General features: G+C 44.1%; 44 protein-coding genes and 4 pseudogenes (2 of these 48 running past the window's edge). 28 read left to right on the top strand and 20 right to left on the bottom strand.

Going from position 1 to position 57,671, the window contains the following annotated elements:
- A protein-coding gene (locus DLM75_RS10215) for an alpha/beta fold hydrolase (protein WP_118968595.1) crosses the window boundary here: on the bottom strand, positions 1–693 show its 5' portion. 168 nt of this gene lie to the left of the window's left edge; 693 of the gene's 861 nt are visible here — the first part of the coding sequence; the start codon lies at positions 691–693; the stop codon falls past the left edge of the window.
- A 171-nt stretch (positions 694–864) separates the two neighbouring features.
- Between DLM75_RS10215 and DLM75_RS10210 the strand changes: the two genes are divergently transcribed.
- On the top strand, positions 865–1,443 hold the full coding sequence (locus DLM75_RS10210) for a TetR/AcrR family transcriptional regulator (RefSeq protein WP_158586462.1): 579 nt from the start codon (positions 865–867) through the stop codon (positions 1,441–1,443).
- 75 nt (positions 1,444–1,518) lie between these two features.
- On the opposite strand, the gene DLM75_RS10205 is transcribed toward DLM75_RS10210, so the two are convergent.
- Complete coding sequence (locus DLM75_RS10205; protein WP_118968594.1) at positions 1,519–2,457, bottom strand: AraC family transcriptional regulator; 939 nt, start codon at positions 2,455–2,457, stop codon at positions 1,519–1,521.
- 525 nt (positions 2,458–2,982) lie between these two features.
- Between DLM75_RS10205 and DLM75_RS10200 the strand changes: the two genes are divergently transcribed.
- From DLM75_RS10200 to DLM75_RS10180, 5 genes and pseudogenes are all read left to right on the top strand, one after another.
- Positions 2,983–3,810: an SDR family oxidoreductase gene (locus tag DLM75_RS10200; RefSeq protein ID WP_118968391.1), complete on the top strand. Its 828-nt coding sequence runs from the start codon at positions 2,983–2,985 to the stop codon at positions 3,808–3,810.
- A gap of 150 nt (positions 3,811–3,960) precedes the next feature.
- Entirely contained in the window at positions 3,961–5,016 is a 1,056-nt protein-coding gene (locus DLM75_RS10195) for an NAD(P)-dependent alcohol dehydrogenase (protein ID WP_118968390.1), read from the top strand.
- Between the two features lie 66 nt (positions 5,017–5,082).
- Positions 5,083–6,063, top strand: coding sequence for an aldo/keto reductase (locus DLM75_RS10190; RefSeq protein ID WP_118968389.1), 981 nt, complete (start codon positions 5,083–5,085; stop codon positions 6,061–6,063).
- 120 nt (positions 6,064–6,183) lie between these two features.
- A pseudogene (locus DLM75_RS24650) lies at positions 6,184–6,342 on the top strand (transposase); the annotation flags it as partial.
- Positions 6,343–6,397: 55 nt separating this feature from the next.
- Positions 6,398–7,645, top strand: a complete 1,248-nt coding sequence (locus tag DLM75_RS10180; protein ID WP_118968388.1) for a transposase — start codon at positions 6,398–6,400, stop codon at positions 7,643–7,645.
- Here the strand turns inward: DLM75_RS10180 and DLM75_RS10175 are convergent.
- Positions 7,610–8,473: a flagellar hook-basal body protein gene (locus tag DLM75_RS10175; RefSeq protein WP_118968387.1), complete on the bottom strand. Its 864-nt coding sequence runs from the start codon at positions 8,471–8,473 to the stop codon at positions 7,610–7,612. The two genes, DLM75_RS10180 and DLM75_RS10175, sit on opposite strands and share 36 nt — an antisense overlap.
- 296 nt (positions 8,474–8,769) lie before the next feature.
- Positions 8,770–9,204 carry a peroxide-responsive transcriptional repressor PerRA gene (gene perRA / locus DLM75_RS10165; RefSeq protein ID WP_118968385.1) on the bottom strand — a complete coding sequence of 145 codons (435 nt, stop codon included), beginning with the start codon at positions 9,202–9,204 and terminating at the stop codon, positions 8,770–8,772.
- A 166-nt stretch (positions 9,205–9,370) separates the two neighbouring features.
- Between perRA and DLM75_RS10160 the strand changes: the two genes are divergently transcribed.
- From DLM75_RS10160 to epsC, 5 genes are all read left to right on the top strand, one after another.
- Positions 9,371–9,922, top strand: coding sequence for an ankyrin repeat domain-containing protein (locus DLM75_RS10160; protein ID WP_118968384.1), 552 nt, complete (start codon positions 9,371–9,373; stop codon positions 9,920–9,922).
- On the top strand, positions 9,919–11,373 hold the full coding sequence (locus DLM75_RS10155; RefSeq protein WP_118968383.1) for a catalase: 1,455 nt from the start codon (positions 9,919–9,921) through the stop codon (positions 11,371–11,373). The genes DLM75_RS10160 and DLM75_RS10155 overlap by 4 nt, the downstream gene beginning before the upstream one ends.
- Before the next feature lie 188 nt (positions 11,374–11,561).
- Entirely contained in the window at positions 11,562–12,326 is a 765-nt protein-coding gene (locus tag DLM75_RS10150) for an SDR family oxidoreductase (protein WP_118968382.1), read from the top strand.
- 51 nt (positions 12,327–12,377) lie between these two features.
- On the top strand, positions 12,378–12,854 hold the full coding sequence (locus DLM75_RS10145) for a winged helix-turn-helix transcriptional regulator (protein ID WP_118968381.1): 477 nt from the start codon (positions 12,378–12,380) through the stop codon (positions 12,852–12,854).
- A 201-nt stretch (positions 12,855–13,055) separates the two neighbouring features.
- The gene (gene epsC, locus DLM75_RS10140; protein WP_118968380.1) at positions 13,056–13,967 is read left to right on the top strand and encodes a serine O-acetyltransferase EpsC; all 912 of its coding nucleotides are present in this window, start codon (positions 13,056–13,058) and stop codon (positions 13,965–13,967) included.
- A gap of 62 nt (positions 13,968–14,029) precedes the next feature.
- Here epsC and DLM75_RS10135 read toward each other — a convergent pair whose 3' ends face one another.
- Both DLM75_RS10135 and DLM75_RS10130 read right to left on the bottom strand, forming a co-directional pair.
- Positions 14,030–15,748, bottom strand: coding sequence for a family 2A encapsulin nanocompartment cargo protein cysteine desulfurase (locus DLM75_RS10135; RefSeq protein WP_118968379.1), 1,719 nt, complete (start codon positions 15,746–15,748; stop codon positions 14,030–14,032).
- On the bottom strand, positions 15,735–16,745 hold the full coding sequence (locus DLM75_RS10130; RefSeq protein ID WP_241547877.1) for a family 2A encapsulin nanocompartment shell protein: 1,011 nt from the start codon (positions 16,743–16,745) through the stop codon (positions 15,735–15,737). The genes DLM75_RS10135 and DLM75_RS10130 overlap by 14 nt, the downstream gene beginning before the upstream one ends.
- 1,054 nt (positions 16,746–17,799) lie before the next feature.
- On the opposite strand from DLM75_RS10130, the gene DLM75_RS10120 reads away from it, so the two are divergent.
- The 3 genes from DLM75_RS10120 to DLM75_RS10110 all read left to right on the top strand — a co-directional run bounded on the left by DLM75_RS10120 (position 17,800) and on the right by DLM75_RS10110 (position 21,130).
- Positions 17,800–20,019: a PAS domain-containing sensor histidine kinase gene (locus DLM75_RS10120; RefSeq protein ID WP_118968592.1), complete on the top strand. Its 2,220-nt coding sequence runs from the start codon at positions 17,800–17,802 to the stop codon at positions 20,017–20,019.
- 37 nt (positions 20,020–20,056) lie between these two features.
- Entirely contained in the window at positions 20,057–20,464 is a 408-nt protein-coding gene (locus DLM75_RS10115; protein ID WP_118968377.1) for a nuclear transport factor 2 family protein, read from the top strand.
- Positions 20,465–20,566: 102 nt separating this feature from the next.
- On the top strand, positions 20,567–21,130 hold the full coding sequence (locus tag DLM75_RS10110) for an NADPH-dependent FMN reductase (protein WP_118968376.1): 564 nt from the start codon (positions 20,567–20,569) through the stop codon (positions 21,128–21,130).
- A gap of 74 nt (positions 21,131–21,204) precedes the next feature.
- On the opposite strand, the gene DLM75_RS10105 is transcribed toward DLM75_RS10110, so the two are convergent.
- The 3 genes from DLM75_RS10105 to DLM75_RS10095 form a co-directional block, all read right to left on the bottom strand.
- The gene (locus DLM75_RS10105; RefSeq protein ID WP_118968375.1) at positions 21,205–22,077 is read right to left on the bottom strand and encodes an alpha/beta hydrolase; all 873 of its coding nucleotides are present in this window, start codon (positions 22,075–22,077) and stop codon (positions 21,205–21,207) included.
- Between the two features lie 353 nt (positions 22,078–22,430).
- A complete protein-coding gene (locus DLM75_RS10100) occupies positions 22,431–22,910 on the bottom strand; it encodes a hypothetical protein (protein WP_118968374.1) in 480 nt (159 codons plus the stop codon).
- 62 nt (positions 22,911–22,972) lie between these two features.
- Positions 22,973–23,593: an adenylate/guanylate cyclase domain-containing protein gene (locus DLM75_RS10095; protein ID WP_118968373.1), complete on the bottom strand. Its 621-nt coding sequence runs from the start codon at positions 23,591–23,593 to the stop codon at positions 22,973–22,975.
- A 296-nt stretch (positions 23,594–23,889) separates the two neighbouring features.
- Here DLM75_RS10095 and DLM75_RS10090 point away from each other — a divergent pair.
- Together DLM75_RS10090 and DLM75_RS10085 are read left to right on the top strand one after the other, a co-directional pair.
- Positions 23,890–24,579: pseudogene (locus tag DLM75_RS10090) on the top strand (SDR family oxidoreductase); the annotation flags it as partial.
- Between the two features lie 69 nt (positions 24,580–24,648).
- Complete coding sequence (locus DLM75_RS10085) at positions 24,649–26,091, top strand: M20/M25/M40 family metallo-hydrolase (protein ID WP_118968371.1); 1,443 nt, start codon at positions 24,649–24,651, stop codon at positions 26,089–26,091.
- A 42-nt stretch (positions 26,092–26,133) separates the two neighbouring features.
- On the opposite strand, the gene DLM75_RS10080 is transcribed toward DLM75_RS10085, so the two are convergent.
- Positions 26,134–27,642, bottom strand: a complete 1,509-nt coding sequence (locus tag DLM75_RS10080; protein ID WP_118968370.1) for a di-heme oxidoreductase family protein — start codon at positions 27,640–27,642, stop codon at positions 26,134–26,136.
- 21 nt (positions 27,643–27,663) lie between these two features.
- Positions 27,664–29,205, bottom strand: a complete 1,542-nt coding sequence (locus DLM75_RS10075; RefSeq protein ID WP_118968369.1) for an RCC1 domain-containing protein — start codon at positions 29,203–29,205, stop codon at positions 27,664–27,666.
- 189 nt (positions 29,206–29,394) lie between these two features.
- On the opposite strand from DLM75_RS10075, the gene DLM75_RS10070 reads away from it, so the two are divergent.
- On the top strand, positions 29,395–30,879 hold the full coding sequence (locus DLM75_RS10070) for an NADase-type glycan-binding domain-containing protein (protein WP_118968368.1): 1,485 nt from the start codon (positions 29,395–29,397) through the stop codon (positions 30,877–30,879).
- Between the two features lie 2 nt (positions 30,880–30,881).
- On the top strand, positions 30,882–31,481 hold the full coding sequence (gene lsa20, locus DLM75_RS10065; protein WP_429945456.1) for an LIC11469 family lipoprotein adhesin Lsa20: 600 nt from the start codon (positions 30,882–30,884) through the stop codon (positions 31,479–31,481).
- Between the two features lie 240 nt (positions 31,482–31,721).
- On the opposite strand, the gene DLM75_RS10060 is transcribed toward lsa20, so the two are convergent.
- From DLM75_RS10060 to rbp, 6 genes are all read right to left on the bottom strand, one after another.
- Positions 31,722–32,483: an MORN repeat-containing protein gene (locus DLM75_RS10060; RefSeq protein ID WP_429945444.1), complete on the bottom strand. Its 762-nt coding sequence runs from the start codon at positions 32,481–32,483 to the stop codon at positions 31,722–31,724.
- A gap of 8 nt (positions 32,484–32,491) precedes the next feature.
- Complete coding sequence (locus DLM75_RS10055; protein ID WP_118968365.1) at positions 32,492–34,201, bottom strand: glycosyl hydrolase family 67; 1,710 nt, start codon at positions 34,199–34,201, stop codon at positions 32,492–32,494.
- A gap of 1 nt (position 34,202) precedes the next feature.
- On the bottom strand, positions 34,203–35,072 hold the full coding sequence (locus DLM75_RS10050) for a DMT family transporter (protein WP_118968364.1): 870 nt from the start codon (positions 35,070–35,072) through the stop codon (positions 34,203–34,205).
- Positions 35,073–35,225: 153 nt separating this feature from the next.
- Complete coding sequence (locus DLM75_RS10045; protein ID WP_118968363.1) at positions 35,226–36,311, bottom strand: fatty acid desaturase; 1,086 nt, start codon at positions 36,309–36,311, stop codon at positions 35,226–35,228.
- A gap of 461 nt (positions 36,312–36,772) precedes the next feature.
- A complete protein-coding gene (locus DLM75_RS10030) occupies positions 36,773–37,969 on the bottom strand; it encodes a helix-turn-helix domain-containing protein (protein WP_241547875.1) in 1,197 nt (398 codons plus the stop codon).
- A 36-nt stretch (positions 37,970–38,005) separates the two neighbouring features.
- A complete protein-coding gene (gene rbp, locus DLM75_RS10025) occupies positions 38,006–38,281 on the bottom strand; it encodes an RNA-binding regulator (RefSeq protein ID WP_002152104.1) in 276 nt (91 codons plus the stop codon).
- Positions 38,282–39,052: 771 nt separating this feature from the next.
- Between rbp and DLM75_RS10015 the strand changes: the two genes are divergently transcribed.
- From DLM75_RS10015 to DLM75_RS09980, 8 genes and pseudogenes are all read left to right on the top strand, one after another.
- Positions 39,053–42,598 (top strand): hypothetical protein, encoded by a 3,546-nt coding sequence (locus DLM75_RS10015; RefSeq protein ID WP_118968360.1) that lies wholly within the window; start codon positions 39,053–39,055, stop codon positions 42,596–42,598.
- 525 nt (positions 42,599–43,123) lie between these two features.
- Positions 43,124–46,480, top strand: coding sequence for an Ig-like domain-containing domain (locus DLM75_RS10005; RefSeq protein ID WP_118968358.1), 3,357 nt, complete (start codon positions 43,124–43,126; stop codon positions 46,478–46,480).
- Positions 46,481–46,785: 305 nt separating this feature from the next.
- Positions 46,786–47,476: pseudogene (locus DLM75_RS25005) on the top strand (7TM diverse intracellular signaling domain-containing protein); the annotation flags it as partial.
- 143 nt (positions 47,477–47,619) lie between these two features.
- Positions 47,620–48,378, top strand: a pseudogene (locus DLM75_RS25000) (BTAD domain-containing putative transcriptional regulator); the annotation flags it as partial.
- Positions 48,379–48,586: 208 nt separating this feature from the next.
- Complete coding sequence (locus DLM75_RS09995; protein ID WP_118968356.1) at positions 48,587–49,600, top strand: hypothetical protein; 1,014 nt, start codon at positions 48,587–48,589, stop codon at positions 49,598–49,600.
- 48 nt (positions 49,601–49,648) lie between these two features.
- Positions 49,649–50,656, top strand: coding sequence for a putative solute-binding protein (locus DLM75_RS09990; RefSeq protein WP_118968355.1), 1,008 nt, complete (start codon positions 49,649–49,651; stop codon positions 50,654–50,656).
- A 13-nt stretch (positions 50,657–50,669) separates the two neighbouring features.
- Positions 50,670–52,640 carry a TRAP transporter large permease subunit gene (locus tag DLM75_RS09985; RefSeq protein ID WP_118968590.1) on the top strand — a complete coding sequence of 657 codons (1,971 nt, stop codon included), beginning with the start codon at positions 50,670–50,672 and terminating at the stop codon, positions 52,638–52,640.
- A gap of 260 nt (positions 52,641–52,900) precedes the next feature.
- Complete coding sequence (locus tag DLM75_RS09980; RefSeq protein ID WP_118968354.1) at positions 52,901–53,752, top strand: HipA family kinase; 852 nt, start codon at positions 52,901–52,903, stop codon at positions 53,750–53,752.
- Between the two features lie 430 nt (positions 53,753–54,182).
- Here the strand turns inward: DLM75_RS09980 and rktP are convergent, their stop codons facing one another.
- From rktP to DLM75_RS09965, 3 genes are read right to left on the bottom strand one after another with little or no spacing between them, the layout of a single operon-like run.
- Positions 54,183–55,277 (bottom strand): Arg-Lys translocation region protein phosphatase RktP, encoded by a 1,095-nt coding sequence (gene rktP, locus DLM75_RS09975; protein WP_118968353.1) that lies wholly within the window; start codon positions 55,275–55,277, stop codon positions 54,183–54,185.
- A 1-nt stretch (position 55,278) separates the two neighbouring features.
- Positions 55,279–56,076: a twin-arginine translocase subunit TatC gene (gene tatC, locus DLM75_RS09970; RefSeq protein WP_167731744.1), complete on the bottom strand. Its 798-nt coding sequence runs from the start codon at positions 56,074–56,076 to the stop codon at positions 55,279–55,281.
- 11 nt (positions 56,077–56,087) lie between these two features.
- Positions 56,088–56,342 carry a Sec-independent protein translocase subunit TatA/TatB gene (locus DLM75_RS09965; RefSeq protein WP_118968351.1) on the bottom strand — a complete coding sequence of 85 codons (255 nt, stop codon included), beginning with the start codon at positions 56,340–56,342 and terminating at the stop codon, positions 56,088–56,090.
- A 217-nt stretch (positions 56,343–56,559) separates the two neighbouring features.
- Here DLM75_RS09965 and DLM75_RS24245 point away from each other — a divergent pair, with 217 nt between their 5' ends.
- Both DLM75_RS24245 and DLM75_RS09955 read left to right on the top strand, forming a co-directional pair.
- Positions 56,560–56,736 carry a hypothetical protein gene (locus DLM75_RS24245; RefSeq protein WP_158586461.1) on the top strand — a complete coding sequence of 59 codons (177 nt, stop codon included), beginning with the start codon at positions 56,560–56,562 and terminating at the stop codon, positions 56,734–56,736.
- A gap of 161 nt (positions 56,737–56,897) precedes the next feature.
- Positions 56,898–57,671 carry the 5' portion of a hypothetical protein gene (locus DLM75_RS09955; protein WP_118968349.1) on the top strand. The gene runs 39 nt beyond the window's last position, so only the first 774 of its 813 coding nucleotides appear in the window; its start codon is at positions 56,898–56,900; the stop codon falls past the right edge of the window.

Here is a 57,671-nt window from a genome sequence, read left to right as displayed (position 1 = left end):
CGGAGGTTGGTTGTCTCTAAAGTAGTTTTGCCATTTTGGAAAAAGGGCGGGATTGTTTCTGTAATCGTAAAAAAGAGAAAGTTGAATCTCCTGATTACCGGGGCGATCCAAACAGGCTTGGGCGTGCATCCATGAATCCGGAGAAATATGTTCCTCCTTTTCCACCCCCGAAACGAACTGAAATTTCGTTCCGTCTACTTTCATTAAGTCCACTAATGGTGCTGTGGTCGCTTCGTTGCGATTTTCCCAAAACGGCATAAAGAGGTTGGCGAGAGGTTCTCCGATTCCTTCCATGTATGCATTCGCATTCTGAATGATCAGCCCTTTGATCCATCCTGGATTTTCGGAAGCGATCCTAAATCCGACCGGGCTACCGTAATCCTGCATATAAAGATAGAAGCTCCCCAATTTTTTCTGGAGGACGAATTTTTGGATGAGTTGAGAAAGTCGATCGAAACTATATTCGAACGTTGTCGGCGAGGGAGCATCGCTATAGCCGAAACCCGGATAGTCCGGTGCGATTAGGTGATATCGATTTTTAAGATTATCGATGAGATTTCGAAACATATGAGAGGAGGTTGGAAATCCGTGAAGAAGAAGAATCGTAGGCGATTCTCGGGATCCGACCTCTCTGTAAAAAATCCTGACTCCGTCCACAGTTTCCGTATTGTAATTGATTTGATTCTTTTTCATTCGTTTCCCCTTAAGAAAGAACTTTGAGATAACCCTTCTCGAAATCGCTCGGATTTCGGCGGAAGAGAACAACCCATTATACAGAACTGTCTACCTAATGTCAATAAAATAATAGACAGGTCTGTATAGTGGGTTGAACTGGGAGAATCAGAAGCAAAAAGGTCGGGTAAAGTGAATTCAAAACCTGATAAAAAGACAGCAAAGGAACAGATTTTAAATACTGCGATCGCACTCTTTAACGAACACGGAATTCATAAAACCGGAATCGATCGAATTATCGCCGAATCCGGAGTGGCTAAAATGTCATTTTACAATAATTTTTCTTCAAAGGCGAAACTGATCTCCGAATACTTGCGCTTTAAAGAAGAGAAACGATTGGATAGTCTCAAACGTTATACGGTTGATAAATCGGATGATCCTCTGAAACAGTTGCTTGGGATTTTCGATTCCTTAGAAGAATGGTATCGCGAGCCGGATTTTTTCGGTTGTCCGTTTATCAGAGGTCTCTCCGACTTTCGGGAGGACGATCATGCGGAACTTAGAAAACAAGTAGAATCTCATTTTCAAAAGGTATCGGACTTTATCGAAGAGCGTCTCGGATCTCTTTTTCCGCCGACGCAGGTGAAAAAGATTCTTCCTCAATTCTTGAGTTTGTATATCGGTTCGACGGTAATGGCTATCGCCGGAAGTCCGCCTGAAATCGCACAAAGTAACAAAAAGTTGGCGATGATTCTTTTAAAATCGAATTAAGTAAATTCGAGAACTATAATATTCAAATAGTAAAATATGGATTCCCCTTTTTTTCGAATTCTTTGAAAAATATCTTCACACGCTCAAAACGGATCGATTCTCTTCTCGTAAACCGTTCCTTCCTTCGTGTTGTTGATTTCCTGCATCCTTTGCCGGAGTGATTCCAAAAAATCGTTTGTATTCGCGGCTAAACTGAGAAGGACTTTCGTATCCGACTCGAAAAGCCGCGTTGTATACGTTTATGCCTTCCTGGGTCATGAGTTGTTTCGCTTTGTGCAATCGTACGTTCTTTATATACTGAATGGGCGATGCGTTGGTTACGGCTTTGAAACTCGTATGAAATGTGGAGACACTCATACCGGCTTCCATAGCAAGAGACTTTACGTCCAGCGCTTCTTGATACGACTTGTGAATCCGATGAAGGGCACGTGCAATTTTGAAAAAACGTCGATTGCGATAAGCAAGTGCCTGTAAGGCTCCTCCTTGTTCGCTTGAAATAACGCGGTAGAGAATTTCTTTCACGATCATCGGTCCGATTACCTTCCCGTCTTTCGGAGTGGAGAGGCACTCGATCAGTCTTATGGTCGCATCTGTAAGAATCGGGTTCATAGGAGCGGAATAAATTCCCTTGGGAAGCGATTCCTCATCATAGGGAATGTCTTCCATCTCTAATAAGATTTCACCGATAGAAGAGGGATCTACTGTGATATACACCCCGAGAATCGGCTCATCGGGACTCGCTTTCGTTTCACACTCGATGGGAAGCGGAACGGATAAGACTAAGTAATTCATCCGATCGTAAGTATAAATTTCCTCACCGAGAAAAACTCGCTTCTGGCCTTGTGCGAGGAGAATGATTCCGGGTTCATACGCCTTTTGAGAGCGAGGAGAGGAATGATCGATACGAAATAGAGTTACACCTTTTACAACGGAAGGCAGTATCTTTTCTTCCGGTACCAGACCTTTTAGAAGCTCCACCAGTCGTAATCTTTTCTCTTCGCTTTGTGTCTTCATCGCTTTTTTCCTTTCTTTTTTTAGACCCATTCGATCGATTTCGTTGATCTTATTTTTATCTTCAATCACAGGATTAGGCAAGAATAAATAGAATTGGATCTTGATAAACGTTTCATTTCGGAGTATTTTAGATTCTTAAATGAAAGGTAAACTCCCGATTCTTATATTACCCAAGATTTTCAGGGAATCGGATTATTTGCATTTTTTTTGATAAATGAACGAAAGACCGAATATCGATCTTTCCTCTTCGAGTTTTTTATGGAGGAGAGAACGGAAGAATACCTAACTGCGATGCTCTTTGTCGTTTTGAGACTTGCCGTATCCTGAATTCGTTTTGCAATCGGGAATTCGAATCTTTAGAATCATCGTATTTATCAATGCCTGTTCCTCGGCAGAACCGTGTGAAGTTCTGGTCGCTGTACAAGGTCGTTTTGTTCTGAAATCACAAATGCGATGACAAGTAAAAAGAGTGGTTCGATGATTCGTTCCATGCGTATAAAAAAACAAACGAATTAGGAGCCACTTATGAAATCGACGGAAATCATTGTTGTGATTGGTGCAGGGTCAATCGGTCAAGCGATAGCAAGAAGAATCAGCGCTGGAAAGCACATACTTCTCGCCGATCTTCGTAAAGAGAATGCGGACGTTGCTGAAAAGGTCTTAATGGACGCCGGTTTCAAAGTTAGTACGGCGGTTGTGGATGTTTCATCAAGAAAATCGGTTCATGCCCTTACGGAAACCGCAACTTCTCTCGGAAACATTTCCGGAGTGATTCATGCCGCCGGTGTTTCTCCTTCGCAAGCCTCACCGGAAACCATTCTTAGGGTTGACCTTTATGGGACCGCTCTCGTTCTCGAAGAGTTCGGCAACGAAATTGCTCCTGGTGGCGCCGGTGTCGTGATCGCGTCCCAATCCGGTCATCGACTACCTTCTCTGACTCCCGAAGAAGATCATGCCCTTGCCACTACGCCGGTCGAGCTCTTATTGGAGCTTCCGATGCTTCGCAATATTTCGGATCCATTGCGTGCGTATCAAATCTCAAAGCGAGGAAATTCTCTCCGAGTCAAGTGTGAGGCAGTACGATGGGGAAAACGCGGAGCAAGATTGAATACGATCAGTCCTGGAATCATCATTACTCCTCTTGCGAACGACGAACTCTCTGGACCGAGGGGGGACGGATATCGACGTATGATTGAACATTCCGTTGCCGGACGGGCTGGAACTCCCGATGAAGTTGGTACTCTTGGCGCTCTCTTAATGGGGTCGGAGGGAGCATTTATAACCGGGAGCGACTTTCTGATGGATGGAGGAGTTACATCAGTGTATTGGTACGGAGATCTCGCTCCGAAGTGAGTTTACTCGAATTAAAAACGGGAATCATAGAATTAGGCAAGAATAAATAGGATCGGATCTTGCGAAGAGAGATTTGTCGAATTATACTCTTCTAAACATGGAAGAAGAATTAGTAAAACAGAATGTTCTAATTTGCAAGGAGAATTTCGAATGACAATCAAAGTTTTAGGTTATGGAGCACAGTCTTCTACGTCTGCATTGGCGCCATTTCAATTTGAACGTAGGGGTCTTCGTCCAGACGATGTCGTGATCGATATCCTTTATTGTGGCGTTTGTCATAGCGACCTGCACCAAGCGCGCAACGACTGGGGTGGAAGTATTTATCCGATGGTTCCGGGACATGAGATCATCGGTAGAATCTCCAATGTCGGCCACGAAGTCAAACGATTCAAAGTTGGTGAGGCAGTTGGCGTGGGTTGTATGGTGGACTCATGCAAAAGTTGCTCGGCTTGTGAAAAAGGATTAGAACAATACTGTGAGAAATATCCGACTTATACTTACAACGGACGCGATCGTCACGACGGCTCGCCGACGTACGGCGGGTATTCTGAGAAAATCGTAGTCTCTGAAGATTTCGTAGTTAAGATTCCGGAGAGTTTGGATCTTAAGGGCGCCGCGCCATTGTTATGCGCTGGAATCACAACATGGTCTCCCTTGGTGCACTGGAAGGTCGGAAAAGGAAGTAAGGTCGCAGTCATCGGGTTGGGCGGATTAGGTCACATGGCTCTTAAATTTTCTAAGGCACTGGGCGCGGAGGTCACGTTGTTTACGCGGACAATAGGGAAGGAAGAGGACGCAAAACGTTTAGGCGCGGATCGAGTTGTGATTTCAACTAACGCGGAACAAATGTCGAAGGTGTATGGGCAGTTTGATCTCATCATCGATACTGTGCCGAATGCTCACGATCTCAATCCATTTCTACCGACTCTTACACTGGATGGAACGATCGTACTCGTCGGTTATCTTGGAAATGTGGAGCCGGCGTTGAATACCGTACCATTACTTTTAGGTCGCAAAGCAGTGACCGGTTCCGCGATCGGGGGAATTGCCGAGACACAAGAGATGCTTGATTTCTGCGGAAAACACGGAATCACGTCAGACATAGAAATGGTTCAAATTCAACGGATCAACGAAGCATTTGAAAGAATGCTGAAGAGCGACGTAAAGTATCGTTTTGTTATCGATATCGCTTCTTTGAAAAATTAAATTGGAAAAGGTTATTTCAAATAACGTTATGCGAAATTGAATCAAACAGAGGATCGATGAACTGAAATGAAAAAACGAAAACTTGGAAATAGCGGATTGGAAGTCTCGGCGATTGGTTTCGGTTGTATGGGACTTAACTTTGCATATTCTCAGAAATTGGACAAAAAAGATTCGATTCAAATTCTCAGAGCGGCTGTGGAGAGAGGAGTGACGTTCTTCGATACAGCCGAAGTCTATGGTCCTTATACGAATGAAGAGATCGTCGGAGAGGCGCTTGCGCCGTTCACAGGAAAGGTAGTCATTGCTACTAAGTTCGGTTTTAAGAAGGATGCTTGGAAGGAATTGGATAGTAGACCGGCTCATATTCGAGAAGTATGTGAAGCATCCTTAAAACGACTGAAGGTGGATTCTATCGATCTTTTCTATCAGCACAGAGTTGATCCGGAAGTGCCGATAGAAGATGTTGCCGGGACAGTTCGAGATCTCATTCAAGAAGGAAAGGTTCAACACTTCGGACTCTCGGAAGCAGGAGTCAAAAATATTCGTCGAGCACACGCGGTTCAAGCGGTGACTGCGCTTCAGAGTGAATATTCTTTGTGGTGGAGGGAGCCGGAAGAACAAATCTTTCCTGTTCTGGAAGAACTCGGTATAGGATTCGTATCTTTTAGTCCTCTTGGAAAAGGATTTTTGACAGGAAAAATTTCGACGGAGGATGAGTTTGAAAGCGGTGATTTTCGAAAGATGGTTCCACGTTTTCAAAGAGAGAATTTGATCGCCAACGAAGCGTTCGTCGATCTCCTCAAGGAAGTTGCAGGAGAAAAGAATGCAACTCCGGCTCAAATAGCGCTCGCGTGGATTCTTGCTAAAAAAAAGTGGATCGTCCCGATTCCCGGAACGACGAAGATAGGGAGGCTGAACGAGAATATCCAATCGGACGAGGTCGATCTTTCATCCGATGAACTGCAAAGGATCGAAACCTACGTTTCAAGAATTCAAGCTCGAGGGGAGCGATATCCGGAAGATTTACAAAGAAGAATCGATCGTTGAATGTGGTTCGGTTCATTCTTACGTCTATAAGCTAAGAATGTGTTTTGCAAAAAGAAATCGACTTGACTTGGATGGATTTACGATGCCCGGTCCCAATAGATACGTAGACTTGACAATTTCTATATCTCTCCGAAACACTCGACGCTCTATTTAAACGAATTCTCGTTTCTCAAAAACGCCAGAGTTCTCGGTCTCGATATTATATCAGAAAATCAAGGTCTGTTGGGGAAAAGTTTGAGTAATTCTTTATCTATCTCATCAGTGGAAAGACAACCGTGATCACAAACTTACCTTAGTTCCCGAACCCAAGCCACCAAGTAAGAAACCTACTAAAATGAGGATCGCTCCAGATCTGAATTTTAGTACCGCAAAAATTTCCACCCCCATTCAGCGATCACGCCCTCAACCACTAACGTCAGCACAACTGAAAGAGAAACGTAAGAACCCAGCAATCAACATCAACTTCTTTACGAACCTAACAAAGAAAATCCTGAATGACTTCTACCCAAAATATTGTCCTTACTGCGAAAACAAATTACTAACGAAAGAGATCTCTACTCAGCCTGAATTGATCCGATGCGAAGGATGTAGGTATCTAACGTCACGTCTGAGTTATACTCCTTTACATCATATGAAGCTCCCGCTCTGGATGTTCTCATACGTTTTCTACGAGAGCATGATTCAGCATCCGAAGGTGGTCACATCAACTGAGATCAGTAAGAGACTAAGAATTTCATACAAAGGCGCGGCAATGTTGAAGAAGCGATTTCAAGTCTTCGCGTCTCAACAACTTCCTAAATACAAACAACTTACCTTTGATGCACTCGACAGAGAGTTTAAAGATTTCTCACTTCCACCTAATGAAGATACTGATATTTCTGAAATCATGGAAAACCGTCCATACGTCTGCGCTGATACAGTAGTTTTGTATTCAGCAAGTCAGAGAGCTAACCAAGGCAGGAAACGCTATCGCCACTCGGGTAGTACATCTTCTATTTATCTCTCCGACAAACTTGGAGGAAGACAAGTTGGAACCTTAGTTCATACAATTGGGATTAAGAATGGACCTGTCTTCTTTCACTCAGTCCCAAATCAAAAAGCAAACACACTTGGACCAATCATCAAGGATCATCTTCCTTTACGAACTCCCTTAATGACTGATGAAGGCTACCCTTGGCTTTGGGGCATCTACAAAAACCACAGAAGTGTAAATCACTCAGCACATTCTAAAGATGCTCGCTACAAATGGGCAAGAAACAGATGGAGTAAGAATGGAGTTCATTCACAAGTGGCAGAGGGAAATCATCGGTTACTCAAATCTGCTTTTTCTTCTTACTGTTACATTCGTCCTGAGAACTCTACTCGTTACTTGAATGAGTTTTCCTTTCTCAAGAATGCTCATGTGTTTGGTTTGGATGTGATTTGTGAGATTAGAGGGATGCTTGTTGGGGAAGTTGATGAGGGAAGAGGGGTGGGTAGAGTATCCTTTGGTTCCGATCCCCGAGGGCCGTCAGGTCCAGCAGTTGGGATCGGAAGGAAGGGATCTTTATCTCAGAACCTCATTGATCAACTTACCAAGTAAGCTATCTTGAGTTTGCACCGTTTTTTGATTTGCTTCATAGGAGCGGTTGACTTCGATCATTTCTACCATTTCGGTAACAACGCTAACGTTAGACGCTTCGAGATAACCTTGGAGAACGGACGGTTCGTCTTTTAGTTCGAAGGGGACCGGCTCTCCCGATTCTGGGGTATCGGCATAGAAGGAATCTCCTTCTTTGTCCAAATGGCGTGGGTTTTCGACGGTTCGGATTTTAAGTTTATCTAATAGAACGGGAGTTTCGAAACGATTCTTTTCCAAAGAAGTGCCGTTCACAGGATCGTTTCCGATTTCCCCGTTGATCCAGACTTCTCCATTCTCTTTGATGAGAAAATTTCCACGAGCAACCCGGATCGGTCCGTTTTCTCCCATCAAAGGAAAACCTTGCGGACTCACGAGATATCCGTTCGTGTCCATTACAAAGGCTCCGCTCCGAGAAAGTCTTTCTCCTCTGTTTGTCATCACGCTAAAAAAAGCGGGGTGTTCGTTTCCTGGTTTATCTTGAAGCATAATGTCGAAAGGGTTTTCCGTTTTTTTAACGGCGCCCTGTTCAAAACGAGTATAGACTTCGTTCACTTCTCCACCTAATCCAAGTTTGCCGACCACTGGCGCAGTATCGAAGGAACCCATTGGAACCTTTCCTACACCGTCTTCGTCGAAACGATGGAGTAAAAGTTCAGGAAATGTTTTAAATACGGTAGTATCTCTTTTAAAAGCCGTCTTATCGACGTTCGCAAGGTTATTCGAAATCACATCCATTCTTGTCTGTTGAATGATCATCCCGTTTGCGCCTGTATACATTCCTCTAAGCATTTCCGTTCTCCTCTACCTTTCTAAGGATCGGTGGATTCTGAAAATTTCATGAGACTTTTGAAGACATAAAAAGGAAAAGAATCAAGTTCCGATGAATTTTTCGGTCTTTTCTTGTCGGATTTCAAATTGTGAGTTTTGGGAACAATCGGACGGTCGTTTTGGATTGAAGAAGTTATGTTTGCTTTCGTTTTCAGAGAGATTCTTTGAAATCTCACCAGCTAACGCTGGTTTCTAAAGGGTAAGGATCGGCTTTCAAACCGAGAGTGAAACAAGAGGAAGCAGGGAAGATCAGCGCCTTACTTTCTTTTTCCTTTGAGCGTGATCAGAAGATTACATTCCTCAAAAGTACTTCCCGTTTTTGTCTCAAAATCTTTTTTCAGCTCTGAAAGAATTTTCTCCTGAAGTTTAGAATCCAATTCGATATCGATGATTTCTCCGGTCTCCTCGTCGAGAGCGTGGTGGTGATTTTTTACGTTAGAATCATAGAGTGTAATTCCGGATTTGAGTTCTAAGAGATTTACGATTCCTTTTTCCGCAAATAGTTTAAGATTGTTGAATATAGTTGCGCGGGAAGCGTTCGGAAAGTGTTCGTTTATCAATTGAAACACTTGGTCCGCGGTCAAATGTTGAGGTTCCGAGAGGAGAAGATTCGCCATTTGTAATCTCTGAACCGTAACGTTGATCCCGGCATCTTCCAGAATTTTTTTACTTTTCTCGTAAGAATCCTTCATAGAAGCAACCTCTCAAATTTCCCTTTTTTTGTCACTAATTTAGACTAATTCTAAAAAAAGACTTGTGCTAAAAATTTTAGAATTTAGAATAAGTCTAAATTTAAAGTAAATATAAAATTGTTGGTCGATTATTCGGGCGGATTTTTGACAACTTTTAGGGGGAGCCATGAATTTGATTGATTCCAAACGGAGTTCGAAGGCAGAACTCGATTCTTCTCCAACTTATTCGAATGCCTGGGGAGATTATAAGAAGACGATGAACCTGGAAAATTCTTGTTTCGATTTCGCACGAAGTGGGGATCTCGAAGAACTTTCTTCTCGCCTTCCTGAATTCGGAGATCTCGAAAGAAAAAATCCAAAAGGACACACCTTACTCTTGTTAGCCGCTTATAACGGCCACAAAAAGATCGTACATTTTCTCGTTTCTCAAGGAGCAGACGTAAACTCTACGGATGATTCTGGAAATTCGATTCTTATGGGAGCCTCATTCAAGGGTTTTGAAAACATCGTAGAGTTTCTTTTGAATGCCGGGGCAAATAAGAATTACAAAAATTCCAAAGGACAAAACGCATTTCAATTTTCAGAGATGTTCGGCCGCAAACGAGTCAGCGAACTTCTTTCGGAAAAAAAGCGGAACCCGTATTACCGGTTCATTTCGTTTATCAATTCTTGGTTTCGTTATTTCACTCAAACAGCACTTAAAGGAGGCAGACAATGAGTAAGAAAATTCTCACAACGTCCGGAGGTCATCCGGTTTCTCAAAACCAACACTCTCTCACGGCTGGACCGAGAGGCCCCGTCCTGATTCAAGACACACATTTGGTTGAGAAATTGGCACATTTCAATCGGGAAAGAATTCCGGAACGAGTCGTCCACGCAAAAGGCGCCGGAGCTTACGGAACACTTACGATTACTCAAGATCTTTCCAAGTATTCGAGAGCCTCCGTCTTTTCGAAAATTGGAAAACAAACCCCGCTGTTTCTGAGGTTCTCCACGGTAGCCGGTGAAAAGGGATCGGCCGATACGGAAAGAGATCCGAGAGGATTTGCGATCAAGTTTTATACGGAGGAAGGAATCTGGGATCTTGTGGGAAACAATACTCCCGTTTTTTTTGAAAGGGATCCTCTCAAGTTTCCTGACTTCATCCATTCTCAAAAAAGAGATCCTGTGACCGGTTACAAGAATCCGTTTCGTATGTGGGATTATTGGGCGAAGTCACCGGAGGCTTTGCACCAGATGACGATTCTTTTTGGAGATCGTGGAATCCCGGACGGTTATCGTTTTATGAACGGTTACGGAAGTCATACCTTCGGCCTTTGGAACTCGAGAGGAGAACGTTTTTGGGTTAAGTTTCATTTTAAGTCCATGCAGGGGATTAAAAATCTTAGTGCGGAAAAAGCCGCTACGTTAGCCGGAACGGATCCTGATTATGCAACGCGCGATCTCTTTGAAGCCATCGAAAGAAAAGAGTTTCCAAAGTGGAGGTTTTGCGTTCAGATCATGCCGGAAAACGAGGCGGAGAATTATAAAGTCAATCCTTTCGATCTTACGAAGGTATGGTCTCATAAGGATTATCCTCTCATAGAAGTCGGGGTTTTGGAATTGAACGCGAATCCTAAAAATTATTTCGAAGAAGTAGAACAAGCGGCGTTCTCGCCTGCGAACATGCCGCCGGGTATAGGAGCGTCCCCAGACAAAATGTTGCAAGGAAGACTCTTCGCATATCCCGATGCTCAGAGATATCGTTTGGGAGTTCAATATCAACAGCTTCCGGTCAATCGACCTAAAAATCCGGTCCACGTCTATCACAGAGACGGGAGCGTAAAGTTTCAATCCGACGGAAATTACGACAACTACGAGCCAAACGGATTCGAAGGACCTTCTCAAGATTCTTCCTTTGCCGAACCGCCTCTGAGAATTTCTGGGGACGCGGATCGTTTCGATGCGCATTCGACTAATGACGATTATACGCAAGCCGGAGATCTTTACAGGATGTTGAATCCTGAAGAAAGGGATCGTTTGACTTCTACGATCGCTTCCACGATGAAAGGACTTCCGAAAGGATTGCTCGTGGCAAACGTAAAACATTTTTATCGTTGTGATCCCGAATACGGAACCAAACTCGCAGAAAAAGTGGGACTCAAATTAGGGGAAATCACGACGACTTAGGATCCTATCTTTTTCATTGAATTCGGTCCTTTTTGCGAGGGAAGGTGGCTTTTATTTTCCATAAAAGTCGCCTTCCCTCGCTTTTTTATTAAGGAAGGCGAAAAAGAATAGAAAAGTGGTTGCAAAATTAAACTAGAATGAGTTCAACGAAGTAGTTGCTTATTTAAACTAGAATTTGCGAGGATGATATGAGATTTAAGGATAAAGTAGTTTTAATCACCGGTGGAAACGGCGGGATCGGCTTTGCGACTGCAAAGTTATTCGTAGAAGAAGGGGCGAGAGTGATCATAACCGGAAGAGACCAGTCGACACTCGATTCTTCCGTGAAGATATTGGGACAAAAGGCGCGAGCGTTTCGAGCCGACGTTCTTAACAAGGATGAACGAGACGTTCTATTCAATGCAATTCGAGAAGAATTCGGAACCTTAGACGTCGTCTTTGCTAACGCGGGAATTATGAAACCGACACCGATCGGTTCAACGGCAGAAGATACGTTTGATGAGATTCTTCGTGTGAATGTAACCGGCGTGTTTATGACGATACAATCCGCGCTTCCACTTTTAAAAAGAGGTTCTTCGATTATTTTGAACGGTTCCATCATCAGTACGATCGGTGCGCCCGGAACATCGGCATACGCGGCGAGTAAAGCCGGCGTTCGTTCGATGACGAGAGTTCTTGCCGCTGAGTTGAGCTCGAAGGGAATTCGTATTAATATAGTCGTTCCCGGAGCTACAAGGACCGCGATCTGGGGTAAAACGGAAGCGGCTAACGAAAGGCTGGATAAGATCAGCGCCTCCATTCCCCTTCATAGAATCGGAGATGCGGAAGAGATTGCGAAGGCGGTTTTGTTTCTTTCCTCGGAAGAATCTTCTTATATTCAAGGAGCGGAGATCGTCGTGGACGGCGGGTCCAGTAGTCTACCGGCAGGCGCGCCGATTTATCTTGCCAAGTAAGTTGAATCTCTTAGTTCTATCTTAAACTCGGAGAAGGGAGGGAACATTTACGTGAAGCGCAAAAATCTAGAGGAAGACGATTGCCCGATCGCACGTTCCCTCTCCGAGATCGGAGAGTGGTGGTCGCTCCTGATCTTAAGGGATGCGTTCTTAGGGAAACGAAGATTCGGTGAATTCGAAAAGAGTTTAGGACTTGCAAAGAACATTCTTACGTCCCGTCTTCAAAAAATGGTTTCTCACGGTATATTAGAAATTGCTCCCGCGTCGGACGGAAGCGCCTATCAGGAATATGTCCTTACACAAAAAGGAAAGGATCTTTTTCCCATTCTTGTTTCTCTCAGACAATGGGGTGAAAGATATCTTTTCGATTCTCAAGGGACCAACCAGATTCTCGTGGACGAAATCAATCAAAAACCGATCCGCAAGATCGAAGTCAGGTCCCATGATGGAAGGGAACTCAAACCGAAAGACGTGAAACTTCTTTTTTTAGATACAAAACGGAAAACAAAGCCGGCGAAAAAAAAGTAGAGGATCGATTTATATCGAACCTGTTTCTTATTTTCGAGTAAAAGGAGAAAGATAGAGGAGAACAAAAAACATTCAAAATTTGTAAAATATTTTCAGAGAATGTAAAAGATCTTTTTCATTGGTGAAAAATGGGATTTCACAAGGGAATCTACGAATCATTCGTTGTTTGACAAGTGTTCTAACAAAAGGAAATCAATTCCAATGGCCGAAAATCAGTTCAGTCCTTCTCATTTTGGAATATCTCCGGAAGAGACTCGGTATAAAAGATTCGTAGAATCGATCTATCAAAAGCAAAACGAGGATCCGCATCGTTATGGCGGTCGGAAAGTTGCGCGGAATTTTATCAGCGAACTTTTTAATATCATTTTTGCGGGGTATTTTTCGGATCTTGTATTTCGAGATATCGCTCACGTGGAAGACAATCTTTCCGTTTTTTTTCTTCAAACCAAAAGTAAACTTTATCCCTATCTTTCCAGTCAGGAATCGTCTTTTTCTGAACATCTTACGATCGACGGAGTTTTGGAAAAGTTCAAGGACGAACTACCTTCCCTTTATGAGATGATTTGGCATGATGCGATCGCCGCTTTTGAAGGGGATCCTGCGGCAGAGAGTGTCAAGGAGGTCATCCTCGCGTATTCCGGTTTTTATGCGATTGCGGTTCACCGTGTTGCTAACGTTCTTCATCGGATCGGAGTTCCGATCTTTCCTAGAATGTTAAGCGAATATGCGCACGAGAAGACGGGAATCGATATTCATCCGGGTGCGCAGATAGGGAGATCCTTTTTTATGGATCACGGGACTGGAATTGTGATCGGCGGAACCTCGGTTATCCATGACAACGTTAAAATTTATCAGGGTGTCACCTTAGGCGCGTTATCCGTAAGTAAAGATATGGCTCTTCTCAAAAGGCATCCTACGATCGAACAGAATGTGATTATCTACGCGGGTGCTACCATATTGGGAGGAGATACTGTGATCGGAAGGAATAGTATTATCGGCGGAAACGCTTGGCTTACTCACGGCGTTCCACCATATTCTATCGTGAATCAGAAAAACGACGTTCGCGTGCGTACCTCAAAAGAATTGGACGACGTAATCGATTTTACGATTTGATATCGTCTAAAACGAAATCCGTTCCGATTATTCGATCGGAACGGATTCTATATTAGGTAAATTTAAAGTGGCCCCGCCGTTCTTCCTCCCCGCAAATCAAAGAGCGCATTTATGAGCGCGTCGATATCTTCGCAGGTATTATAGAGAGCCAAAGAAGGTCTTACCGTACTTTCCAAACCGAAACGACGAAGAATCGGTTGTGCACAGTGATGTCCGGATCTTACAGCGATTCCTTCCTGATTCAAAAAACGTCCTACGTCTTCCGTCTTGAATCCGTCCAGGACGAAGGAGAGAACTCCGGCCTTTTCTTTGGCGGTTCCGATCAGACGTAGGCCGGGAACTCTTTGCAATTGGGTCGTACCGTATTCCAAAAGGGAATGTTCGTAGTCCGCAACGTTCTGCATTCCGATCTGATTCAAATAATCGATCGCGGCCCCGAGTCCGACTGCGTCGGCGATGTTTCCGGTTCCCGCTTCGAATCGGAATGGGGCAGGTTGATAGACCGTCTTTTCGAAGGTCACGTCTTCGATCATATTTCCTCCTCCTTGCCAAGGAGGCATGGAGTCTAGAACTTCCGACTTACCGAATAAAACTCCGATTCCAGTGGGCGCAAAAACTTTGTGTCCTGAAAATACGTAGAAGTCGCAATCGAGAGCTTGTACGTCGATCGGCATGTGTGAGACGGCCTGAGCTCCGTCCAAAAGAACTTTCGCTCCATATCGATGCGCCTGTTCCACCATTTGAGCGGCGGGAGTAACGGTGCCTAACGCGTTCGAAACTTGAGTGAGTGACACGAGTTTTGTTCTCGGACTCAAGAGCCTTTCATACTCGGTCAGGATTACTTGTCCTAACTCGTCCACCGGAACCACTTTGAGTCTCGCTCCCTTTTGTGCGCAGAGCATTTGCCAGGGGACGATGTTTGCGTGGTGTTCCAACCAAGTGATGATGATCTCATCGTCTTTTCCGATATTTTTGACACCCCAGGTTTGAGCCACGAGATTGATCGCTTCCGTCGCCCCTCTTACGAAGACGATCTCTTTTGTGGAGGACGCATTCAAAAATTTGGAGGTCTTTTCTCTTGCGGCTTCGTACGCGTCAGTCGCTTTTGCGGCTAACGTGTGCGCACCTCTGTGGATATTCGAATTTTCGTGTTCGTAGAAGGCTGAGATCCGATCGATTACGCTCTGAGGTTTGTGAGTCGTTGCCGCGTTGTCGAGCCAAACGAGATCTCTTCCGTTTACTTTTTCCTTGAGAATCGGAAAGTCTATTTTTAAGGAAGCGATATCGAACTTCCCGGAAGAAATCTCTATGTTAGGAATTCCGTTTGGTTGAAAACTAAACGGATCGTTCATCTGAATCCCTTGAGCTTGCGGAACAAAAGAACGGATGTCCTCTAAAAAGGAAAACGAGGTTGAAAAGGTAGGCGCTGGGATACCCGCATTTGTCGGAGTCAATCCTCCTGGAAAAGAAGGGAGGCTCGTTCCCGGAAGAAATTCTTCCGGGATCCTTTTGTAATCCGATTCCTTAAAATCTAAACCATAACCGTTTTGTAGAATTTTTCCCGCATCGAGTGGAGTCGAAGTCTGCGCCTGCGGTTTCGAAGAAGAGACTTGATTCGTAAGAATCAATTCCTCCACTCCACCTCCGTTCGTCGGAAGCGGACCGAAGAGTTCACCAGCTAACGATGCTAAGACGCTCGGATCGATCGGGCCTTGCAACTCTTTCCCTCCAAGGTTGGAAAAGTCAGATAGATTTACGGAGAAAGGATCACTTATACTCATGATAGTTGCCTACGTCGACATTCTCCAAAACTCCGATAGCGTCATCGGTAAGAATGGCCGCGGAGCAATAAAGAGAAATCAAATAGGATCCGATCGCGGAACGGTTGATCCCCATAAAACGAACCGAGAGTCCGGGCGTTTGTTCTCCCGGAAGGCCGGGTTGAAATAGTCCGATCACACCCTGTTTTTTCTCGCCCACTCTCAGAAGAAGAATGTTTGTCTTTCCTTCGGTCGATTTCGGTTTGCTTTCTCCGTTCACCAAAAGTTTATCGCAAGGAATAATCGGAAGTCCTCTCCAAGTTAGAAATTGAGCTCCGAAAAGGGAAACGGTAGCGGGAGGAACACCTCTGCGTGTACATTCTCTCCCGAACGCCGCGATCGCTAAAGGATGTGCCAAGAAGAAGGAAGGCTCTTTCCATACTTTCGTAATGAGTTCGTCCAAGTCGTCCGGGGTAGGTGGTCCTTTGCGAGTGGAAATTCTTTGATTCTTGGATGCGTGTTTCAGAAGACCGTATTCGTCGTTGTTGATGAGTTCGTTTTCCTGACGTTCTTTTACGCTTTCGATTGTTAAGCGAAGTTGCTCTTTGATTTGATCGTGTGGGGTGCTGAACAGATCGGATACTCTCGTGTGGACGTCGAGAACTGTGGAAATTGCACTGAGAGTGTATTCCCTCGGTTGTTCTTCATAGTTCACGAAGGTTTCCGGTAGAGGTTGTTCGTCCTTCTGTCCGCACAGAACGTCCACGCTCGTGTTGTCCTTGACTCGGTTGACTCTGAGTGTTCCGGATTCAAGCGGCTTCCAGTCTAAGAATCGTACGAGCCAGCGTGGCGTAATCGCTCCGTACTGGGGTGCGGTTTTGGTTGTGTTCGCTAATTTGCGTGCGGCGTTATCGCCGAGGGAATGTTGTACGGTCGTATCAGCCATGCCGATGTCTCCTAATTTTAAAAATCCAGTTCGGACTTTTTTTTGAACATTGAGTTTCTTATTTACAGACAAACCATATCGACTTCATTCTTTAAATCGAATGCATAGAATATTGCACATTTGTATAATATATTATGGATTCTTTAAGTCTTTAAATTTTTAGTCAATAATCGCCTTGAATGCGTTTTCATGCTTATTATCCGCTCTCAAAATGAAAATCATTTTTTAAATGTTTTGTTTTGTTTATGTATTTTTTTGAGGAATTGAGTTTGATGAATAGTATATTATATAAATCGCATACTCTCTTTTCTTTTGGATGCGGATCTTTCCGTTTTATAATTCATCTGTTTCCGTTTTGAGAAAGGAAAACGTTTATAAGAAGAATAAAGATCTATTATAAAGGAATTTGTTTCTTTCTTTGTTTATTGATGAATTTATAACGAAGGCTTCTTTCGTTATCTAAGAATTGAATCGTTTCTTGTGGAAATTCTTTCTTTGGACGCAAGCTCTGATCGTAAGAAGATTCCTTGCGGAATGACGAAACTTGCGTTTTCGATTTACATTCACCAGAGGATTCGAAAGCCTTCTTCTTCGTTCAAAAGGAAAGTGAAAAGAATTTTCTTTTAGAAACACAAAACGAACTCTTTTCTATGTTCAAACGTATCTCCTTGCGTAGAACGTGCTTCCATTGTATGGAAAATGGAATCCGATTTTACACAATTTGGAAACGCGAGGAGGATTCGATTCTTGTTTTGGTTTCGTGGATCTCGAACGCTTTGCACGAACATTCTTCGCAAAAGAGAACGATCAAAGAACGAAAGATCTTGTTTGGAAAAGGAGGAGGTCCTTCTGCGTCCATTCTTATTAAGTTAAGAAAGGTTCAAATGGATCGACCAAGTCCTCACGAGAATCGGAAAAAAGATCCGGAATCTTTTGATACTTTGCAACTTCGAGTCGAATTTTGTTTTCTCTAAAAACGTGTGCGAAAGCAATGGAAAACGAATTCTTTGGACTTTTGCGCTTGACCGTTCCTTCCATCGAATCGAGAATCTACGGCGTTTCAACCGGTCCTTTTTATTGATTAGGCAAAGGAAAACGGAATGAAATCTTCAGTTTGAAAGCAACGATGATCCATATCCTTCAGACCATTTTAGAACAGGCGAACGCTGGGTATTGGGAAAAGAATTTTCTGAAAGACACGAGTTATCTTTCACCGGCTTGGAAATCCATGCTCGGTTATGAAGATTTTGAATTGGAAGATTCGATTCGTGCCTGGCAGTCGCTTATATTACCTGAGGATATAGATCTCATTCGAGACGAATTCCAAAATTATCTCAGAGCAAATACCAATCAACTCTATGAGACCGATATTCGTTTTCGACATCGAAACGGATCGATCGTCTGGTTTCGATGCACGTGCAAACTTGTGGAAGTCGACTCTGACGGAAAGCCGGTTCTCATGTTAGGAACGTATTTCAATATCACCGAATCGAAACGAATCGAATCCGAATTGAAACTTACTTTGGATCGCCTCGCGCTTGCAACGAAAGCCGCGAAAGTCGGAATCTGGGATTTGGATCTGATCGATGACCGTCTTTCTTGGGACGAGGCAATGTATGCATTGTATGGTGTGAAAGCAGATACCTTTTCCGGCGCTTATGCGGCTTGGGAGTCAGGCCTTCATCCCGAAGATTTGGAACGCTGTAGAATCGAACACAAAAATGCCCTGGAAGGAATCAAAGATTTTGATATGGAGTTCCGCGTCATTTGGCCGGACGGATCCGTTCGACATATCAAGGCGATCGCAATCGTTCAGAGAATGGCTTCGGGTAAACCGTTTCGAATGGTTGGAACAAACTGGGATATCACCGAACATAAAAACGCGGAAACCGCGTTGAAGGAAAGTTACGAATTAACAAAGGTCTTTATCGAAAAAGCGCCTTCGGCGATCGCGATGTTCGATACGAACATGTGTTATATGGCGGCCTCTCAACAATGGTTGGCTGACTACGGATTAATCGGAACCGAAATAATCGGACATTCTCATTATGAGATTTTTCCGGAGATCGGAGAAGAATGGAAACAGATCCATGCGGAATGTTTGAACGGAAAGGTTCAACGAAGAGATGAAGAATTATTCGTTCGCAGAGACGGAAGTTCTCAGTGGATCATCTGGGAAGTTCGCCCCTGGTATCGGGCACAGAACGAAGTGGGCGGCATTCTAATGTACACCGAGGACATCAGTGCGCTGAAATACAAAGAGTTTGAAAGAAGTCGGCTGGAGGAAATTCTAACCCGAACAAACGAGGCGGCGCAAATCGGTTCCTGGGAATTGGATCTGGAAACCAATACAAGAGTCTGGAGTAAAGTGACTAAGAAGATTTTCGAATTGCCGGAGGACCATATTCCTACCAGTGAGGATGTGGCCCGTTTTTTTAAGAATGAATCCGAGAGAAAACGATTCGCGGACATAGTTGCCGAATCGATCGAAACGGGAAAACCATTCGATTTCGAAGGAGAAATCGTTACGGATAAGGGGAACGTTGTTTGGACCCGTTCGATCGGGAAACCGGAATACCTGAACGGAAAGTGTATCCGTGTTTCCGGAACCTTTCAAAATATACAGGAACAAAAAGAAAGGGAACTGGCGCTCCAGGGAACTTTGAAAATCGTAAACGATCAAAACGAAAGACTATTAAATTTTGCTCATATTGTTTCGCACAATCTCCGTTCTCACGCGGGAAATATCACGATGCTTCTTAAAATATTGGATGAGGCAACGACGGAATCCGAAAAGGAGGAGATGATCCGTTATATCGAAAAAGCCTCGGACAGTTTGATGGATACGGTTCTGAATCTGAACGAAGTCGTTTCGATTCAGACGAATAAGAATATTCAAAATACAGAAATTTCTCTTCGCGATTATATAGAGAAGGTATCCCAAACGATCAGCGGAGAGATACAGAAATACAATGTCCGGATTCAAAACCTGGTTTCGGAATCGGTAAGAGTAAAGTGCAATACGTCCTACATGGAAAGTATTCTTCTAAATTTTTTGACCAACGCGATCAAATACAGACATCCGGAGAGAAATCCCGAAATCACACTCAACGCAGAGCGGCAAATGAATCGTCTTGTTTTGAGTATACAAGACAACGGACTTGGAATCGATCTGAATAAAAACGGAGATAAACTTTTTGGAATGTACAAAACGTTTCATAATAATCGTGACTCAAAAGGAATCGGACTTTTTATCACAAAAAATCAGGTGGAAGCGATGGGAGGAAGAATCGAAGTGGAAAGTGTTTTAAATCAGGGAACAATCTTTCGGATTCTCTTTCTCTAAATTGTAAAATGAAATTCGGAAAACGAAGAGGAAATGAATGAATCTTGAAGAGAATAAGCAGATCGTAAGAAACTACTTTCAAAGAATGAACGACAAACAATTTTCTCAAGCAGTAGAATTGTTAAGCGACGATCTGATCTGGTGGATTATAGGTAGAACTAAGATTTCGGGTAAGAATGATAAACGAACCGTCCAACTCGGCTTCAAACTACTACACAGGACGTTTTCCGATTTCCATTTTATACTCCACGACTTTACTGCCGAAGAAAATCGTGTTTCTCTGACAGCGGAATCGAAAGGAAGGCATTCGAACGGAAAACTCTACAACAATCACTACCATTTTCTTTTTACGATCGAAAACGGAAAGATACAAAGCGCAAAGGAATATCTAGACACGGAACACGCGATTTGGATCGAACAACCCGAAACCGAGTCAATCACTTAAGAGACGGAATGAATGGGAGTGTAAATCTGACAGGAAAGAATCGTAACTTTTGAAAATATTTTTTAGCCCGTTATTCTGTTGAGTCAATCTAACAACTACACTATGAAAATTCTCGCGATTTCCGGAAGCCTCCGGTTTCAATCAACAAACTCCGCATTACTTCGTGCCATCGCAAAAGTGGCTCCTCCCGAAATGGAAATCATCACCTACGAAGAATTAGGTGAACTTCCTCATTTTTCTCCGGATATCGACGGAGAACGTTCACCGGAAGTGGTGGTGCGTTACCGGGAAGCGCTCCATAACGCGGACGGTGTTTTGATCTGCACTCCGGAATACGCGCATGGAATTCCGGGTGTGTTAAAAAATTCCTTGGATTGGGTGGTCGGCTCGGGAGAATACGTGGATAAACCGGTGATGGCTTTAAGCGCGTCTCCTTCTTATATGGGTGGTGATAAAGCGCACGCCTCTCTGCTTCAAACCCTTCGTGTGATGAATGTAACGGTTGTAGATCCTGCCTCTTTTTGTGTTACACTCGCGCGTAAAAAAATGAACGAGCAGGAAGAACTCGTGGATACGGAAACGAAGGAAACCTTTCGAAACGCGTTTGCCGATTTTGCGAAGGCGATTCACTTGTCCCTCGAAAAAAACGCGGCAAAAGAGGCGTAACGGATTCAGAGCCTCAGGCAATGCTCTTTGCAAAAACAAAGAGAAAAACAAAAACAAAGGCATCGGAATTTTTATTATTTTCTTTTCTTCGGTTTTGCCTTCTTTTTAGGTTTGTTTTTCGTTTTTTTAGAGACGGTTTTCGTTTTGGAAACCGTCTCCGGTGAAAGATAGGACTCGATTCTTTTTGCAACATTCTCCCATCCTTCGTCGAGCATGAGATTGTGACCCATATTCTCAAAAATTTCCGGTTTCACTTCGTATGCTTTCGCGGTGAGAGCCACTTCCCAAGGCGGAAAAAATCTGTCTTTCCCTCCGCCAATCACCAAGAGAGGAGTTTTGATCTTTTTGGTTTTAGGAAGAGAAAGAATCAACATTCCTAAAAAGGCAAAAAAGGATTCGTCTTGAAGACGAGAAGCGTAGTGGAACGCTTTTGTGTCGCTTAACGATTTCGAAAAGAAAAGTTCCTGACTCAGTTTCGGATCTTCGACGAGCGGAAATAGGGAAAGAGTCGCGAGCACGCGCAAAAAACGAATCGGATGTTTGAACAAAAGCTCCAACGTGATTCTAAAAACGCCGTAAGGAGGAACGCTCGCAAGTAAAACGGCTTTCGGAACATGAGCTGTTTCTAATGTTTTTTGCACGACCAACCCGCCCATAGAATGACCGACTAACACCGTGGAGGGCGGGAGTTGATCCAAAACTTTTCGGACGTCTTGAACATAGTTTCCGATCGAGGTCCAACGAAATGAACCGATACTCGGGCTTTTGCCATGACCTCTGAGATCCAGGGTATAAACGTCGTGTCCCGCTTTTTGAAAATAAGGCACAAAATTCTCCGTCCAACACCAGCCTCCGTGCCAGGCTCCGTGAACGAAAAGGATCGGCGGTTTTCCGGAAGAGGATGTTTTTGAGGACTTTATCGCAGGATTGGATTCGTAGTGGACCATAGGGTGATGAAATCTCCTCGATCCTCGTAAGACTGCAACGAAAAAACGCTGAATCGTTTTATGAGAATTTAGAAATGGAGTTTTAAAACGGCATAAAACGCGTGTTTGTCGAGACGGGATCCGCTTGTGATTCTTCCTAAAAAAGAAACTCGCGACCGGAAAATCTACATTCTTTCTGAGAACGGTTCTTGAAAACGAATTCGGTCGTAGAATCCGCGTAAGAACGACGTTTGTATCCGAGTTGGAGAGAAAAGAAAAGTGGCATAGGGGGTTTCCCTATGCCGTCTCATAGTTTGAGATTTGAGTGTGAGGGGAATATTAAAAATATTCAGTGTTTTGGACGTTTCTCCCGATTAGAGAGGGCACCGTTTGTTATAAGACCCTTGGATTAATTTTTCTCCCTTATTGGCGAGGTCGGGAAACAAACGAATGTTTACACCGTATCGTTTTTGCGCGTCTTCCAGTTTACGCAAACAAATGGAAACTTCTTCCGATTCAGCGCCTTTGGCTCTTTCGACTTTTTCACATTCACATTTGGTTTCGCCAAGTACGGTTGCATATTCAACAAGCGAGGCGACCTGCGAATCCGACTTCGTTTTACAATTTGCGAAAAGAGTCATCATAAAGAAGATACAAAAAAGAGAGAGGAAAATTCTCATTCTCAAGTCCTTACTGAATTCCGAATGAATCAAGGTTTTCCGAAAGATCGATTTTAAACTCACTTGTAACGAGACAAAAGAAAAACGATCCTGGAACTCTCTGATCAAATTCTCATTCGAGAAAGGAGTCAAGGAAGAATCCGCTTCCCTGTGGTTTCTAACGAAGATTGACATAGGGTCTTTCACCCTATGTCGGGAAGAGACAAAAATCTACATTCTAAAATTAGAATATAGATTTAGTAAACGAGTCGATACGCTTTCGGGGTTCCGGCCGGTGCCTCCGGTAATTCCTCAAATCGAAGGTGTTTTTCACGGACCTGTTCGAAAACCGATTGAGTGACGAGAATCTCTCCGGCATCCGCGGTATCCTCTCCGAGTTTACTCGCGGTGTTTACTTCGGATCCGAATACGTCCGAATCTCCGATTTTTAAAACCTTTCCGAAGCCGAGTCCGACGCAGAGAAGAATTTTTTCTTCCGGAATCTTGTCTTGGTTGTAGTGTACGAGAATCTGTTGCATCTTGATCGCAGATTCGATTCCCTTTCCGACGTTTCGAAAGATCACGAGAAAGCTGTCGCCTTCGGACTTCAAAAGAATTCCGTCGTGATCTTCGATGATCGGGATAAGAATTCTTTCGGATTCGTGAATGGTTTGTAAAAAATGAATGATCCCGAATCGTTCGACTCCTCTGGAAAAACCGGAAAGATCCGTGAACATCACGCACCATTCTTCGCCGAATAGGTCCCAGATTCTCTGATCGACTTTCGCCTTGTCCGCTCCGGGTTGCAATCGGTCCTGGATCAATTTTTCCAGCCTGTCTTCGGAAGCGCTCGCTCCGATCGTTCTTCGAAATGCCATAAAACCTCGTTGGAGAATTTAGAAATGAATTCCTGACGGAATTTAGAATCCAAACGTTCTACCCAGAATTATCTTTCTGTCAACGGGAAACTCAGATCAAACTCTCGATCGAAGGCGAAGCAGGGAAAGGATCCGGATAGGAATTTGTTATATTAGAATAAATTCTTTTATATAAGAATATTTTCTTGCTAAGTTTGAATCTTCCGATTCTTTGACGGATAATCTATGGTAGAAATTCTTAAAACTTCCGGAGGAGTTCCTCAAAAGAAGGGGCGTTCGTCGTCGGGTTCGACGTCGCAAAACAACTTTCCTATCCCGCATATACGTTAGGCAATACCGACGAATTGGAAAGTCTGAAAAAGGAAGTCGAAGGACTTGGATCAAAAGCTCTCGTTTTTCAAGGCGATGTAAGAAATGACGCGGATATACAAAAGGCAGTTCAGGGAACGTTAGACGCTTTTGGAAGAATCGACATACTATTTAACAACGCAGGGATTTGCGCCTACGGACTCGCGCATGAACTTACGGAGGAAGCTTGGGATTCTATGATCGATATCAACCTCAAGGGAGCGTGGCTTGTGGCGAGACGAGTCATTCCGATTCTGATAGCTCAAAAGTCCGGGGTGATCATCAATAATTCTTCGATCGCGGGCCTGAGAGGAATGAATCGTTTGTCTCACTATGCCGCTTCGAAGTGGGGACTTGCGGGTCTTACCAAATCTTGGGCGATCGAACTCGCGCCCCACGGAATTCGGGTGAATTCCATCCATCCGACCGGAGTCAATACGCCGATGAACGATGGCCTTGCCTTTTTAGAAGGAGCCACACCGCAGGAAATCGCGGAACGTTCCGCTGGAAATTTGCTCCCGGTCCCTTGGATCGAAGTTGAGGACGTCGCGGAAGCGGTCCTGTATTTGAGTTCTAAGAAGAGCCGTTATGTAACGGGAGCGCAACTCGTTTTAGACGCAGGTCTTTTGACACGCTGAAGAATTTAGATCGATAAAAATTCGAACGAAGATAAGGTTGTCTCTTCTATAAAAGCTGGACGGTGAGTTATGATTCTCCTTCGTTTTCCGTTGTGGATCTTATGTTTTGTTTCGATCGGTTGTTTTTATTCTTCTCCGATTCGAACGATTCCCCTCAAACAGAATTCGGTTTCGGTAAACTGGGAGGAAAGAACGAAGGAAGCGGTTCGAATCCTTCAGGATTTGATCCGTATTCGAACGGAAAGAAAAAACGAAATCGAAGTCGTTCGTTATCTGCAAGCGCTTTTACAGAAAGAAGGGATTCCTTCCAAGATCTACGCTTCGAAAGAACATCCGGAACACGCAAACCTGGTCGCGGTTTTGGAACCGAAAAAGCCAAGTTCCCTCAAAGGAGTCATATTAGGAAATCATAGCGACGTCGTGGAAGCGGACGATTCGGAATGGACCGTTCCTCCCTTTTCCGGACAAATCGTAGACGGAAAAATTTACGGTAGGGGCGCTTTGGATATGAAGGGTCTCGCTGTGATGCAACTCGTCGCGTTCTTGGAATTGAAACGTTCCAATGTCGAGTTGAATCGGAAGGTAATGTTTCTTTCTCTCGCGGACGAAGAAAGCGGAAGCCTCTGGGGCGCCCGTTATATGGCGAAAGAACATAGAAGAATATTCGAAGATTATGATACGATGTTAAACGAAGGAGGCGTCGCCACGAAGGACGTGGGGATCCCGGGCTCTACGATCTTTAACATTCAATATGCGGAAAAAGGGAACCTCTGGATAAAACTCAAAGCGAAAGGGCAGGGCGGTCACGGAAGCGCTCCGACTTCCGATTACGCGACCCTGAACCTGATCCGATTTTATGAGGAAGTTTTGCGTTACGACGTCGGAGTGAGAATCACAGAAGAAACGAGGGCATATTTTTACCAACTCGGAACGGTCGCCTCTTTTCCCGTCTCCTTCTTTTTAAAGAACGCTTCCAATCCTTTGATCCGTCCTTTTCTTACGGGAACTCTGAAAAAGAGCAAACATCTCTCCGCGATGACGAGCAACACAAAAGCGATCACCGGAATCCAAACCTTAGAAGGGGAAGGATATAACGTTCTTTCCGGAGAAACATTAGGAAAATTGGATATTCGGGTTCTTCCCGGTTTTGATACGAAAGAATATTTCGAAAAGATTCGAGGGATCGCAAAAAAATATTCGATCGAAGCGGAGATCATAGACGAGATCGGTCCGGACGATTCTCCGCTGGAAGACGAACTCTTTCAGATTCTTGCGAGCGTAAGCGTTTCCAAGGTTCCGGGGAGCGTCGCCGCACCATTTATGTCCTCCGGAAAGACGGATAACGCGAGATTTAGAAGAATCGGGATTCGTTGTTACGGACTCAACCCCGCAATCCTGACTTCGAAGGATACGGAAACTCTTCACGGAAAGGACGAAAATATCAGCGTCGAAAATTTGAAATTGGGTTCCGAGATTCTTTTTGAAACCCTCTACCAATATACGACCCCGTAACCCTGCTTCGGCGCGAAAGGGATTTTAAGGCTTCCGGATCGTTTATAGGGATTTCAAAAAGTTGAGTAGATGTGTCCGTTCGCGGATGTCCAATCCTAAAAAGTAATTTTTACTTTTTTCGGCTTCTCCACCATGCCAAAGGATCGCCTCGCTCAAGTCTCGAGCCCTACCGTCGTGAAGATAACGAGTGTGGCCGTTCACTACTTCAAAAAGACCGATTCCCCAGAGAGGAGGCGTTCTCCATTCTCTTCCTGTCGCTTCTTCGTCCGGCCTTTGATCCGCGAGCTCTTCACCCATGTCGTGTAACAATAGATCTGTATAAGGTCGGATCGTTTGGTTTGATAGTTCAGGAAAACCGGCATTTGTAGAAGTTAATATTTTTGGAATATGACAATTCTTGCAATCGGCCTTGAAAAAGATTTCCTTTCCGGAGAGAACGCTCGCGTTGTTCGCTTTCCTTCTCGCTGGGACGGATACCAACTTCATGTAGTTTGTGATCGCGTCGATTTTTGACTGAGGAACTTCCGGATTTCCTCCGTTCACAGAGGTTTGGCATTGAGTTTGATTTGGAGTGCAGTTTTCAACGGGAAAAAGAGGGGACGTGATTCCAAAATCTCCTAAAAATGCGGCGGAATTCTGACGGATCAAACTCGGGTTATTCGCCTTCCAACCGAATCTTCCCAATGCGAAACCCGTGTCGTTGAGGTTCGCAATCCAATTCGGTCTTCCGGATATTCCGTCTCCGTTTTGATCGGACGGATCGGAAAAAGAAAGAATCGTCGCCTCGGGAATCGCCTCCAGAAGTCCGAGCCCGATGACTTGTTGCGGAACTCGAAGAGACGTTTTGACGTCGTTCGCAAGGGGACCGTATCCTAAATTCGAAAAATGGAATATAGGAGAACGAAGACGATAGACGGTTCCGTCTTTGAATTTTCCCTCGAATTCCTGGTAAGTTAGGGTAACACTTCCTTCCTTGGAAACGCCGGGAACCGAATTCGGTTGGAATTGACCTCCATACTGCGGATCGGGAGAATGAGAATCGGAACCGGTACTCAAACGGACGAGACTGAATGTCAACGGTTCATCTTCTTCCTCAAGAGCTCTTCCGTTTGCGAAGTGACAGCTAACGCAAGAATTGGAATGAAAGAATGGTCCGAGTCCGTCCCGATCCGGAAGCGTGGACGAAAATCCGGGAGTCCAGGGAACTTCGAAAACCGCTTGTCCGACAGTAAATTCCGAAATCACGTTCAAAGAAGAATTCGGAGCAAATTGTCGAAAGGAGGAACTTCCGGAAAAGAAGTTCGTCATTTTGAGTCCGCCCTGGTATTCTTCTCCCTCTTCGTAATCCCAAGGATGGGAAGAGGGTAGATTGGAAAGCACTAATAAAACGGCTCCGAGCTCGAAACAAGAAGAATCGGACGAGCAAACGTCATTCTTTTGGGACTCACATCCTGTGCAGAAAAAAAAGAGCAAAATAAAAAAGCAAAACCGGATTCTCCCCAAAAAAAAGGTCAGAGAGAAGATTCGGTCCGGATCGATTCTAAGTTTCATATACATTCGAAAATTAAAATATTAAGGAAAACTGATGGAAACGGGTGTCGAAGCTCCCCAGTTCGTCTGAAGATCGGGCCTTCCCAGGGATCCTTTGAAATTCCAACCCCAGCCGTAGACGGAACCGTCTCCCAAGAGAGCAAAGTTGTGAGTCGCGCCGCACCCGAAATGGACCAACCCTTTGATGCCGATGACCGCATTTCCCGGTGAATAGAGTTTGGCCGTGGTCGTTTCGCCGATACCGAGATTGGCGGTCGTTCCGTTGGCTCCCCAGCCTTTCACGGTTCCGTCGTTTAACACCGCGAAACTTTGAGTTCCGCCCGCCCATACGGATGCAACATTTTGAATATTCAAAACTTCGGTTGGAGTCGCGGTAGGTCCGGGAGAGCCGCTTCCGCCGATTCCGAGTTGTCCGCTCGCGTTGAGCCCCCAAGCGAAAACCCTTCCGTCCGAACGAAGCGCAAGAAGATGATCCCTTCCGTTCGCGATTTGTTTGATTCCGCTCAGTCCCGGAACTTTTTGCGGAGTGGAATGGATTGTGGTCGAAGTGTCGATCCAACCGTTTCCGAGATTTCCATACTGGTTTCTTCCCCAGACAAAAACCTCGCCTTGAGACGTCAGAGCCGCGGAATGTTGAGAACCGGCTATGACTTGGATCACGTCGTTCAAACCGACGACGGCAACAGGAGAGGTGGAAATCGTTGTCGCGGACATTCCCGTTGCTCCGTTTCCTAACTGACCGACGTTGTTTAATCCGAAGGCAAGGAGTGTTCCGTCCGATTTTAAGACGAGCGCGTGATCAAAACCGAAAGCGCCCGAGACCGCGTCTTGGATGCCGGGCACTTCCGTAGGAGGAAGTCTGGTTCCCGCGTTGGAAGGGGTGGGCGGGTCCGTATTGTTGTTTCCGATTCCCAATTGTCCGTTTGCATTCGTTCCCCAGGTAAAGACCTTACCGTCCTTTCGAATCGCCATCGAATTGTTTTGTGTAAAGTGGAGACTCGAAACGGTTCCAATCGAATTCAACTTTGTGATAAGGTCGTTGATTCCGTCTCCGGTCGAAACTCCCGTTCCTAATTGACCGTAATTGTTTCTGCCCACCGTGTAGACGTCTCCGTCTTTTAAGAATCCGGAGTGAGCCGCACCCGCGGTGAGTTTTGTACCGAAGTAAACACGAATTTCCTTTTGTAGGATCTCCCCGTTCGAACGCTTCCAACGGAAGAGAATCGAATTTTCACCATTCTTCGGTTTGAAAGCCGGGATTTTCACCAAATTCTTCTCGGAAGAAGAATCGAGTGAAGCCGCGTTTACGAAAGCGACCGGTTCGTCGTTACGCAGAACCTCCAAGGATCCGGGCTCGTTGACCGAAATCGTCGGTTCCAATTGATAGACCGGAACGATTTCTCCGTCTTTGGGGGAAAGGATCTCGAAGGAAGCGGAAGGAGTTGCACTGACCGGACCGAGGGCCAGACCCAAGGAGGCGAGAGTGTTTTCGCCTGAAGATTTTTCTCCACAGCCCAAGATCCAGAAAAGACTAAAAAGGAAGAGCGTTGTTTTGAATTTCATAAGTCCCTATATTCATTGATATTAAGAATGATTCTCAATATCAATCTAGCCATACAAAAGAATGCGAGTAGTGCGTCAAGAATTTCTTCCCGACCAAAGGGAGTCGAAATCATCTTCGGATTCCTTTGCATTTGACAGAGCGGGGAAGACACTTAAACTCGTGCAAATTCTTTCCTGGAGAATTCATCGATGAATCGTATCCCGACTTTTTTTATTTCGATCCTTCTTTTCGCATTCTGTCTTTGGAATTGTAAAAAAGAATTGAGCGTTTCCATGGCGACTTCCACTTCCCTGAGCGATAAGCTCGCTTTTGCCGCGTTAGGCGGTAGTTCCTGGAAACCCGAGGACGGAGCGGAATTCGTAAAAATGCATTTCTACCCTGACGAAGGTTTTCAATTGAAAAAAGTGGAAGTGGATTCCTGCAAAGGTGAATTCAGCGACGCGGTCACCGCTTACATTAACTTCGATGAGCTGAGCGCCTCTGCGACGTTAAGCGGAACCAAGGCGATCGTCTCCTTTGAGAAACCAGTCTATTCCCGATCGGTCACGATCAACTTTAGAAAGAACAAAGATCTTTGTATCGGAGAAATTCGATTTTATGACGAAAGAGACAAACCATTCTCCCTCAAACTTCCTAAGATCGTGGAAGGTTCCGCAAAAGCATCCGAAACCGCCAATCCGGTTTTGTCTTATGACGTGATGAATCTTTTCGATTCCCGTTACGAATACGCCTGGGCTTCGGATAAAAAGGGAAAGGGAGTCATTCTCGATTTCAAATTCAAAGAACCGCAAAAAATCAATTCGATCAAGATTTGGAACGGTTATCAAAGATCGGATCAACACTGCTATTCGAACGGACGACTCAAGGCCGCGACTCTTACGGGGGACAACGGTTACGTTCAGAAAATCAAAGTGCAGGATATTCTCGGTCCTCAAGAGATCGCTCTGGAAAAAACCTTCGAAGGCGCTTCCCTTCGTCTTACGGTCGATGATATCTACGCGGGAAAAATGTACAAAGGATTAGTGCTCAGCGAGATTCGTTTTGGAATGGATAAGAATTGGATTCTTATCAATCCGATTTCGAGGTCGCAGAGTATCGCACGGCAGAATCATCTTCAATTCACTCCTCCCGATTTGGATACGATACTCAATCACGGGCTAAGAGGTTCTGAGGTTTCCGCACTTCCGGAAGAAGTTCAAAGTACGGAAACGATCGCGCAAGCGGAGCCGGTAGCCGGCGCCTCAACAACGGAGGAAACGAACGGTGTAAGAATCGAATCCAATTGGTCCTTGAGAATGCGTTCGGACGGATCCTTTTTTATGGAAGGAGATACCCAGGATCAAAAAAGCGATGATATGGGTTATGTGAATAAGACGAGCAAGTTTTACGCGATCGGAAATTACGAAGTCAAAGAATCTTCCGCGGACTCGTTGAAACTTAGGGTATTCGGGTATATGCGAAAATACTCATCTTCCTTCGAGGAAAAATACGGGGACATGGATTGCAATGGTTGTGGAAGAGATTGTAACATGGGGGAAACCGACCCGGATAAAAAGGAAATCATCTTTCAGGATTTTATCACGATCAAAAAATTAAACGGAAATATTTACGTTCAAAACACGAGTCCAAGTCGCAAACTCGACTTCAAAACTTTGGAGATGGCCCTGGAGTGAAGTTGTTTCGAATCGTAAGCGCATTTGTCGTTTTCTTTTTTCTGATCTTTGATTGCAAAAAAGAATCTTCCGGTTCCGATTCACAAAAATTGGAACCGTTGGAAAGTGATCCCAATCGACAAATGCAGGTTTCGATTCTTTGGGAGAAAAAAAGATTCCCGTTCGAGATGGAACTTTTCGAAGGAGCTTCCCAAAGACCGGTCGATCTCTGGTCGACTGGAACGGTCAAAGAACTTTCGGATGCGCCTGTTTCCGTCCCGATCCCCGGATACGATCTGTATCTCAAACCCGGTTCCAAAAAAAAATTCGTCTTGGTCGTGCGGAACAAGAGTGATCGTGATTTTTACTTTTTTGCGGCCCCACATTCGATGGAACCTCCGGAAAGTTCCCTCGGCTTCAAGTTCAAATGTCTTTGTATCAACCACGCGTTTTATATTCCTCCGGGAGAAATTTGGTATCGAGTCGTGGAATTAAGAACCGGAGGGGAAGCCATGGGAAAAGAATTAAAAATTTCTCATACACTTGTCGGGATGGACGAGGAAAGAATCCGGATCTATCAAAAAAGAATCGGTTCGGGTACTTCTTCTTCGAGCGACGATTGAATGACTTTATAAAACAAACTAGGATCTGAGTTTCTTATGAGTGTTTCTCCTTCTCCTTCACAATCGGCTCGGGAAGGAAAGGGGACATTCAAGATTGAAATACGCGATTCTTTTAAAAAAAGGAACTAGTAGCCGATAAGAATCCAAAAAAAAAAGGAGACGTCTCTTTGAATCGGCATTCTTATGAACCGAGCCTATCAAATCAAAGAGACAAATTCGTTTTGAATCGATAAAGAACCCTTAGTTTTTTCCGTAAGGGGATTCCGCGCCGCGCCCGCCTCCGCAAAGAACGATCTTGTTTTGAATTCTACAGTTTTGTTTGGATCCGTCAAAGGAAGAGCTCATCGTTCCTTCCGCAGAATTTCTTTCGTCTTGAAAGTCTCCTTCATAGACGCTCGTATCGGGGAAACGAACCTTTCCCGGTCCCAACATCGCTCCCGCTTGAAAGGTTCCTTCCAAAAGGGCTCCGTTCTTAAAGATATAGGTTCCTTTTCCTTCTTTCAAATCATCCTTGAACGTCCCGTCGAACTTGTCGCCGTTCGCATATTTGATTTTGCCGGATCCGTTTCGAAGGTCGTTCTGAAAAGAACCCCTATACTCGTCGCCGTTATCATAGACATACGTTCCGATTCCGGAAGTGCAATTTCCTTCGATACAACCCTGGGTTTGTTTTGCGTTCGGATCCACGTTTGCGGAACGGTTGGCCGCCCCGGCTGACGTTTCTTGATCTTCGTTGTTTTGAGGTTCGTCCTCCTGATAAGCGGATCTTCCCGCGCCGCTTGCCGATTCGTTAGGCGATATCTTTTTGTCACCAGAGGAACAATGAACGAAAAGAATCGATACTGCAAATGTTGCGGCAAGAACGATCGATTTAGAATTTTCTAATGAGACAAAACGTGTCTCGATAGTTTTAAAGAGAATCATAATTTTCGAATACAGAATAGAAGAATTTCTACCGGAGTTCATAGTCAAAATATTATTAAGTAACCCGAAATCTGTCAAACCGATTTCTATTTTAAGAGCTCGGAGACGGGCATCGCCTGTTGATTGATAAACGAAGGAAGCTTCGAACGTATCTTTTGATATAAGAATAAATAGAAATGTCTCATAAGAGGAGAAAAAAGAATTCGATCTAGGATTCTCATGTCTTTATTTCTTCGAATGAATAATTTCAGTAAAAGTTTAGACATAAATCCCGGAATTCTTTTACGAGAAAGAATTCTAAATTTATAAGCGTCTGGATAATTTTCCGCGTAGATATTCGCGAGGTGAATCGTCTCTTCTAGGAGGTAGTGTTGTCTTTCTGGATCCGGAAGATAAAGTAGTTCTCTGCAGAAGGCAAAGAGCTGAAACGTATCGTACTGAAAACGAAAGTCGTACGGTAAAGAAATTCTTTTTGCGATTCTTCCCATTTCGTTGAGACATTCGATCGCCTTGTATCCGACTTCCACGGATCTTTCCCTGTTTTCACAAAAAGAATAGTAGAGAATTCTAAAATGATCGCTGATCGTGACACGATCCCACGTGATATGAAGTAGCGGTGGAATCCTAACTCTGTGTATATAGAGTTGTTGTTTCGCAAATTCCGGATCGTAGAGAAGGTTTAAGATCACGTCTTCCGAAAGGCGTAAGAATCGAATCAGATCCGTGAGATTTTTTTTGCCGTAAAATTTACGAAGACTCTTTTTTACGCTCCAATTCTTTCGGAAAAGACCGATACAAACAAAGGTGTTGAGCTCGTTCCAGTAGGAAGTATTCTTTAAAAACGTAATGTTTTTGAAGGAGGACCAACCTCCTGTTTGACACCAAACGCTGAATCCCACCAAATTTTTCGCGTTTTTTAGCTCCTCTTTGTAAGCCGCGTATTGCCAACCTACAAAAGACGGAAATTCTCCAAAACCTTCGTATTCTCTTCTCGCTTGGAATTCCACGAGCTTCGGTCTGTCGTCTTGAAAGAAGAGGGAATTGAGATTTAGATAGCGGAAAAAATCCCCCTCTCCGTATTTCATCGAAATGATCAGATTGTCCGTCGGAACGCCTAAAAAAACTTTCTCATAGGTTATTTTATTCCAAATGAGGTCTCCGATCGGATAAGCGCCTATCGTCCAGGTTCTAAATATTAATTTTTTGGAATGTTTTTTGAATAAGGGAAGGATTTCCTTTAGAAGACGATTCGCGTCCTCCGGAGTTTTTAAAAAAAGTCGACTTCTGAAATCTCCCTTTACGTCGACTCCGTCCGATTCCCCGATTCTTAAGATGATTCCGTCTATGTTTTCGAATTCGGAAAAGAGTTTTTCCAGCGCGGAATAAAAAAGGGAAACGACCTTGTCAAAACTTCCTCCTGTTTCCTGTTCGATGCTCGTGTTTGAAAAGAGAAAGTCGCTCGTGAGAAAAACTTTCATTCCGTTCTTCTTCGCGGTCTTAAAAAGTTTACGATAGGATTTTTGATAGGATTGGATTTTGGAACGAAGGTTCTCCGGATAAAAAGGGAAGTCGGTAAGAAAAGAAAGTTCATCGATCGAGATCGCATTGTATCCCATCGTACTCACTTTTTTTACGTACGAATCGAAATTCTCTCGTATCTTCTTATGAGTTTTTTTTCTGAACTCTTGGTTTTTTTCCAAAAGACCGATGGGAGCCTTGGACCAGTTCAACGATTTACCGGGAGCCTTTACGAAAAAAGGCGCGCTGGAATCGATCAAAGCCAGATCCAAATTCATCTTAGGGAACGTCCTTTTTGAAACGAATGGTTTCCAAGGTTCCCGCGACAAGAATCAAAACACCTCCTGTAATTTCTCGGTAACCGGGAATGTCGCCTAATATCACCCATGCGAGAAGAATGGAATATACGGGTTGGATGCTCGAAAGGATGCCCGCCGTCTTTAACTTTAGTTGAAACATAGACTTTACGTAAAGTGTATGTGCGAACGCGGTAAAAAACGTTCCTAGTAGAATCATGAGTCCGAGAGAATGAAAGTTCGTAGGAATCGGATCCCAATAACAAACCGGCGCGAGAAAAAACGCGGCCGTAAGCGATTGTATAAACATCACTTGAGCGCTTCCGTGATGAGAAAGAAATTTCTTGGTGATCAGATTTCGAAAAGAAAAAGTGAACGCTGAAAAAAGTCCGGAGAGGATTCCTAAAAACAAATCGTTCCCCGGTTTCAAGTCCGGGATCAGAATTCCCACTCCTAAAAGAACGAGAAGTGCAAGAAAGAGATCCGTCTTTTTCGGACGAGTTGCAAAGTAGATCGGTTCGATAAAGACCGTGATCACCGGATGTGTAAACAAGGTGAGAACGGCGATCGCTGGAGAGGCGAGTCTTGCCGAAGCAAAAAAACTGATCCAGTGAATCGCCAAAAGAACTCCGCTTCCCAGGGAAGCCAGATTCTCCGATGTAACGGTAAAAAAAACGGGCTTTCCCCTCCATTTTAAGAAGAGATACAACCCCGCACTCGCGAAGACGGTTCTACTGAACGTGATCATCCAGACGCTTTCGTCGATCAATTTTGCGAAGAGGATATTTCCGCTGATGAGAAGCATCGCGAATTGGAATTCCAGGAATGTTTTTGTTTTGGATTCGGAGGACATGCTGACTCTTCAACCAAAAGACGAGAAAGCATTCTCCTGGAAAACAAAATTGGTTTTTTTAAAACAAAAGAAAAACGAAAAAGAGAAGAAACTGTTTTGAGTTTGTAAAAAAGACCTTTCCGATTCCGAAGAAAACGGAAAGGTTCCTTCTTGTTAGGCGACCTGGGATTCGATCGGGAAATAACGGTTGGCTCGGAGCATACTTTCAAAATCGTTAAATCGAATTCCATATCGTTTCATCGCGGGATGAACGAAGGGAGCGACCATCTGTCTGAGATAAAAGGGTTGATTTACGACGAAGTGATGGATTCCGTGAGTGCTTCCGAAGTTAAAACAGAAGATATGGAGTGGGGCTAAGAACCAAGCGTTCAAGACCTGAGTTTGCTGATTGATATTTTTTACGTCTCCGTAGTAGTGCATATTGGAAGAGACGATTTGAATGCTCGATTGACGGATCCAGTTGGGAATCATATAAACCACCGCAACGACATTGAGAAAGGAGCGAGTCGATTCTAAAAGTTCAGGAAAGGGAAGGGAAACCGAAGAACCAAAGAATTGTTTACCGTAGAAGATCAGATTCAATCCGAGGAAGTTGTACCAGAGCGTGTAATAGACGACGAGCCAGGGCCAGCTTTCTCTCACGATTTCCTTTCTCTTAAACTTCGGTGCGTCCTTGACCAACTTTCTAAAGTTGAGAATCGCGGAGATGTTTCCGTCGATCATCGCCAAAAAACGAGTTAGTCCCGCCTTCATTCCGTTTCCTATCAATCTTTCCTCGATATCGTCTTTGTTTCCCGAAACCTTATGGTGTAGAGTGTGGATCATTCTTCGATACCAGGGACTGATCGTGTTTCCTCGAAAGATCCAGACGGTCCAGAAGATGAGATTCTGAACTCGTTCGTTGTCTTTGAAATAGAGATTATGAATCGTATCGTGTTCGATCTCGTGTAAGAGGGAAGCGAGGATCGCGTTCGTAACGATCGTCGCCCAAGCAGGGATCACATTTGCGATATAAAGTCCCGCAGTAAGAATCATCAAAGCCGCAGATCCGAATGTGATCAGAGCGCCTAAAAAATCTTGGTGTTTTAAGATGGAGAATTTTTTTCTAAGGTTTCTATCTCGAAATCGAATCCAACGCATGATCTTGCTATTTCTTTCTCGAAGTTCGAGGGTTTCCCATTTTTTCGGTTTTCTTTTGGGTATGATTTCCGTTTTCGCAAGTGTCAGAGTATTCTTCATCTGTGCCTCTTTTTCATTTGGAGTGATCGGTATCCTAAGCGCTTTTTGGAAATGTGTCGTCCCATTCTATCGATTCGGACTTGAGCCGAAGTAGGAATCGATAGAATGCTCCTTCGAAACGCTTGTAGCGCCAAGGAAACGTCCGATCGTTTCGAGTTCGCACGGAGATTGAATTCTGTAGGAGTTCCGACAAAGAATCGAAGAGAAAACCCTGCTTGCCAAAAGTAGAATTCTATGATAGAGGAAGGTCTTGCTCGAGGTTTTCCCGCCTCCGCTCCCCTCCACCCAAAATTTGGGTGGGGCGCGCGATCGTTCCAGAGGATTGTCGTTGTTCCGACGGTTTTTTTCCGGAAATACAAATCCTTCGCGGGAAGAATGAAAACGAATTACGAAGGTTTTCTTTCTCTCTTTCTGAATTCGAATCCGGGAACGGGAGCGAGGAACGTCTCGATCTTAAAATTTCAATCTGCGTTTTCTTTCTGTGATTTTGAGCGAAACTCGCTCGGCGTGATTCCGGTATGTTTTTGAAAGGCACGATTGAAGGACGACTTCGTCCGAAATCCAACGGAGTAGGCGATCTCCAGAATACTCTGAGTGGGTTCCGATTTTAGAAGATGGCAGGCTTCTGAAACTCTAAAGTCGTTTACAAAGACGGAAAAATTCTTTCCCAATTCTTGATTTAAGAATTCGGAAACTTGGTGGGTGGAAAGCGCGAGTTCGTCCGCCAGATCACCGAGGCCGAGATCTTCTTCCCGATACAAACGATCCCTTTCCATCAGTTGAATTAGATTCTCCTTTAAAACCTCTCGATCGATTCCTACCAAAAGGGAACGTGCGTATTTCTCTCTCGTCGCTTTTGTAACTTCTTCTAGTTTTTGGAAGAATCCGGGATTTCTATGTCCGATCAAATAGGCCGCACAAAGAGCGAACCCCATTCCTCCCGTTGTCAAGATCAGGAAGTCAGGAATTTTTGTAATAAAGAAGCAGGCGCCTAAACAAAGATGAAGAAGGGACGTCACCGCGAGAAAACTGAGAATCCTCGCGGTTGGTTCCGATTTCCAAACCTCCCATCTCCAAAGATCTTTGGAACTTTTTAAAACGAGAGAAACGTAGATCCCGATTCCAAAAACCGTGGGAAGTAAAATCCAATCCAAAGGACTCGGAAAAATTCTTTCTACAAAGGCTTTGCGAAGGACGGATCCAATGTCCGGATAAAAAAACAAAACGGCACAATAAAGGAGAACGCCTAAGACGGGAAGAATGCTATGAAGAACGAATTTCTTTTTTGAAGAAGGAAAGGATTCTCCCGTGCTGGTCTTGTAGATTCCATACAATACGGGACCCACGGAATAGAGCGCCGGAATGTGCAGAAGAATCAACCAGGAATGGTAACTTTCATTGGAAGAAAGAATCGAAATCGAACTCCCTTGCAAGATAGACATTCCTAAGAATAAAAATCCGAGCAGATAGTTGAGACGATTCTTATGAAGTAGGACGATCTGTCCGAGAAACATCAAGGATCCTAAAGAGGTTCCAAAAATTCCCATCCAGTAAAAGATAAAATGAATTGTATTTGGGAGAAAGTGAACGGACTGCGAAGAGGGAAAGCCGAATTCGAACACAACAGCGAATGCTATCGGTGCGAGCGACTCTGTCAAGGGAGAAAAGCATTCCCTTCTCCCCCTTAAAAAAGATCAGTATCTAGATCGAGATTTTTCCGGAAAAGGTTTTTTAGGAAGTGCTTCGTTGACTTTGATTTCTCTTCCACGGATCTGAGTTCCGTTTAAGCCGTCAATCGCCGCATTTCCTTCGTCTTTGTTCGCCATTTCCACGAAAGCCAGTCCCCGGGATTTGCCGGAAAGTTTATCAGTGATGATGCGTACAGAGGTTACTTCTCCAAAAGATTCAAAAGCTTTTCGGAGATCGTCTTCGGTTGCCTGATAGGCGAGGTTGCCTATGTAAATGTTCATGAGAAAGGGTCCTTACAAAAAATTACTGGCTCTTAAATTTGAATCAGATACTAGGGAGACCAATCAATCAGCGGGATTCGGGAGAGAGATGACCTTTCCTGGTTACTTACATCATTCAAAAGTTCTCAACTGACCCGGGAAAAGGCAGCTAAAAATTCCAGTCGCGCTCACGGTAGTCATGGTCAAAAAAATGTCAAGAAAATCTCATATTTTGTGTCCGGAACTTTGAAAAATCAAAACCGGATTCTTTCTTTTTTCCCGTTTTTGAATCCCGAATCGTTCCTATGTCTCTCATATACGAGTTTTTGCTCTTCTTTTGGATCTCTCATTCTATAGAATTCAAAAGGAGGCAGGGTTTGGTATTTTATTGGGAGAGGGTTTTCTTTTTTTCGATGAGACCTTTCTTTGCTCACCAAGGGAGAAATCCGTTTCTAATTTTTGACTTTCCCTTTCTCGAACGAAGGCCGCTACCTTCTGATTCTTCGATTCTTGTTTGAGACAGGTTTGATTTCCTTTTGAAGGGAAAATTCAAGAAAAGGAAGATTCAAAAAACGGAATTTACTCTTTTTCGTTTTTTTTTTCAGAGAAAAGGTTCGGCAATTTTCTTCAGAAGTTTATTAAGTAACGATTGTTATATAAAATTCAAGTTTTGATTTTCCCGAAGCCCTCATTTGATTTTTTTCCAATTCTTTCGGAATATAAGCCTGAAATAAGAGAACTGTATCCGGTCTCCGTATTCTTTCCCCTGCGATTTGAAATGGAGATTTGAAAATGAAATTCTTGTCTTGCAAATACACTGCGATCCTTTGGATTCTCTGCGGACTTCTTTCCTGCAAACCAGAGGAAAAGAAATTCGACGCACTTTCCTTTTACGACAATATCGCCGACGGTGGGGGATTGAAACTCTTCAATCTTCTCGATGAATACCCTTCCTTGAAAGCGGGGTTTCAGAGCTTACAACCGGAACAATTTAATATACGACTCGACAGTTCTATGCGAAAGCCGGCTCGAAAAGATATCACCGGTTTTTTGAGGGTTTCATCGGACATGCTCTTGAAACCGGAAGCGCGCGTAAGAGAATCCCTCCTGAAAGCGAACACTCTGATTCATCGTCTCAAAGAAGCTCGGAACGGAGCGTTTGATGGAATCATTCCTTGGTTGGAAAGAATCCGTCATTATCCGGGACAAGTCGTTCGGAACCTTTCGCCTATCAGTCAAAAAGCTTTGATCTATCTCTACAACACGTTGAACACCGTTGATACGGAGATGAAGTATAAGGAACTCGCTTCGGCGCTCGCCGATCCGGATATGATCGAATTGTTTCAGGATCTTGAAATCGTCTTTCACAAGACTTTGGTTCAAAACACAAACGCGAGAATCGGAGTGGAATCCATTCTCAAAGGATTGATCGATCCAACATTGAGCGCGGACAAGATTCTTAAGAATCAAATGATCAATCTGATCGCCGAGATAGGAAACACATTTCAACAAAGGGCCGGCTTCAGCGATTTTAAATCCTCCGATACCGCACTCAAAGATCTAATCGTTAATTTGGAAAAATATTATACGGTCGGTGGGGCTGTGCACGATTCTCCGGGAATCAACGATTATCGCGATCCGGACTATCCTTCCGATTTTGCGATCGTCATAACGGAGATCTTTCGTTATCTAAGGCCGATGTTCACGAGTGGAGGAATCTATACAAAGGATCCTAACGTTCTTTTGGGTAAGGAATTGAGTAAGAATCTTTTTCAGCTCGGCTTTTTAACTTCGATCGAAGACGTCGATTCTTCTTTGAAAGAATTGATTCGTATGGATTATCTGGGAAGGGACCGGGCCTACGGAGGTTTCGAATACAAGATTTCCGCGCTGGAACATTTGATGTTTCTCCTAACGTTAGCGGATACTTATGGCTTTCGTTGGGAGAATCCCTCGGATACTACGATTATGAGTTTGGAGCCGAGCGCGGGTAACGGAGGTCCGATGACCGGAGGCGTTCTCACCGTCGGAGACAGCATTTATGCATTGGGTTCCGCTATGACCGGAAATCTCGGCGTCAAAGCGTTCTTAAATCAAAGTGCAAACGACCAAGCGGTTTTTCGAAACGGGGATGCCGCGTCGCCGATTCCTTTTACGATGGGAATCAACACTCCTACGTTAGCGCTTCTTGAGGCGCCTGATCCTTCCACCGTTCCCTCCGCGACCGATCCAGTCTTTACAAAAACGATTCCGTTTATGATGAGGTTGATTTCGAACGTTGTGTTCTCCGGAGGAGGTCCTTACTATAACAAAAACAGGAAGGACGCAAACGGAAATATCTACAGTCTCGATGGAAATCTGTATATGGACTCTTTTGGAAACGATTTGATCTATAAGTCTTCTTGGTCCAGTTCCGAATTTCGGATTAAGGTTTCCGATACGGGTTCCGGCACATGTACGAACGGAAGTTTGTGCCGCTGGGTCGGTCCGGGAGGTAGAGAGACGAACGCGAGCAACTCGAACAATCAATTTACGCCGGTGTCCTCCGGTCTAAACGCGAGTGGTTCGAAGGGTTGGAGCATTCCTATTTGGGAAATCGCAAAGTCTCCTTCCGATCGAGCCTTGGAAAACGACGAAGAAGTGATCTTTAAGAATTTTCAGTGGCTCCTTTCCGAAAAAAGAATGGTGGCCGTGATTCCACTTCGTGCTTCTCTCGGTCCCGGTGTTCCCTATAAGATGGCGGCTTTTGTAACCGTAATCGCAAACGGACTCAAGGGTTTGATGGGAGCGAAACCCCAGTTTCAAGACGGAGGAAGTTGCGTTTCTAAAATCAACGGGAAGTGGATCCAACTCGGAACTCTTTGGAAACCGGGATGCGCTTCCTCGACACAACCGAATTTTCGAGTCGCAGGAGCCCCGGTTTTGGAGGAGAATTTTTCCTCTCTCCCCGGGGATAGTATGTTTTTTTTAGAGGCATGGGATTATGGAACGAGTGGAAACAGTCCGATCACATTCAATAGTTTAGGAGATTCTAATGTTTATAATATCTTCTATCCTCCGAGTTCCCAATATGGGGTATTGCCTCCGGTGTTCGCGTTCAACTTTCCCGTTATGGAAAGGCTTTCCTTTCTCACCACGGATTCGGTAACACCTTCTCAAGTGAATTCCTACTGGAATCGGAGAAATAAACTCCTTCCGTTGATCGTCACTCTCGCTAAAGTTCTAACGGATCAAAGTGATCCTTCGAACAATAAAAATCCATTTCAACTTCTTACCGGACTGAGCTCCGCGCTCACACGTCCACTTCTTACGAAGGCGACCGATTTGGAAACGAATTCAGGTGGAACGACGATCACGATTGTAAAAACTTCCTTGCCGAACGGGAGGTTTCGAAACCGACTCGCAAGTCCGGAAGAATATCTTTTTCGGCAGAGCGATCCCGTAACGGAAGAGCCGATTCGGAGTCCTCTTTCCGTTTTGATCGAAAAGGAAAGAGGATTTCAGGACGGTTTACTCAATCTTGTCTCCAAAACAAAATTCTTGACCAATCTGGTTCAGATGTTGGCCGAGATGGGAAATCCGAACCGACAAACAGGCGCCGATCTTTTTTTTGCCGGACTTGCTTCGTTCGTTGGCGAGATTAAGATTTCTTCCGAAAATCCGACATCGGTTCAATTCAATCTTCAGACGTATCTTGAAAAATTAGAAAACGATTTGGCGTCCTATCCGGATACAAGACCGACTAACGTGTATGATCCACTTTGGGACGATATGGGCGTAGTTGCGGTTCGATTGAGGGATTATCTTTCGAGAAGTTCCGTTTATTCCCTGATTCCAATGTTTGATTTTTCGATGGATCTTGTTTTGGAAGTAAAGCCGAGTCCGGAAGAAATGATCCATCTTTTGGATCTTTTCGGTTCGATCTTTCAAGACAAAACGGGTAACAGAGATTTTCTACTGACCGGTCTTTTGACTTCGGACACACCATCGCTCATTCAAGTTTCAGCTTCTTATGGTCGAAGTATCAACGGGGTTCTTATGGGATTGTCTCTCACGGGAGAATTTTTTAGTTACCTGGAAGCGGACATGAGCACGCCTTACACGATTCGGGAGATCTTCGACGATTTGGAAAAACTCACCGGATCCGATATGATACAGAGTCGATCTGGAAACCATTCGCTTCTTTACAGCGCAGGAATCTTGATGAATCTTTTCGCGGACATTACGGAAAAGGGAAGGAAGCCTTTTCCGGATGGGGCCGTATTCTGGGATCGCTTCAATAAGAATGAGGATTCTACGACTTACTGGGATAATTTGACCAGTATCTTTACTCGATAAGAATTTTATTTACCTCAATCTAAATCTCTCAAAGCGGAATTGTCTGAAAGCCGGTCGCTTAAAAACGTCCGGCTTTTTTCGAGAAGAATCGCACCGTAATCATTTTCTAGGAAGGATACGAACTTGGTTTCTATCGATTCAGAGGTTTCGACGCTTGGATGGAAATGGATGGAAAAACCGCGATCTCTCTTTTCATTTCCTGGAAAGAGAATCCATCAACTCAAAAAAACAAATCTTTCGAAACCGGCAGACATCTTTTGTAAGAACGAATTCGATTCTTCCTTTGAAAAGAACCAAAAAAAATTCCATTCATGCGGGTTGTTTCCTACACGATGGAAACTCTTCTCTCCAGACGAGGCAGGAAGGCATTTTAAACGTTATAGAACGATTGACATAAATCATCTTTTTTATTCGAACATTCGAAAAAAAACCAAAATATAAGTAGAGCGTAAGTCTGAAATCGATCGGGTCCGTATTCTTTTTTCTTGTTTTAAGAGAAAGGAACGAAACGGGACGGAGTTTCACATGCTAATTCAGAAAAATACATTCATCGGAGTTTTAATCTTTTTGAGTATTCTTTACGTCGATTGTTCGGACAAGAAGAAAGACTCGGGCTTTGACCTTTTGGCGCTTTTTGATATCGGTGGAAGCTCAGGCGGACAAAGTCCGAATGCTTCGGTGATTCCCGCTTACAATAACGTGGACAATCAAGTCGCTACGTTGCCCGCAAATTTCGGTCAAGCAGGTCCGCAGGCCCATCTCTTCATCAATTCCTACGAAAACGTGAATCGTTATAAGGATTTGGAAATTCAATTTTCAAAACCTATGAACCGAGCACTCACGGAAGAAAGCATAACGTTGGAAGGGGCTTCCGGACCGTTGCCTGGTCCGGGTATCGGAGTAGAGTTTTATTGGGCGAGCGAGCAACGACTGATTCTGAATCCCTATCGAGAATTGAAACCGGGAGAAAAATATACACTTTCCATTAGTCAGGATGCTTTGACGGTATCCAACAAACCTCTGATATCCTATTCTCAAGAATTAAAAACGACATTGAATTATTCGCTTAACAATTCGGTCAGTCAAGGAGCGATGACGCGCTCCCTCAACGGCACCGACGATATATCTTTGGATACTTCTGCGGATGTTACGATCAATTCCACGTTTCAAAATCCGGTAAACGGAGAAAACTATATCGATTCGGTTTATCTTAGAAAGAGCGGAAGTGGTTCTTCCATCAAAATTTGTCCGAGCGCACTACCCGGTTCCACTTGTTCCATGAATCCGATCAGTTTGAATCTTTCCAACTCCGCTCTTCCGCCAGTGATCGGAGGAAACACCTATTACTATGAAATCCAGACGAAGTTCGGTCCGAATTATAAGAAATACTTCAGCTTCAATTACGGGAATCTAACGAACCCGAATATGCTTCTAACCAATATTTCCAACGGAGTTATGGATGAAGCTCAGATGCTTCCTTTTCTTGGAAAGGTGATTCAAAAATTTACGACGGGTGCGTTTAAGGTCCAGGATAACAACGGAACTCCTCGAACGTTTCAAGAATTTTTAATCGGACTTCCGGATCATTCCAAGAAGAAGTTTTATGACAACGGTCAATGGAACATCGGTGAGGCGTGTATTCGACCGGGACAAGCCGGCTCGGGAGGAACGAACAAAATCGACGACTTTAAGAATCAAGAATTTATTTCAGTGTTAGGTGCGAAACCAGGCACCGAAGGAAGGGGATACTGTTGGGTTCCATCCGCTACGTATCCAACGTATCCCACATCCATCGTAGGACCGAAAGGCGCGGAAGATCAAGGAGAATGGGCGTTTGACAAATGGCCGAAAGCCGCCGCTCCATTTAGTAGATACAATGCACCGCTCGAAGATTCCTTAGGTGCGGCGAGTATGACGATGGACGTCTACGTTACGGACATGAGACTTCCTTCCTTTGTGAAAAATTCTTCCGGGACTCAACTTGGAAATATCGCGGCGGATCTCAAAGTGAATCCAGGAACTTCGAATACACCGCCGGGACTCGGATTGGATCTAAGCTCCCGTTATGTAGAAGTGGACCTTTTTATCGTTTCTCGTTACGAAGACTGGTATACGATTTTTATTTCTCCGGGCACTCTTATGTATTTCAAAACGACCGCCCGTTTGAATTGGGATCCAAACGTCGATCCGAACCTAAACGGAGGAAACAACGCGCTACCGAACATCTATCTCACGACTCCTTCTTTGAGAATGGCGAGAGCGAGAAATTCACTTTCTGTGGATTCTTCCGGGACGGTATGGATGGCGGTTCGAGCTCCTTTCGCGGTCAACAATTCTGTCTTCCCGAATCAACCGAGTAATGCGGACATCGATTCGGTAACGAATAATTTCTTCGTATTGCCTTGGTCCAATCCTACGTTTCTTCCCATGGGAATCTATTCGGGAGCCGAGGATACGAAGGATTTTATGTATACGGCTCCTATGGAATACATCGCTTCCAATGAAGGTGGGGTGGATAATATCCTCGTACCTTTGATCGGAAGAGGAACGGTTCAGAATCTTGCGGGAGGGACCGTTCCTTACGTAAAAGGAATCATCACTCAGTACATGCTGAAAGACATAGTCCAAAGGATTGCGCCTAACGTTCTAAATTCGGTGGTGGGGGCTTTGCGCGACGACGGCGTCACGATCCAACTTCCAAGTTATTTGCCTGCCCCGCTTAAAAATTTTCCACTCACAGTAAAGTTGAAACTGAGACAAGAAAGCGTAATCAAACACGACGGAATCAACAAGGGACTCGTCAGTAATTTGGATCTTTCGTTCTCCAGCAATTATGTGGATCCACAAGGAAAAGGGCTCAGAACTCAGGGAGCGAAATCGGGGATGATTCTCACACGAAATCCCGCGACTCCGTTCCCATCCACTTATCAGTTTACACAAAGTAATGCCAATCCGGGATTCCTTCTTTCCTTACATTCAGACACGATTTCTCAAGCCGCATTTCATCTATGGCAGAGAAGAGGTCTTGATATCAATATGAACAAATCATTCATCGACACAATAAACAGTTATTCGGGAGGGAATCCTCTTTTCCAGCTAACAACGACTTTGCTGAAAGCTTCTCCGATCATTACGATTTTAGCTCCTGGACGCGAAAAACTGCAAGGTTTGAACGGTTCGAACGCCTTAGCTCCCGCGGCGAAACCGTATGACGATATCGAAATGATCATGGAACCAGTTTTGGCGCCGAGCGTAAAATTCAAACCGATGAGCGGATCCGGGATACCGAAGCTTCGTTTATTTTTTACGGAGATGCAGTTGAAGATAGTCGCGAAAAAACCCGCGACATGTACGGGACTAAGCGGTGCGGAATTGAGCGATTGTGGAAACGATACCAGGCCGAACGGCTATTCCTATACGTTAGGCGCCGTTCGAATCAGCCTTTCTGCGGACGCGGATTTTAAATTTGTCACTTTTTCCAATCCGAATAACGATCCTAATTTACAAAATTTGAATGCACTTCAGGTAGTTCTCTCCACTTCGAATTTGGATTATACTGTGGAAGTTTTGGAAGGTCAGACATTCAATCCGTTTGGTTTGGATCCGGACGGTATTTACAGCGTGATCGAACCCTTAGTGACCTCGCTCGTGGTACCCTTGATCAATAGCATCCTAAAAGAAGTCCCGCTTCCTCCACAGATCAACTTCCCGAAGTTAAGGCACCCGACAAACAACACCGCGTGTGCGATCAATGCGAGAAGTAACGTAATACAATTTTTTACGCTCTCTACGGAAAATACTTCGGACCCATATATGTTAGGCGGAATGAGATTTGTTGGAGCCGCCGCGAACGATCCAAGTTCGTTGATCATTTGTCCATAAAGGCAAGTCCTGCTACCACTGGAAAGGGTCGGCGTTTTTTCAAAGTGGGAGTCGTAGAAGGATTCCCACTTTCATTTATAGAATCGTTCTTTTTACGAGGAAGCCTATCTTCGAAAAAACGAAACAACGGTTTTTGATTCTTTTGCTTCCTAAAAAAACGCAGGTTTCTCTAAAAAACTAATTTCAAAATCGGAATTCTCTGCATTCTAATACTCGCGGAAGAATTTTGATTGATTAAAAAATCATGAGCATTTATTCACAATTAAACTGAACAGTTGTAAGATAAAAAAGGTATTTGAAAATCAATGAATATTACGCTCTATCAAATCTCATGCTACTTGGTCGCGACTATATTGGCATATAGGACACTTCATAACTTATTCCTTTTTTATAAAAATAGAAAGCAAGTATATCTTCTACACTTTGCATTTCTTCAAGTCGCCTACGGGTTTTACCTTTTATTTTTTACAAAGACAGTCAATGCAATCAGTGCGCAAGAAGCATTGGTCTGGGAACGATTTGAAAATGCATGTATTCCGATCTTTGGTATGAGTTTGATTCTTTTCGTGAATAGTTATCGAAGAATTTTCAGCAAAGACTTTGTGTATCTCTATATTCTTCTCAATGTACTTTTATCCGGAGTGATTCTTGCGGATCCGAATTCCTATCATATCGGACTGGCTCACGAAAGAAAGTTTCCCGCTCTGGGTATTGTAATCTATGAAACAGACCAACCCTTATTGGTTCAGTATTTTTATCTTTCCGGGATCCTGATGATTTTTTGGACCTTATTCAAGGTAATCACTCAGTTTGTACGAAATTTATTTCGGAATCTTTTTCTTTTAGTCGGTCTGATCGTCTTTTGCGCGAACGCCTTCCTGGATATTTTGGTCGCGATGGATCTGGTTCCGATTCCATATACGTCACATTTTAGTTTTTTGATCCTGATGTTTTCCGTAGATTCTTTCCTCACTCTCAATAAGTCCGGAAGAGAAATCCGCGAAGAATTGAAACAGGCCCTCGTGTCGCCGGAAGAATTTTCGTTGAATCCGAGTTCCTCGTCTAATCAAGATAAAACGAAAGAAGAAAAGGTGAACGCGACTTATGCGAAGATCGGTTCCATACAAAACGAGAGGGAACAGATTTTTATTCGGGCGTTGGGAAGTCTGGAATTGGAAAAAGGGGGAGTGAGAATTCCTCAAACGGAAATATCCAGTAAAAAGAAAATGCTCAAACTCGTGAAGATTCTTCTGGTTCGATTTGAAAAAGGAATCCATCGGGACGAGCTTCTCGAACTTCTGTGGCCGGGAATGACGGATAAGAATGCTCTAAACAGCCTTCACGCACTTTGTTTTCGTTTGAGAAGAATCATCGGAAATCCGGAAGCCCTTGTGTTTTCAGAAGATCGTCTTTTTTTCAGACAGGATCTTGTGCAAACGGACTTTCAGATGTTCGAAAAACACTACGAAGGTGGAGCCAAAGCGCTTCGAAAAGGCGATCTGGAACTTGCGATCCAGGAGTTTCGTTTTGCGAGAGCTTTTTACAGAGGAGATTTTTTTGATTTTGATTTGTATTTTCCAGAATCGGAAATTCGAAGAGAATACATTCGAAAAAGTTTGATCGAGATTTTCCGTTTTCTTTGTGAGAAGGACGTGGAACGAAAAGAAGTGGAAGGACTTCTTGAGGATTCGGCGAGCTGGATTCGTCTCGATGATCTTGACGAGCGCGCGTGGAGATTTCACTTTGAGGCGCTTTTGCAACTCGATCGTAAAAACGAAGCCCTTCGAAAATATGAAGAATTCAGAAAATCCCTCCGGAAAGAATTGGGAGTCGATCCCGAATCGGAAACCCTCGCATTGATTGAAAGAATTCGTTCCGGAGCCGTGAGTCGAGCATAAGGAAAGAGGTCGTTTTGTAATGGATCCGTTTTTTTTACCGTAAGAATTTTTTAACGGAAGAATAACGAATGTTCTACTATCGCCTTCAGATAAGCAGTTTATAAAGATCGTCTTTGAAATAAAACGACCATTCTAAAAAAAAATCATGGACGGATCCGGCGCCGTGATTAAGTTTCATAAAAATCTCGTAAGCGATCCAGTGTCCCGAATGAAAATTCAAAAGTTAAAAATCGGTTTTTTCTTATTTGTAACGATTGTTACAGTAAACGCGATCTCCTGTTCCTTAGTTTACAATGTAACCGGAAGGACGATTTCTTCTTATGCAGAAGATCATTTGATTCCTTTTATGCTTCAGTCGAAAGACTTGGACTCGGTTTGTAGCGCGGGTGTCAGCTTATCTCCTCTGATTGCATCCTTTGAGAGGGTGAGTCGGAGTCCGGATCTTCCTGTTCTCGTCGCGATGCTCGGCGCCGGTATGTGCGCGGAAAAGAAAGCGCAAGAAGCAGAACTCCAGTATCTCGCCGCGGTTCGAAAGGGAAAAGGAGACGAAGCGACGGATCACCAAGCAGTGGAGATTCGAAATCACGGGCTCGCCGCCAAACGGTACGGGGAAGCGTATCGAAGATTCAATCTTTACTTCGGAGAATGGAACGGTAAATGTCCTTCTCTTTCCAAGGAAGACCAGTTCTACTATTTAATCGGACTTTCTGCGAGTCTTCTTGCGATTCTTCACGACCGAGCGGCTCAAGGTGTGGGCAATGTTCCTACGGATATTCCTTCGATCGTGTCTAACGCGTCCAAGTGTTTGGATCCTGAGCAGTGGTGGGGTGTCCCGCTCGCGCTGGAAGCGATCATTTGGCTTTCGATTCCGGGTGCGACTCCCGCGGGGAAAGATCCATTTCAACAACTAGATCGTGCCGTTGCGTTAGGCGATAAGGCGGGAGTAAGTCTTTCCCGCTCGTTTCAAATCCAAGCCTTAGCTGGTCGAGGAAATCAGGAAGCGATCAAAAAAGCCGTAAAAGAACACGCGAAACTTTTGGAAAAAGGTCAATCCCAATCGGACTATCAACTTCTGGAAGCATACGCGGAGCAACTTTCGAGACACGAATCCGATAAAATCTGGATCAAGGAAAAAGGTCATAGAGGTCCTTTGCTCCTTGGGAGTTTTCCGCAAGGAAAACGGGACATGAAAGAAGACGACGATCTTCTGAAAGGTCTCTGAGATTTTTTACGCCATTCTAATTTGAATTCAATTGATAGGAGAATATCCATGAAAAGAATCCGTATCTTTTTAATCGCGACCTTGGCACTTCTGCTAACGTCATCCGTCTTTGCCGCAGATCCGATCAACAAAACGATCTGTGTCTTCGATCCTTCCGGTACACACGGTGATATTTATAAATCCGCTCTTCGTTATCAGGCTCAGGCTCTCAACTGGGGAATTCGCCTGGAACCGAAAGCCTACACCGACGAAGTAGTGGCGAATTCGGATTTTAAGGCCGGAAAATGTAACCTTGCTTATCTGACCAGTCTTCGTGTTCGAGGGTATGTTCCTCAATCGGGTTCGCTCGAGGCGATTGGAGCTCTTCCTTCTTACGATCTTTTAAAAAGAACGATCGATGTTTTATCCAATCCGAAAGCGAGACAGCTCAACGTTTCCGGAGAATATGAAACGATGGCGATGTTTCCGGGCGGAGCCGTTTATCTTCTTTTGAGAGATAAGAATCTTCGTTCCATTAAGGATCTCGCCGGTAAGAAGATCGCGACTCTTACCTATGATCAAGCCGCGACGACAATGGTCGACGTGGTGGGTTCCTCGATGGTTCCAGCGGAGATCGCGACGTTTGCTGGAATTTTTAACAACGGGCGCGCGGACGCGTGCTATTCTCCTGCGGTCGGTTTTAAACCTCTGGAACTTATGAAGGGTATTGTGCCTAACGGAGGAATCGTAAAGTTTCCGATCGGACAACTTACGTTTCAGATCGTAGGTAAAACGGCCGATTTCCCGGCTGACTACGGAAATCAATCCAGACAATGGGCGGCGACTCAGTTCGAGACGATGTTGGAACTTACGAGAAAAGCGGAGAAGGAAGTTCCCGCAAAATATTGGTTAGAGGTTCCGAAAGAGGAAGTCAAAGGTTACTTTGAGAAATTTAGAGAAGTTCGTATCAAACTCAGAGACAAAGGTGTTTATCACGCGTCCATTTTAAAATTAATGAAAGGCGTCCGTTGTAAGGCCGATGCAAACGCGGAAGAATGTTCCGATTCCTTGGAATAAGACAAAAACAACAATGGCAAAAAAAATCGTATCTTGGGCGGTTCTGCTCTTTCTTTTCGTTCCTCTCGTTCAAAGTTTCGGTCAATTGGTCCAAGCTCGAATGCTCGAGCTGGGGGAAACCATCTGGCCGCGTTATGCGGAAATCCGGATCAGTTGTATCGCTTCTGATATCAATTCCTTGGAAAAAGTCGAGGTAAGCGCATCGGATTCCGCACTTTTGGACGAATTGGATTTGGGATCTGGAAATTCCAATCCTTCTAAAAAAGAGAACGTTCCGGCTTCCTCCGTTTTGACTCCGATGGAATTAACGTTTGGACAAAAACTCTATTGTGGAACGGAAAGAAAACTTTCTACGATCACGATTTTTGCAATCGACTATATTCCGATGACGATGGTGATTCTTCTCCTTGTTGCGGGTATCGTATCCACAACGAGGCGTTATCATATCGCGCTGAAAAATCCGGAGAATCGGAAGGAAGAATTGGCTTCGGAGATCAGTCAGATCGTTGCCAATTTGATTTTGGTCCTTTCGGCTTCTTACATGCTTCCGTTTAGCAAAGGAGTGGAGACCCAGATTCAGGTCCTTTGGATCGGAGGGTTACTCTTTCTTACCGGACTCAACATAAATAATATTCGAAATTCCGAATTTAAACATCTTTCGGAAGGACAGGCGACGAGCCGACTTTCCGAAATTCTTCTTGCGATACCCTTGTATTGCTGGATGGCACTGATTTGTGGAATCTATTTTACTCTGATCGAACATCATCCTGCCGGGCTTGCGATCTATCTTCAAAAGTTGACGGCTCACGCGACCCTCTATATTCAGATCGGTCTTTATGTTTGGACCGGAATTCTACTCAGGGATACTTCCTTGGGAAGAAGATTTTTCGATCTTCTGAAACCTTGGAAATTGCCTGCAGAATTGCTTGCAGTCATCGTAGTCATCGCGGCCGCCTTGCCGACCGCATATAGCGGCGCGTCCGGAATCGTCGTACTTGCGTTAGGCGCCACGATTTTCGTCGAGCTTAGAAGGGCGGGGGCCTCGCAGGAAAGAGCGTTAGCCGCCACAGCAATGAGCGGGAGTTTGGGAGTTGTACTTCCTCCTTGTTTGCTCGTCGTCATCGTAGCTTCCTTGAACTTGGACGTCACAACGGATGAACTCTTTCATTGGGGTTGGAGAGTTTTTGGAGTTTCGACGACTCTCTTTTTAGTGGTGAGCTGGTTTTTGAGAAAGGGTTCCTGGAAGATTCAACCGGAAACAAACGCCCTTGGAAAAACTTGGGCCGTATTTAAACCGTTTAGCCTTTACATTCTGATCGCGGTAGTGATCGTATTCGTGCTTGTTTTCGGATTGAATACACATTTCGACGAACACACGGCCCCTTATATGTTGCCGATCGCGATGTTGGCCCTGATCTACTGGGATCACAAACAAAGCCAAAAAGAACATCATCCTGCTTCGGGGGCGAGAGACGTAATCAAGATTTCCAGAACATCATATGATACCGGTTCACACTTGGGTGCGCTTCTGATGTTAATGGGACTTTCCGCTTGTATGGGAGGAGTGTTTGAAAGATCAAACGTAATCAATCTTTTTCCGACTCAGCTCGGTTCTCCGCTTTCCGCGATGATCATTCTTACGTTCGTATTAGTAATCATTGGAATGCTGATGGATCCGTATGGAGCCGTAATTTTGGTTTCCGTAACCCTTTATCCTATCGCGAAGGCGAATGGAATCCATCCATTGAACTTTTGGATGACCGCGTTAGTCTCCTTTGAGCTGGGATATCTGACTCCTCCGGTCGCACTCAACCATCTTTTGACCAAACACGTCGTAAGGGAATATCTTGAAAAAGAGCCGAATCTGCATCACGAGAGTTTTTTATCGAGATACGAAAGGGTGATCGTTCCGATTATCGTTTTGTTTTTGACGTTGATCGTAACTGCCTTCGGGCCACTTTTGTATCAGAGTTGGAATTCTTAAAGTAAGAATCTTGGATCTTACTCTTGGAAAAACGCCCGGATTGGTTCCGGGCTTTTTTTTTGAAAAAATCTACAGCGGAAGAAAATCTTCGAGTGTGTGAGACGAATCGTATCGAAAAAGGGATCGAAACGCTGAAATCGAAGAATCGCATCTGAAACCGTTAAGATTTTTGCAGGTTTGTATGAATGTAAAAGTTAGAAATCCGGATTCTAAAAAAGAATCGTTGTAGTGTAAAATCAAAATTCCACCGAAGAAAAAGAATGCGCTATAATTTAGAAAATGTAAAAGCCGTTGATACTTTCGAAATTTTGCATGTGATTCGTTCGGGATCCACGGTTCCGGTTCATTTAAGAACGGGCCAAGGCGAGATGGTTGCAAAATGGACCCAGACCGCTCAGGGGCCGATCAATAATATTTCCGATTGGATCGGTTTGAATTTGGCGAGACTATGCGGACTCGATTCTCCGAAAACGTATATCATCAACGTACAAAAAAAGTTGGCGAAGTCCGTTCGAGAAACCGAAATTCGGGAAATGATCGAAAAGAGCGAGGGACTCAATCTGGGGATCGAGTTTTTGGTAGATTATTCCCAATGTGACTCGGAACAATTGAATCGAATATCGGAAGAACAAAAAGAACTTTGTTTTCTCTTTGACGTACTCTTTCTGAATTTTGACAGGGATCGCAACAACACGAACATCCTCGGAAACGGCCTTGTGTATTCCTGGGTAGATTTTGCTTCTCTGATGGAGATCATCTGTCTCGTAACCAAGCAATCGAAACCTCCGGAGAGCGTCTGGGAGCGACTTCGTTATCACCCATTTTACAAAGAGGGTTTGAATCTTGAGTCCTTACGAAACGTTGAGCGAGAGAATATTCGGGAAATCTTATGTGGAATACCGGACGTTTGGTTGAAGGAGTATGATTCCGACGTTCAATTCTTAAGAGAGGAACTTCTTTTGAGAATTGATTTTCTTCTGATTCATTATCGATCCGTTTTTCAAGAGAGAATTGAGAAAATTCACAAAATTGAATATAAAACGCAGGAGGAAATCAAGGCAGAGCAGGGGAGAAAAAGGAGAGAGTTTGAAAAAAAGCATGGAACATTTTAAGCATGTGCGGATGCCGAATTTGTATGCTTTAGAAACATTCACTACCTAAGGATTCTCATTCCCTTTTTTTTTAATGATGAGCGGAAAGGATACAAAACCGCTTCTGTGTCTCTTCGAAAAATCGCCGGGCCTTGATTTTTTCAAACATGCCGTGAAACGAGTCTCAGAATTTTGGTCAAGAAGAATCATTGTTGTAGGAGTTCCTACACGAATCGCGGAAATCTTGACTTGACAGTATTCAATTTATGTGATATAGAAAAACCTCCCGTTTTTTTCCCGCGGACCCTCCTCCACCACCCAATTAGGGTGGGGGCGCGCCCAAGTTTTGACGGAGGATCGTAGGAACTACCACAAGACAAAAATTTTTTCAAACAGTAGGATTTGTTCTCTCTGTATCTTTGTGGATTTTTTTGTCTGAGAAAAAAACGAATTAATGTTTTCTTGTCACGGCAAGAATCGCGGAGGTTTCCAAAACATTCTTCCCGTACCGTTTTTCAATGATTCTCCCGCAATCTAAGACGAGATCTCTCGAGTTCTGAAATTTTTTTCCATTTAGGGAGGACTGAAACTGTTTGGTAAATTCGTATGAAGGAATGCCGATTGCGGAATAAATTCTATCGGAAGTGAGAATCCAATATTCTCCCATCTTGAGCGTGGTTTTTTTCAAATCCAATTCCGCCGCCTTATAATCAAAATACCGGATCTTTGATTTTTCCTGCGGAACAAGCTCTTCATTCTTAAAAAGGAACGGAGACATCTCTTGAAACGAAACGTAGCCGAGTTCTCCAGTTTTCGTCTCTAAATAAAAAAGGGAAAGATTTAAGAATGGAATCGGCATCTTGGAAAGAATTTTTCCGATCTTAAAAATCCATTCTTCTCCTCTGGTTCCACTTTCTTCGTTTGCAAGGGAGAAAATTCCTTCCAGCCTTGCCTTGAATGCGGATTCTAAAACTCCCGGACTCGGAAATCCCGCAAGAACTCCGATACAACCGTCCGCCGTGGGAATCACGTTCACATAATCGCAGTTAGAATCTCCGCTCATCCTCGGGAAAAGAGAAATGTCTAAGTTTCGAATTTTGGGAAGTTGAATTCTATAAAACGCCCTCTGAATCGAGTCGGCGATTTCTCTCGTTCTTTCATCGACCGTATCTTGTGCAGGATTTGCTTCCAATTCTTTTTGTTGAAAGAATTTCAAACGAAAGGCGCGGACTAATTCTCCGATCTCATCGTCTCTTTCTGCGACGGGAGTTTCTTCATACACGTCGCTTCCCCAGTCCTGAACGAGTGTTACAAGCGAATGCATGGAAGCGTAGATCATCTTTACCGAGTAGAAGACGAGGGAAGCGAGGAGAGTCGAAAAGGATAGTGAAATCGCGAGTCGAAGCGATAAAGAAATGGCCTTGTTTTGTCCCAAGGGAGATTTCAGAATGATGTCGTCTGTGACCGTATATACTAAGAAGAATAAGAAACTTAAGACGAATACAGCAACGGGGAGTTTGAGTTTGGAAGGAATTTTTATTAACAATTTATTCTCTCTCTATCACCTTCATCAGCACGATTGAAACGGCAAACAAAATGGTCAAAGGAACAAATAAGAACAACATAGAAATCAAATCCGGTCCCGGGGAAAGAACCGCGGCCGCTACGGCGAGACCGATGATTGCTTCTCTCCATCTGGAAATCAGAAACGAAGCACGAATGATTCCCAAACTTCCAAGAAGAATGAGTACAATAGGAAGCTGAAAAGATAAACCGAAAATCAGATGGATGTTAAAAAAAATTTCGTAGTATTCGTCGATCGGAAGTCTGGATTCGATATCGGGCGGTCGAAAGTTGACGAGAAAGATCCTCAAAAGATTCTCAAACGCTTCGGTCCAACAAAGCCAAACCCCGAACCAAAAAAGAAGAGTGCTAAAAAGAATGAGAAACTTTCCGTATCGATCGGTCTTCGGATCCAGGGCAGGAGAAACAAAGCCCCAGAGAAAAAAGAGAACAAACGGAAGTCCCAAAAGAATCGAGATCATAAAAGAACTCTTCAGATAGATCATAAAGGGAGCCATCAGTTTGATCTGATAAAACGTCGCCTGAGGACCGAGAACGTTCTTGTATGGTTGTGCTAAAATCCTATGAATCTCTTCCCCGAAAAAAAGGGAGATTCCCATGATGACAGCAACCACCAGCAGAGATCGAATGAGAACCATCCGGAGTTCTTCCAGATGATCTCCCAAAGTCATAAACTTTTCTCGATCTCGAACGAGGGACTCGGTCGAACGTTCCGGCTGGGGAAGGGAAGTTGGTTTGGGCTTTTTTTTAGTTCCGGCCATTCCGCGGATGGTCAGGCAGATTTAGATTTTTTGGCTTTGGAAGCTTTGGCCTGAACTTCTTCTTTCGGAGCTTGTTCTTGGCTGATCTGCTGGGAAGGTTCGTCCGATTCTCCCGTTAAGGATTTGCGAAAGGATCTGATTCCGTCTCCTAAATCTTTGGCAAGAGAAGGGAGTCTTTTTCCTCCGAAGAGCAAGAGTGCGATAAATAGAATCAGAAGAATTTCAGTCCATCCGAGCGAGCCGAAGACTGCAAGTGGTGCAAACATAGTAATACCTCAAAAAACGGCTTGAAAGCCATCGATCCGATCACCGGATTTTTTTAGACTTTTGAAAGTCCGATAATTGGACTTTTTAGGCCGGACACTTATCTGTCAAATAGTTAGTAATCTCCTCCAAAAGACCGGAAAAATTTACATTCTTTCCTATTCCAGGGAAAACGGAAAACGGTTTCCTTTTTTGAGAATTTCTGTTAAAGCTGACTGTATGGAATTATCTTCAATCGGTCCTTCTTCCAACGCTTCCCTTTCCGAAGTGCCTTCGATTCAAAATGCGTCCTCTTCTCAAAATGCGAGCAGTCAAGGAACTCCTGAAAAACAAGAAGGAATCGTGGTTTCCGATCCGATCGCTTCCACGGGAAGTTTTATCAACGTCGAGGCCTGAATCGATTCCGTTTTTTGGACAAAAAGAATTCCCGTCCTTTTCGCGGAGAAAGCGCGCAAAATTCTTTGAAAATGAGCCGTTTCCGGACGGTTGTATTCTTTGAACTTTGGAAGTGACCGATACTTTATGTATACCAGGTTTGGAAAAAGACTGATTTTAGTATGGCATTAACCAAAGAGCAAAAACAGGAATTCGCGGAAAAGCTGACGGACTTCAAAGTCTACTTGGACGATTTAAAGAAGGAAAGTAATCTTTTCAAGTCTCAGTTGAGAAAGGACCCGAGGCTGGAGCCTTACTACCAAGTCGCTCTTTCGATCAACGCAATCAAAACTATCAATACTTGTCTTTTGGTCAACGACTTGAGTGTCGCGATCTTGGACATCAAAAGTGATACCTACTTAAACACGGGACGAAAAGAAGTCTACAACGCGATCTCGTATATGGAAAAGATCGTCGGAGTCGATTACGAATCGGGGCTTGCAGAAAATAAGGATCTTCTCGCAAAAATCCCCGAATTTACTCCGGTCCAGAGATTGAATTTCATAAAAGCAATTCGTCAAGTAACTAACAAAACGATCGAAGCGTTTGGAACCAATAGCAAATGGAAATGGAGTTTTCCCGAAATTCATTTCAAAATCGCCGTGCTTTGTAAAAATCTTTTTGACTTTCGCGCCTTTGAAAAGGAACGAGATTTGGAAAACCCGAACTATTACATCCGCCAGGAACACTTCAATTTGGTCTTAGAACTTTGTAACTACGCCGCTCAGGAATACCGGGCTAAGTTCGACCTTTCCACCCAGGACGTCGGGGATCTTAAGAAATCGATCGGTATGCTCGAAGTAAACCGAAAGATTCTCCAGACAACGGGGGACGCAACCGAGGATCTCGAAAAAACAAAAACATTGATCGAATCCTTAAAAGAGAAAGTCGAATCA

It is taken from the genome of Leptospira stimsonii, from assembly GCF_003545885.1.
Taxonomy (GTDB): domain Bacteria; phylum Spirochaetota; class Leptospiria; order Leptospirales; family Leptospiraceae; genus Leptospira; species Leptospira stimsonii.
The sequence above is the reverse complement of the archived record's forward strand: the minus strand, read 5'-3'. Positions and strand labels throughout refer to the sequence as shown.

Excerpts from the sequence above, each read along its gene's own strand:
- DLM75_RS10075 (WP_118968369.1), bottom strand. The coding sequence starts at position 29,205 with ATGAAATTCAAAACAACGCTCTTCCTTTTTAGTCTTTTCTGGATCTTG.
- DLM75_RS10105 (WP_118968375.1), bottom strand. The coding sequence starts at position 22,077 with ATGGTCCACTACGAATCCAATCCTGCGATAAAGTCCTCAAAAACATCC.
- DLM75_RS10160 (WP_118968384.1), top strand. The coding sequence starts at position 9,371 with ATGAATTTGATTGATTCCAAACGGAGTTCGAAGGCAGAACTCGATTCT.
- DLM75_RS10110 (WP_118968376.1), top strand. The coding sequence starts at position 20,567 with ATGAAAATTCTCGCGATTTCCGGAAGCCTCCGGTTTCAATCAACAAAC.
- DLM75_RS09990 (WP_118968355.1), top strand. The coding sequence starts at position 49,649 with ATGAAAAGAATCCGTATCTTTTTAATCGCGACCTTGGCACTTCTGCTA.
- DLM75_RS10100 (WP_118968374.1), bottom strand. The coding sequence starts at position 22,910 with ATGTCAATCTTCGTTAGAAACCACAGGGAAGCGGATTCTTCCTTGACT.
- DLM75_RS09965 (WP_118968351.1), bottom strand. The coding sequence starts at position 56,342 with ATGTTTGCACCACTTGCAGTCTTCGGCTCGCTCGGATGGACTGAAATT.
- DLM75_RS10205 (WP_118968594.1), bottom strand. The coding sequence starts at position 2,457 with ATGAAGACACAAAGCGAAGAGAAAAGATTACGACTGGTGGAGCTTCTA.
- DLM75_RS10120 (WP_118968592.1), top strand. The coding sequence starts at position 17,800 with ATGATCCATATCCTTCAGACCATTTTAGAACAGGCGAACGCTGGGTAT.
- DLM75_RS09995 (WP_118968356.1), top strand. The coding sequence starts at position 48,587 with ATGAAAATTCAAAAGTTAAAAATCGGTTTTTTCTTATTTGTAACGATT.
- DLM75_RS10190 (WP_118968389.1), top strand. The coding sequence starts at position 5,083 with ATGAAAAAACGAAAACTTGGAAATAGCGGATTGGAAGTCTCGGCGATT.
- DLM75_RS10055 (WP_118968365.1), bottom strand. The coding sequence starts at position 34,201 with ATGAATTTGGATCTGGCTTTGATCGATTCCAGCGCGCCTTTTTTCGTA.
- DLM75_RS10045 (WP_118968363.1), bottom strand. The coding sequence starts at position 36,311 with ATGAAGAATACTCTGACACTTGCGAAAACGGAAATCATACCCAAAAGA.
- rbp (WP_002152104.1), bottom strand. The coding sequence starts at position 38,281 with ATGAACATTTACATAGGCAACCTCGCCTATCAGGCAACCGAAGACGAT.
- DLM75_RS10015 (WP_118968360.1), top strand. The coding sequence starts at position 39,053 with ATGAAATTCTTGTCTTGCAAATACACTGCGATCCTTTGGATTCTCTGC.
- DLM75_RS10115 (WP_118968377.1), top strand. The coding sequence starts at position 20,057 with ATGAATCTTGAAGAGAATAAGCAGATCGTAAGAAACTACTTTCAAAGA.
- DLM75_RS10080 (WP_118968370.1), bottom strand. The coding sequence starts at position 27,642 with ATGAAACTTAGAATCGATCCGGACCGAATCTTCTCTCTGACCTTTTTT.
- DLM75_RS10180 (WP_118968388.1), top strand. The coding sequence starts at position 6,398 with ATGAGGATCGCTCCAGATCTGAATTTTAGTACCGCAAAAATTTCCACC.
- DLM75_RS10200 (WP_118968391.1), top strand. The coding sequence starts at position 2,983 with ATGAAATCGACGGAAATCATTGTTGTGATTGGTGCAGGGTCAATCGGT.
- DLM75_RS10050 (WP_118968364.1), bottom strand. The coding sequence starts at position 35,072 with ATGTCCTCCGAATCCAAAACAAAAACATTCCTGGAATTCCAATTCGCG.
- DLM75_RS10070 (WP_118968368.1), top strand. The coding sequence starts at position 29,395 with ATGAATCGTATCCCGACTTTTTTTATTTCGATCCTTCTTTTCGCATTC.
- epsC (WP_118968380.1), top strand. The coding sequence starts at position 13,056 with ATGGCCGAAAATCAGTTCAGTCCTTCTCATTTTGGAATATCTCCGGAA.
- DLM75_RS09985 (WP_118968590.1), top strand. The coding sequence starts at position 50,670 with ATGGCAAAAAAAATCGTATCTTGGGCGGTTCTGCTCTTTCTTTTCGTT.
- DLM75_RS10175 (WP_118968387.1), bottom strand. The coding sequence starts at position 8,473 with ATGCTTAGAGGAATGTATACAGGCGCAAACGGGATGATCATTCAACAG.
- DLM75_RS10135 (WP_118968379.1), bottom strand. The coding sequence starts at position 15,748 with ATGAGTATAAGTGATCCTTTCTCCGTAAATCTATCTGACTTTTCCAAC.
- DLM75_RS24245 (WP_158586461.1), top strand. The coding sequence starts at position 56,560 with ATGGAATTATCTTCAATCGGTCCTTCTTCCAACGCTTCCCTTTCCGAA.
- tatC (WP_167731744.1), bottom strand. The coding sequence starts at position 56,076 with ATGGCCGGAACTAAAAAAAAGCCCAAACCAACTTCCCTTCCCCAGCCG.
- DLM75_RS10095 (WP_118968373.1), bottom strand. The coding sequence starts at position 23,593 with ATGGCATTTCGAAGAACGATCGGAGCGAGCGCTTCCGAAGACAGGCTG.
- DLM75_RS10085 (WP_118968371.1), top strand. The coding sequence starts at position 24,649 with ATGATTCTCCTTCGTTTTCCGTTGTGGATCTTATGTTTTGTTTCGATC.
- DLM75_RS09980 (WP_118968354.1), top strand. The coding sequence starts at position 52,901 with ATGCGCTATAATTTAGAAAATGTAAAAGCCGTTGATACTTTCGAAATT.
- DLM75_RS10155 (WP_118968383.1), top strand. The coding sequence starts at position 9,919 with ATGAGTAAGAAAATTCTCACAACGTCCGGAGGTCATCCGGTTTCTCAA.
- DLM75_RS10005 (WP_118968358.1), top strand. The coding sequence starts at position 43,124 with ATGCTAATTCAGAAAAATACATTCATCGGAGTTTTAATCTTTTTGAGT.
- DLM75_RS10150 (WP_118968382.1), top strand. The coding sequence starts at position 11,562 with ATGAGATTTAAGGATAAAGTAGTTTTAATCACCGGTGGAAACGGCGGG.
- perRA (WP_118968385.1), bottom strand. The coding sequence starts at position 9,204 with ATGAAGGATTCTTACGAGAAAAGTAAAAAAATTCTGGAAGATGCCGGG.
- DLM75_RS10195 (WP_118968390.1), top strand. The coding sequence starts at position 3,961 with ATGACAATCAAAGTTTTAGGTTATGGAGCACAGTCTTCTACGTCTGCA.